At 67.9% G+C, this 53960-nt stretch carries 59 protein-coding genes and 1 tRNA gene (2 of these 60 only partly in view); 34 read left to right on the top strand and 26 right to left on the bottom strand.

Going from position 1 to position 53960, the window contains the following annotated elements:
* The 4 genes in view from VI123_RS16100 to VI123_RS16085 are tightly spaced (at most 49 nt apart) and all read left to right on the top strand, a layout consistent with a single transcriptional unit that may run on beyond the window.
* Positions 1-341, top strand: partial view of a mandelate racemase/muconate lactonizing enzyme family protein gene (locus VI123_RS16100; RefSeq protein WP_336339079.1) — the final stretch only. It extends 706 nt beyond the left edge of the window; the window shows 341 of its 1047 coding nt (coding positions 707-1047); its start codon lies off the left edge, out of view; the stop codon is at positions 339-341.
* On the top strand, positions 334-1833 hold the full coding sequence (locus tag VI123_RS16095; RefSeq protein WP_336339078.1) for a class I adenylate-forming enzyme family protein: 1500 nt from the start codon (positions 334-336) through the stop codon (positions 1831-1833). The genes VI123_RS16100 and VI123_RS16095 overlap by 8 nt, the downstream gene beginning before the upstream one ends.
* A 49-nt stretch (positions 1834-1882) precedes the next feature.
* A complete protein-coding gene (locus VI123_RS16090) occupies positions 1883-2620 on the top strand; it encodes an NRDE family protein (protein WP_336339077.1) in 738 nt (245 codons plus the stop codon).
* Between the two features lie 27 nt (positions 2621-2647).
* The gene (locus VI123_RS16085) at positions 2648-2998 is read left to right on the top strand and encodes a helix-turn-helix transcriptional regulator (protein WP_336339076.1); all 351 of its coding nucleotides are present in this window, start codon (positions 2648-2650) and stop codon (positions 2996-2998) included.
* Between the two features lie 27 nt (positions 2999-3025).
* On the opposite strand, the gene VI123_RS16080 is transcribed toward VI123_RS16085, so the two are convergent.
* Positions 3026-3976, bottom strand: coding sequence for a 1,4-dihydroxy-2-naphthoyl-CoA synthase (locus tag VI123_RS16080; RefSeq protein WP_336339075.1), 951 nt, complete (start codon positions 3974-3976; stop codon positions 3026-3028).
* An 89-nt stretch (positions 3977-4065) separates the two neighbouring features.
* On the opposite strand from VI123_RS16080, the gene VI123_RS16075 reads away from it, so the two are divergent.
* Together VI123_RS16075 and VI123_RS16070 are read left to right on the top strand one after the other, a co-directional pair.
* On the top strand, positions 4066-4308 hold the full coding sequence (locus VI123_RS16075; protein WP_336339074.1) for a hypothetical protein: 243 nt from the start codon (positions 4066-4068) through the stop codon (positions 4306-4308).
* 34 nt (positions 4309-4342) lie between these two features.
* The gene (locus VI123_RS16070) at positions 4343-5263 is read left to right on the top strand and encodes a J domain-containing protein (protein ID WP_336339073.1); all 921 of its coding nucleotides are present in this window, start codon (positions 4343-4345) and stop codon (positions 5261-5263) included.
* A 4-nt stretch (positions 5264-5267) separates the two neighbouring features.
* Here VI123_RS16070 and menD read toward each other — a convergent pair whose 3' ends face one another.
* Entirely contained in the window at positions 5268-7046 is a 1779-nt protein-coding gene (gene menD, locus VI123_RS16065; protein WP_336339072.1) for a 2-succinyl-5-enolpyruvyl-6-hydroxy-3-cyclohexene-1-carboxylic-acid synthase, read from the bottom strand.
* Positions 7043-8380, bottom strand: coding sequence for an isochorismate synthase (locus VI123_RS16060; RefSeq protein WP_336339071.1), 1338 nt, complete (start codon positions 8378-8380; stop codon positions 7043-7045). The genes menD and VI123_RS16060 overlap by 4 nt, the downstream gene beginning before the upstream one ends.
* A 258-nt stretch (positions 8381-8638) precedes the next feature.
* On the opposite strand from VI123_RS16060, the gene VI123_RS16055 reads away from it, so the two are divergent.
* Both VI123_RS16055 and VI123_RS16050 read left to right on the top strand, forming a co-directional pair.
* Positions 8639-8854: a ribbon-helix-helix domain-containing protein gene (locus tag VI123_RS16055; protein ID WP_004517946.1), complete on the top strand. Its 216-nt coding sequence runs from the start codon at positions 8639-8641 to the stop codon at positions 8852-8854.
* A gap of 71 nt (positions 8855-8925) precedes the next feature.
* Positions 8926-9207 (top strand): UPF0058 family protein, encoded by a 282-nt coding sequence (locus tag VI123_RS16050; protein WP_336339070.1) that lies wholly within the window; start codon positions 8926-8928, stop codon positions 9205-9207.
* Positions 9208-9303: 96 nt separating this feature from the next.
* Here VI123_RS16050 and VI123_RS16045 read toward each other — a convergent pair whose 3' ends face one another.
* On the bottom strand, positions 9304-10161 hold the full coding sequence (locus tag VI123_RS16045) for an enoyl-CoA hydratase/isomerase family protein (protein WP_336339069.1): 858 nt from the start codon (positions 10159-10161) through the stop codon (positions 9304-9306).
* A gap of 43 nt (positions 10162-10204) precedes the next feature.
* Here VI123_RS16045 and VI123_RS16040 point away from each other — a divergent pair, with 43 nt between their 5' ends.
* From VI123_RS16040 to VI123_RS16030, 3 genes are all read left to right on the top strand, one after another.
* Positions 10205-11602: a cryptochrome/photolyase family protein gene (locus tag VI123_RS16040; protein ID WP_336339068.1), complete on the top strand. Its 1398-nt coding sequence runs from the start codon at positions 10205-10207 to the stop codon at positions 11600-11602.
* A 176-nt stretch (positions 11603-11778) separates the two neighbouring features.
* Positions 11779-12390 (top strand): superoxide dismutase, encoded by a 612-nt coding sequence (sod, locus tag VI123_RS16035; RefSeq protein ID WP_336339067.1) that lies wholly within the window; start codon positions 11779-11781, stop codon positions 12388-12390.
* Positions 12391-12571: 181 nt separating this feature from the next.
* Positions 12572-13924, top strand: a complete 1353-nt coding sequence (locus VI123_RS16030) for an ABC transporter substrate-binding protein (protein ID WP_407067010.1) — start codon at positions 12572-12574, stop codon at positions 13922-13924.
* A gap of 24 nt (positions 13925-13948) precedes the next feature.
* Here the strand turns inward: VI123_RS16030 and VI123_RS16025 are convergent, their stop codons facing one another.
* Genes VI123_RS16025 through VI123_RS16010 form a run of 4 tightly spaced genes read right to left on the bottom strand, consistent with a single transcriptional unit; the run spans position 13949 to position 17916 of the window.
* Positions 13949-14701, bottom strand: coding sequence for an ABC transporter ATP-binding protein (locus VI123_RS16025; RefSeq protein ID WP_336339066.1), 753 nt, complete (start codon positions 14699-14701; stop codon positions 13949-13951).
* Positions 14698-15528: an ABC transporter ATP-binding protein gene (locus VI123_RS16020; RefSeq protein WP_336339065.1), complete on the bottom strand. Its 831-nt coding sequence runs from the start codon at positions 15526-15528 to the stop codon at positions 14698-14700. Before VI123_RS16020 ends, VI123_RS16025 begins: the two co-directional genes overlap by 4 nt.
* On the bottom strand, positions 15521-16804 hold the full coding sequence (locus tag VI123_RS16015) for a branched-chain amino acid ABC transporter permease (protein WP_336339064.1): 1284 nt from the start codon (positions 16802-16804) through the stop codon (positions 15521-15523). The genes VI123_RS16020 and VI123_RS16015 overlap by 8 nt, the downstream gene beginning before the upstream one ends.
* The gene (locus VI123_RS16010) at positions 16801-17916 is read right to left on the bottom strand and encodes a branched-chain amino acid ABC transporter permease (protein ID WP_336339063.1); all 1116 of its coding nucleotides are present in this window, start codon (positions 17914-17916) and stop codon (positions 16801-16803) included. The genes VI123_RS16015 and VI123_RS16010 overlap by 4 nt, the downstream gene beginning before the upstream one ends.
* A gap of 313 nt (positions 17917-18229) precedes the next feature.
* On the opposite strand from VI123_RS16010, the gene VI123_RS16005 reads away from it, so the two are divergent.
* From VI123_RS16005 to VI123_RS15985, 5 genes are all read left to right on the top strand, one after another.
* A complete protein-coding gene (locus VI123_RS16005) occupies positions 18230-19426 on the top strand; it encodes a helix-turn-helix transcriptional regulator (RefSeq protein WP_336339062.1) in 1197 nt (398 codons plus the stop codon).
* 67 nt (positions 19427-19493) lie between these two features.
* A tRNA-Glu gene (locus VI123_RS16000) sits at positions 19494-19568 on the top strand.
* 74 nt (positions 19569-19642) lie between these two features.
* Positions 19643-20338, top strand: coding sequence for a competence/damage-inducible protein A (locus tag VI123_RS15995; protein ID WP_336339061.1), 696 nt, complete (start codon positions 19643-19645; stop codon positions 20336-20338).
* 196 nt (positions 20339-20534) lie between these two features.
* Positions 20535-21605, top strand: a complete 1071-nt coding sequence (locus VI123_RS15990; RefSeq protein ID WP_336339060.1) for an ATP-NAD kinase family protein — start codon at positions 20535-20537, stop codon at positions 21603-21605.
* Between the two features lie 85 nt (positions 21606-21690).
* A complete protein-coding gene (locus tag VI123_RS15985) occupies positions 21691-22725 on the top strand; it encodes a phosphate uptake regulator PhoU (RefSeq protein WP_336339059.1) in 1035 nt (344 codons plus the stop codon).
* 71 nt (positions 22726-22796) lie between these two features.
* On the opposite strand, the gene VI123_RS15980 is transcribed toward VI123_RS15985, so the two are convergent.
* Complete coding sequence (locus tag VI123_RS15980; protein WP_336339058.1) at positions 22797-23993, bottom strand: LEA type 2 family protein; 1197 nt, start codon at positions 23991-23993, stop codon at positions 22797-22799.
* Positions 23994-24080: 87 nt separating this feature from the next.
* Between VI123_RS15980 and VI123_RS15975 the strand changes: the two genes are divergently transcribed.
* The 5 genes from VI123_RS15975 to VI123_RS15955 all read left to right on the top strand — a co-directional run bounded on the left by VI123_RS15975 (position 24081) and on the right by VI123_RS15955 (position 26997).
* Positions 24081-24311 carry a DUF7525 family protein gene (locus VI123_RS15975; RefSeq protein WP_455429074.1) on the top strand — a complete coding sequence of 77 codons (231 nt, stop codon included), beginning with the start codon at positions 24081-24083 and terminating at the stop codon, positions 24309-24311.
* A gap of 64 nt (positions 24312-24375) precedes the next feature.
* Complete coding sequence (locus tag VI123_RS15970; protein WP_312618695.1) at positions 24376-24603, top strand: DUF7123 family protein; 228 nt, start codon at positions 24376-24378, stop codon at positions 24601-24603.
* Positions 24604-24670: 67 nt separating this feature from the next.
* Positions 24671-25102 (top strand): SRPBCC family protein, encoded by a 432-nt coding sequence (locus VI123_RS15965; protein ID WP_336339057.1) that lies wholly within the window; start codon positions 24671-24673, stop codon positions 25100-25102.
* Complete coding sequence (locus VI123_RS15960; protein ID WP_336339056.1) at positions 25099-25917, top strand: carbon-nitrogen family hydrolase; 819 nt, start codon at positions 25099-25101, stop codon at positions 25915-25917. Before VI123_RS15965 ends, VI123_RS15960 begins: the two co-directional genes overlap by 4 nt.
* A 78-nt stretch (positions 25918-25995) precedes the next feature.
* Positions 25996-26997: a DUF4349 domain-containing protein gene (locus VI123_RS15955; protein ID WP_336339055.1), complete on the top strand. Its 1002-nt coding sequence runs from the start codon at positions 25996-25998 to the stop codon at positions 26995-26997.
* 238 nt (positions 26998-27235) lie between these two features.
* On the opposite strand, the gene VI123_RS15950 is transcribed toward VI123_RS15955, so the two are convergent.
* A complete protein-coding gene (locus tag VI123_RS15950; protein WP_336339054.1) occupies positions 27236-29347 on the bottom strand; it encodes an AAA family ATPase in 2112 nt (703 codons plus the stop codon).
* Positions 29348-29432: 85 nt separating this feature from the next.
* Between VI123_RS15950 and VI123_RS15945 the strand changes: the two genes are divergently transcribed.
* Positions 29433-29567, top strand: a complete 135-nt coding sequence (locus tag VI123_RS15945) for a DUF7128 family protein (RefSeq protein ID WP_268812783.1) — start codon at positions 29433-29435, stop codon at positions 29565-29567.
* A 34-nt stretch (positions 29568-29601) separates the two neighbouring features.
* Here the strand turns inward: VI123_RS15945 and VI123_RS15940 are convergent, their stop codons facing one another.
* Entirely contained in the window at positions 29602-30027 is a 426-nt protein-coding gene (locus tag VI123_RS15940) for a DUF5796 family protein (protein ID WP_336339053.1), read from the bottom strand.
* Between the two features lie 116 nt (positions 30028-30143).
* Here VI123_RS15940 and VI123_RS15935 point away from each other — a divergent pair, with 116 nt between their 5' ends.
* Entirely contained in the window at positions 30144-31688 is a 1545-nt protein-coding gene (locus tag VI123_RS15935) for an alkaline phosphatase family protein (protein ID WP_336339052.1), read from the top strand.
* A gap of 75 nt (positions 31689-31763) precedes the next feature.
* Positions 31764-32294 (top strand): HTH domain-containing protein, encoded by a 531-nt coding sequence (locus VI123_RS15930; RefSeq protein ID WP_336339051.1) that lies wholly within the window; start codon positions 31764-31766, stop codon positions 32292-32294.
* A gap of 31 nt (positions 32295-32325) precedes the next feature.
* Here the strand turns inward: VI123_RS15930 and VI123_RS15925 are convergent, their stop codons facing one another.
* Both VI123_RS15925 and VI123_RS15920 read right to left on the bottom strand, forming a co-directional pair.
* Entirely contained in the window at positions 32326-33276 is a 951-nt protein-coding gene (locus tag VI123_RS15925) for a zinc-dependent metalloprotease (protein WP_336339050.1), read from the bottom strand.
* A 95-nt stretch (positions 33277-33371) separates the two neighbouring features.
* On the bottom strand, positions 33372-33641 hold the full coding sequence (locus VI123_RS15920) for a hypothetical protein (protein WP_336339049.1): 270 nt from the start codon (positions 33639-33641) through the stop codon (positions 33372-33374).
* Between the two features lie 109 nt (positions 33642-33750).
* Here VI123_RS15920 and VI123_RS15915 point away from each other — a divergent pair, with 109 nt between their 5' ends.
* The 4 genes from VI123_RS15915 to purF all read left to right on the top strand — a co-directional run bounded on the left by VI123_RS15915 (position 33751) and on the right by purF (position 36681).
* Positions 33751-34809: a M20/M25/M40 family metallo-hydrolase gene (locus tag VI123_RS15915; protein WP_336339048.1), complete on the top strand. Its 1059-nt coding sequence runs from the start codon at positions 33751-33753 to the stop codon at positions 34807-34809.
* Between the two features lie 62 nt (positions 34810-34871).
* On the top strand, positions 34872-35054 hold the full coding sequence (locus VI123_RS15910; RefSeq protein WP_004592851.1) for an LSM domain-containing protein: 183 nt from the start codon (positions 34872-34874) through the stop codon (positions 35052-35054).
* Complete coding sequence (locus VI123_RS15905; RefSeq protein WP_004517916.1) at positions 35051-35224, top strand: 50S ribosomal protein L37e; 174 nt, start codon at positions 35051-35053, stop codon at positions 35222-35224. The genes VI123_RS15910 and VI123_RS15905 overlap by 4 nt, the downstream gene beginning before the upstream one ends.
* A gap of 14 nt (positions 35225-35238) precedes the next feature.
* On the top strand, positions 35239-36681 hold the full coding sequence (gene purF, locus VI123_RS15900) for an amidophosphoribosyltransferase (protein ID WP_336339047.1): 1443 nt from the start codon (positions 35239-35241) through the stop codon (positions 36679-36681).
* A 44-nt stretch (positions 36682-36725) separates the two neighbouring features.
* Here the strand turns inward: purF and VI123_RS15895 are convergent, their stop codons facing one another.
* Together VI123_RS15895 and VI123_RS15890 are read right to left on the bottom strand one after the other, a co-directional pair.
* On the bottom strand, positions 36726-37286 hold the full coding sequence (locus tag VI123_RS15895; RefSeq protein ID WP_336339046.1) for a DUF420 domain-containing protein: 561 nt from the start codon (positions 37284-37286) through the stop codon (positions 36726-36728).
* A gap of 56 nt (positions 37287-37342) precedes the next feature.
* On the bottom strand, positions 37343-38875 hold the full coding sequence (locus VI123_RS15890) for a sensor histidine kinase (protein WP_336339045.1): 1533 nt from the start codon (positions 38873-38875) through the stop codon (positions 37343-37345).
* Between the two features lie 134 nt (positions 38876-39009).
* On the opposite strand from VI123_RS15890, the gene VI123_RS15885 reads away from it, so the two are divergent.
* Positions 39010-39768, top strand: a complete 759-nt coding sequence (locus tag VI123_RS15885) for a TrmB family transcriptional regulator sugar-binding domain-containing protein (RefSeq protein WP_336339044.1) — start codon at positions 39010-39012, stop codon at positions 39766-39768.
* A gap of 45 nt (positions 39769-39813) precedes the next feature.
* Here the strand turns inward: VI123_RS15885 and VI123_RS15880 are convergent, their stop codons facing one another.
* Together VI123_RS15880 and VI123_RS15875 are read right to left on the bottom strand one after the other, a co-directional pair.
* Positions 39814-42087, bottom strand: a complete 2274-nt coding sequence (locus VI123_RS15880) for a CDC48 family AAA ATPase (RefSeq protein WP_336339043.1) — start codon at positions 42085-42087, stop codon at positions 39814-39816.
* The gene (locus tag VI123_RS15875; RefSeq protein WP_336339042.1) at positions 42087-42332 is read right to left on the bottom strand and encodes a DUF7127 family protein; all 246 of its coding nucleotides are present in this window, start codon (positions 42330-42332) and stop codon (positions 42087-42089) included. The genes VI123_RS15880 and VI123_RS15875 overlap by 1 nt, the downstream gene beginning before the upstream one ends.
* A 147-nt stretch (positions 42333-42479) precedes the next feature.
* On the opposite strand from VI123_RS15875, the gene VI123_RS15870 reads away from it, so the two are divergent.
* The gene (locus VI123_RS15870; protein WP_336339041.1) at positions 42480-43256 is read left to right on the top strand and encodes an alpha/beta fold hydrolase; all 777 of its coding nucleotides are present in this window, start codon (positions 42480-42482) and stop codon (positions 43254-43256) included.
* Positions 43257-43262: 6 nt separating this feature from the next.
* Here the strand turns inward: VI123_RS15870 and VI123_RS15865 are convergent, their stop codons facing one another.
* The 4 genes from VI123_RS15865 to VI123_RS15850 form a co-directional block, all read right to left on the bottom strand.
* On the bottom strand, positions 43263-43949 hold the full coding sequence (locus VI123_RS15865; protein ID WP_336339040.1) for a protein sorting system archaetidylserine synthase: 687 nt from the start codon (positions 43947-43949) through the stop codon (positions 43263-43265).
* Positions 43950-44011: 62 nt separating this feature from the next.
* Positions 44012-44698, bottom strand: a complete 687-nt coding sequence (locus VI123_RS15860) for a metal-dependent hydrolase (protein WP_336339039.1) — start codon at positions 44696-44698, stop codon at positions 44012-44014.
* Between the two features lie 188 nt (positions 44699-44886).
* Complete coding sequence (locus VI123_RS15855; RefSeq protein WP_336339038.1) at positions 44887-45183, bottom strand: hypothetical protein; 297 nt, start codon at positions 45181-45183, stop codon at positions 44887-44889.
* A 14-nt stretch (positions 45184-45197) separates the two neighbouring features.
* On the bottom strand, positions 45198-45722 hold the full coding sequence (locus VI123_RS15850; protein WP_336339037.1) for a DoxX family protein: 525 nt from the start codon (positions 45720-45722) through the stop codon (positions 45198-45200).
* Between the two features lie 224 nt (positions 45723-45946).
* On the opposite strand from VI123_RS15850, the gene VI123_RS15845 reads away from it, so the two are divergent.
* The gene (locus VI123_RS15845; RefSeq protein ID WP_336339036.1) at positions 45947-47410 is read left to right on the top strand and encodes an RtcB family protein; all 1464 of its coding nucleotides are present in this window, start codon (positions 45947-45949) and stop codon (positions 47408-47410) included.
* A gap of 54 nt (positions 47411-47464) precedes the next feature.
* Positions 47465-47881: a universal stress protein gene (locus tag VI123_RS15840; protein ID WP_336339035.1), complete on the top strand. Its 417-nt coding sequence runs from the start codon at positions 47465-47467 to the stop codon at positions 47879-47881.
* Between the two features lie 9 nt (positions 47882-47890).
* Here VI123_RS15840 and VI123_RS15835 read toward each other — a convergent pair whose 3' ends face one another.
* Complete coding sequence (locus VI123_RS15835; protein WP_336339034.1) at positions 47891-49030, bottom strand: acyl-CoA dehydrogenase family protein; 1140 nt, start codon at positions 49028-49030, stop codon at positions 47891-47893.
* 81 nt (positions 49031-49111) lie between these two features.
* Between VI123_RS15835 and VI123_RS15830 the strand changes: the two genes are divergently transcribed.
* Positions 49112-49906 carry an RIO1 family regulatory kinase/ATPase domain-containing protein gene (locus VI123_RS15830; protein ID WP_336339033.1) on the top strand — a complete coding sequence of 265 codons (795 nt, stop codon included), beginning with the start codon at positions 49112-49114 and terminating at the stop codon, positions 49904-49906.
* An 8-nt stretch (positions 49907-49914) separates the two neighbouring features.
* Here the strand turns inward: VI123_RS15830 and VI123_RS15825 are convergent, their stop codons facing one another.
* The 4 genes from VI123_RS15825 to VI123_RS15810 all read right to left on the bottom strand — a co-directional run bounded on the left by VI123_RS15825 (position 49915) and on the right by VI123_RS15810 (position 53678).
* Entirely contained in the window at positions 49915-50817 is a 903-nt protein-coding gene (locus VI123_RS15825; protein WP_336339032.1) for a DMT family transporter, read from the bottom strand.
* 145 nt (positions 50818-50962) lie between these two features.
* The gene (locus tag VI123_RS15820; RefSeq protein WP_336339031.1) at positions 50963-51448 is read right to left on the bottom strand and encodes an SRPBCC family protein; all 486 of its coding nucleotides are present in this window, start codon (positions 51446-51448) and stop codon (positions 50963-50965) included.
* Positions 51449-51499: 51 nt separating this feature from the next.
* Positions 51500-52756: a Glu/Leu/Phe/Val family dehydrogenase gene (locus VI123_RS15815; RefSeq protein WP_336339030.1), complete on the bottom strand. Its 1257-nt coding sequence runs from the start codon at positions 52754-52756 to the stop codon at positions 51500-51502.
* Positions 52757-52844: 88 nt separating this feature from the next.
* Positions 52845-53678 carry an HpcH/HpaI aldolase/citrate lyase family protein gene (locus tag VI123_RS15810; RefSeq protein ID WP_336339029.1) on the bottom strand — a complete coding sequence of 278 codons (834 nt, stop codon included), beginning with the start codon at positions 53676-53678 and terminating at the stop codon, positions 52845-52847.
* A 93-nt stretch (positions 53679-53771) separates the two neighbouring features.
* Between VI123_RS15810 and VI123_RS15805 the strand changes: the two genes are divergently transcribed.
* Positions 53772-53960: the beginning of a MaoC family dehydratase gene (locus tag VI123_RS15805; RefSeq protein ID WP_336339028.1), read on the top strand. The gene runs 261 nt beyond the window's last position; 189 of the gene's 450 nt are visible here — the first part of the coding sequence; it begins with the start codon at positions 53772-53774; the stop codon falls past the right edge of the window.

The raw sequence follows: 53960 nt of genomic DNA, 5'->3' as shown, positions 1-53960 counted from the left end.
GCCGTGTCGACAGCGTGCTCGACGCCGACGCGGCCGACGTGTTGATACTGAAACCGATGGTGCTGGGCGGTCCCGGCAACGCCCACACCCTGGCGCTGCGTGCCCGCGAGCAGGGCGTCGAGCCGGTCGTCACGACGACCGTCGACGCCGTCGTCGCCCGCCTCGCGGCGCTGCACGTCGCCGCTGCGATTCCCGACGTCCGGGCCTGTGGCCTGGCGACCGGCGACCGGCTGGCGGCCGACCTCGCGCCGGACCCGACGACGGTGACCGACGGCGCGATGTCGGTCCCCCAGGAGACTGGCCTCGGCGTCGACCCGACAGAGGTGGGGACCGATGCGTGACCCCGTCGAGTGGCCGACGCGGGACCTCGTGACCCACCGGGCGAGCGCCACGCCCGACCGGACGGCGACGGTCGCGGCGGGCGGGGACGAAGCGACGTACCGCGAACTCGACGCCGCCGTCGACGCGGTGGCCGCCGACCTCGACCGGCGAACCGACGGCACGGACCCGACCGTCGCGGCGCTCCTGCCGACGCGACCCGAAGTCGGGACGCTCCTGTTCGCGGCGATGCGGCTGGGAGCGGCGTTCGCGCCGCTGAACGTCGAACTCGACGCGGCGACGCTCCGGGCGCAGTGTGGGACGGTCGAGGCGGACCTGCTGGTCTGTGAGCCGGCGACGCGCGAACTGGCCGCGGAGGCGGCGACGTGTCCGGTCGTCTCGGTGGAGGAGCTGCCCGCTCGGCCGGACGGAGCGGGTGCCGACCGAGAGCCCGACGTGACGCCAGCGCCCCTCTCCCGAACGGACACCCAGCTCGTCGTCTTCACCTCGGGGACCACGAGCGAGCCGAAGGGCGTCCGGCTGACCGTCGGCAACCTCGTCGCCAGCGCCGTCGCGTCCTCGTACCGGCTGGGCGTCCTGCCGACGGACCGCTGGCTGGTCTGCCTGCCGACCTACCACATGGGCGGGCTGGCCCCGTTCGTCCGGAGCGCGCTGTACGGCACGACGGTCGTCGTCCAGCGGTCGTTCGACGCCGACGCGACCCGGCGGGCCATCGCGGAGCACGGGGCGACGGGCGTCTCGCTGGTGCCGACGATGCTCTCGCGGCTGCTGGACGCCGGCTGGGAGCCACCGTCCGCGCTCCGGTTCGTCCTGCTCGGCGGCGGGCCGGCGAGCGAGACGCTCGTCGACCGCTGTCGGGAGCGGGGCGTGCCGGTCTGTCCCACCTACGGAATGACCGAGACGGCGTCCCAGATAGCGACGGCCCGGCCAGAGACGGCCTTCGAGCACGCCGGCACCGTCGGCCAGCCGCTCGCGTTCACTGACGTGACGGTCGTTTCGGACGGACAGCCCTGCAACCGCGGCGAACGCGGCGAGATAGTCGTCGACGGGCCGACGGTGACGCCGGGCTATCTGGGCGGCGACGGCGTGGCGTTCGGCGAATTCGGCTTCCGGACCGGCGACCTCGGCTACCGCGACGACGACGGCCGCATCTGGGTCGAGGGCCGCGTCGACGACCGCATCGTCACCGGCGGGGAGAACGTCGACGCGGGTACGGTCGCCGCGGCGGTTCGGGACCACCCTGCCGTCGAGGACGCGGCCGTGGTGGGCCTGCCGGACGAGGAGTGGGGCCAGCGGGTCGCCGCACTGGTCGTCGGGGACGTGACCCCCGCGGCCGTCCGCGAGCACTGTAGCGGGCAGCTCGCGGCCTACGAGGTCCCGAAGACGGTCCGGGTCGCCGACGCGCTCCCGCGGACGCCGTCGGGCACCGTCGACCGCGAGGCCGTCCGAGCGCGGCTCTCAGCGGGCGACACCGGCACCGAGCGGCCCGAGTGACGTCGCCGCGAGCCAAGCCGTTTTGCCCGTCGGTAGCCTACGTGGTCCCGTGTGTACAATCGTCCTCGCGTGGCAGGTCTTCGACGGCACGCCGGTCGCGGTCGCGGCGAACCGCGACGAGCAACTCGACAGGCCGTCACAGCCGCCGCGACAGCGCCACTGGGGGAGTCGCGTCGTCGCGCCCGCCGACGAAGAAGCCGACGGAACGTGGATAGGGTACAACGAGCACGGCCTGCTGGCGGCGGTGACCAACCGCTGGGTCGACGCTGACCTGGCCGGCGAGCGCTCGCGCGGCCTGCTCGTCCGCGACGTGCTGGGCCACGAAACGGCCGAATCGGCCGCCCGCGCCGTCGAGCGAGCGACCAGGGAAGCCGAGTACGCCGGCTTCAACCTCCTGCTGGCCGACGAGACCGCCGCCGTCCTGCTAGAGTGGGACGGGCAACTGGCGGTCCGGAACTTCCAGCCTGGCGTCCACGTCGTCGTCAACGTCGGTGCGGACGGCGACTACCGGATTCCCGCTCGCCGGCCCGACGCTGGCGAGGAGCAGGCGAACAACGCGGCCCGGCTACACGAAGCCATGGCTCCGGAACCGGGCGAGTCCGCCGACGAGTGGCTCGACCGCGCGAGCGAGGCCATCAGCGACCACGAGTACGGCGTCTGCGTCCACGGTGACGGCTTCGGCACGCGGTCGTCGTCGCTCATCACACTGGGAACCGACACGACGTATCGGTACGCGGACGGGCCGCCCTGCCGGACGCCCTACCGCCCGGTCGAAGGTCAGATTTAAGCGGCCGACTCACGGTGTACACAATACATGAGTTCAGCAGCGTCGGAGGCGGACCTTTCTGAGGGCGAGCGGGCCGGGCTCGAACTGATTCGGGAGTCCGGCGGCATCCACCAGAGCGACTTCTGGAAGGAACTCGACGTCTCCTCGCGGAAGGGGAGTCGCATCGTCGAGTCCCTGTTCGAGAAGGACCTCATCCAGCGCGAGGAGACGGTCTACGAGGGCCACAACACCTACTATCTGACCCCCGCGGCCCGCGACCTCGACTTCTCGCTCCTGATGGCCGGCGACCAGCTCTCACCGTTCATCGGTGACGAGGAGGTTGACCCCCACGACGACACCTTCTCGCAGTGGGTCATGACGCTGGCCTACGAGGACTGAGCGCGCCGTTTCGTCCGTTCCGCCGGCTCAGTAGTGCCACGGGACGTCGTCGAAGTCCGGGTCGCGGCCCTCGTTGAAGGCGTCCCGGCCCTCCTGGGCCTCGTCGGTCATGTAGGCCAGGCGGGTCGCCTCGCCGGCGAACACCTGCTGACCGACCATGCCGTCCGAGTCGAGATTGAAGGCGTACTTCAGCATCCGCATCGCCGTCGGCGACTTCTCGTTCATCCGCTCGGCCCACTCGATAGCGGTGTCTTCGAGGGCCTCGTGGGCCACGACCTCGTTGACCATCCCCATGTCGGCGGCCTCCTCGCCGCTGTAGGTCTTGCCGAGGAAGAACACCTCTCGGGCCTTCTTCTGGCCGACTTGCCGGGCGAGGTACGCCGAGCCGAAGCCGCCGTCGAAACTGCCCACGTCTGGGTCCGTCTGGAGGAACTTCGCGTGCTCCTCGCTGGCGAGCGTGAGGTCACAGACGACGTGCAGGGAGTGGCCGCCACCGACAGCCCAGCCGGGGACGACGGCGACGACGGGCTTGGGGATGTGGCGTATCTGGCGCTGGACTTCGAGGATGTGGAGCCGGCCCACGTTCTCGGGGGCGTCGTCGCCCCCGTCGCTCGTCTCCCGCGGGTCGCTTTGCTCCCCGCTCGCTGTGTCCGAGTCGCGTGGCGACTCGCTGTACTCGTAGCCTGACTCGCCCCGAATGCTCTGGTCCCCGCCGGCGCAGAAGGCCCAGCCGCCGTCCTTCGACGATGGGCCGTTGCCGGTCAGGAGGACACAGCCCACGTCGGTCTGGCGCTTTGCGTGGTCCAGCGCCGTCGCGAGTTCGTCGACCGTCTCCGGGCGGAAGGCGTTGCGCTTCTCGGGCCGGTCGAAGGCGATGCGGACCGCGCCCGTCTCCGTCGAGCGGTGGTAGGTGATGTCGGTGAAGTCGAACCGGTCGACGGCGGTCCAGCGGTCCGGGTCGAATAGCTCAGAGACCATACCGTGGCTCGGGACGGCCCTCGCAAAAAGATTCCTCGTGTCCACGCGGGAGCAAACGCTTTGGTTCCGCGGCCGTGAACGGGCTAGCGATGCCCTCCAACCCGAACAGAAAGGCGGCGATAGGGATACTCGCGGCCCTCTCCGTGGCTATCGTCCTGTACAGCCTGCTCGTTGTCCAGCAGATTCTACTCGGGCTGCTAGTCGCCGTCGTCCCCTGGTTCCTGTATCTGCTCGTGCGGTTCGTGTTCACGCTTGAACGCATCGCGACGGCGCTCGAACGGCTCGCGCGGGACCGCGGCGCGGAGACCGACGGAGGCGTCGAGGACGAGTGACCGAACCGAGTCTCCGGTGGGTGCTGCGCCCGCCATGAGCGAGACGTTCTACGAGGTGTTGGGCGTTTCGACCGACGCGTCGACGGCGGCCATCGAAGCGGCCTACCGGGAGCGCCTGAAGGAGACCCATCCCGACGTGAGCGACGCGGCCGACGCCGGCGAGGCCACACAGCGGCTCATCCGGGCCCGAGACGTGCTCACCGACGAGGACAAGCGGGCGCGGTACGACCGGCTGGGCCACGACGCCTACGTCGCGGGCGGGAGCGACGCGGCCGAGGGCAGCAGTGACGCGGCCGAAGCGGCGCGGCGCGCGGGCTACGACGGGGCTACGTCGACGACCGACCGGACCGCGAACACGACGTCGCGGACGCACACCCGGGACCGGACGCGACGCGAACGAGCCGCCAGGGACCGCGTCGCCGAGGACGGGCGCTCGGGTGCCGATGCGGCCGCGGACAGCGACCGGAGGTCCGGGACGACCACGGAGACCGCCAGCGCGGCGGAGCCGGGGGCTGCCTGGAGTTCCGGCGCGACAGGGGGATTCAGCGACCGTTCCGACGGCGCTGGCACCTGGAGTTCGTCGTCGGCCTACGCCGTCCGCCAGACGGATACCCTCTCCGGCGGGTCGTTGCTGCAGGTGCCGAGCGGCCGCGAGCTGACGCTGTTTGCCATCACTTTCGCCCTCTACCCAGTGTTGCTGTTCAGCGCCCTGCTCCCGGCGTTCCCGCTGTGGGTCAACGTGACCATCGGCGTCTGTACCCTGTGCATGGTCGGGTACCTCCAGTCCGAACCCTCGATTGCGATTATGGTGTTCGGGACATGGAGCCTGGCGACGACGGCGGTCCTGGTCGCGCTGAACGTCAGCGCGTTCTCGCTGGTCGGGGCGCTGGCGCTGTCGGGGACGTGGCTCCCGTTCGGGCTGTCGCTGCTGACCGCATTCGTGTTGCGGCTCTGAGAACTCAGTCGCCCCCGAGGGCGTCGGCGACCTGCTGGGCGAGGCGGTCCCTGACCGCGTGGCTGTCGCCGGCGTCGAACTGGACCTCGATGACCTGCGTGCCGTCGGCCCGGACCGACTCGGCGAACCGCTCGCGGAACTCCCGACGGTCGGCAACGCGTTCGAAATCCAGCGCGTAGAGCGCCTCCGTCGGCTCGAAATCCAGCCCATGTGGCGTCCGGAACTGGTCCTCGAAGGTGGGGTGGTCCTCGATGGGAAGCATGTGGAAGATGCCGCCGCCGTCGTTGTTTATCAGGACGACCGTCGCGTCCACGCCACAGCGACCGAGCGCGAGCAGGCCGTTCATGTCGTGGTAATAGGCCAGGTCGCCGGTGACGAGCACGAGCGGGTCCGCCGTCGCGCTCCCGGCTCCGAGTGCTGTCGACGTGATGCCGTCGATGCCGCTGGCCCCGCGGTTTCCGAGCACGGTCAGGTCGGCGTCGCGGGGTCGGCCGAAGCGGTCCACGTCGCGGACTGGCATGCTGTTCGAGACAAACAGCGTGGCCGGGTCCGGGGCCAGCGCCGCCACGTCCGCGAGGACGCCGCCCTCCCAGTAGGTTTCGGCGACAGTATCGTCGACGGCCTCCCAGTGGACCCGTTCCGCCCTGGCGAACCGCTCGCGCCACGACTCCGAAACGCTACCCAGCGGTGCCGCCGCGAGCGCGTCCGCGGTGGCGTCCGGGTCGGCGACGAGCAGGTCTGTCGCGGTGAACTCCGCCTCCGGCCAGCCGCCGCTCGGGTCGACGACGAACTGCCGGCAGTCGGCGTCCCGGAGGTAGTGCCGCAGCGGCTTCGAGGTCGGTGACGCGCCGAAGCGGACGACCACGTCGGGGTCGCCCCACTCCTCGACGCCGTCGCTGCCGAGGTAGCCGTCGTAGCCGCCACAGACCGGCACGTCGAGGCGGTCGACGTGGGGGCCGAACCGCAGGTCCGACAGCGGGTCCGCGAAGACGGGGAAGCCGGTCGCGGACGCCAGCCGCGCCAGCGAGTCGGCGCTGAGCCCCCGGTCGGCCGGCCCGGCGACGATGAGGCCCCGCTTGGCGGCCCGGAGCGACTCCCGAACCCGGCGCACTGTCCGCTCGTCCGGTTCGGCGACGCCCTCGCTGGTCGAGACGAACGGGCCGTCGCGGCCGGCTTCGGCCGCGTCGTCGCCGCCCGCCCAGTCGTCGGGAACGCCGGCCGGGGCGTCCTCGGGCGTCGGTGTCGGCTCCAGCGGCTTCCGGAACCGACAGTTCAGGTGGACCGGGCCCGGGTCGGCTCCGGTGCTCTCCGCCAGCGCGCGGGCCGCCGTGGTTCGGAGCATCCGCACCTTGCGTGGCTCGGCCTCGGGTTCGGGCATGTCCCGATACCACCGGACGGCGTCGCCGTACAGCTTCTCCTGGTCGACGGTCTGATTCGCGCCGCTGTCGATGAGTTCAGGCGGGCGGTCCGCCGTCAGGAGCACGAGTGGGACGCCCGACTGGTTCGCTTCGACGACCGCCGGGTGGTAGTTCGCCGCGGCGGTCCCGGAGGTACAGACCAGCGGCGTCGGCTCGCCGGTTCGTCGAGCGCGTCCCAGCGCGAAGAAGGCCGCCGACCGCTCGTCGAGGTGGGAGAACACTTCGATGTCGGGATGCTCGGCGAACGCGACCGTCAGCGGCGTCGAGCGACTGCCGGGCGAGAGACACGCCGCGTCGACGCCGCCGGCGACGAGCTCCTCGACGAGCGTCTCGGCCCACAGCGTGTTGACGTTCGGAGCCGTCATTCCAGTTCGTCCAGAATCGGCCGGTACTTGAGCTGGACCTCGTCCCACTCGCGGTCGGGGTCGCTGTCCGCGACGATGCCCGCGCCCGCGAAGAGGGTCGCCTCCCGCTCCGTGGCGACGGCCGAGCGGATGCCGACGGCGAAGGTCCCGTTGCCGGCCGCGTCGACCCAGCCGATAGGGGCTGCGTACCACCCGCGGTCGAACGCCTCCGTCTCGCGGATGGTCCGAAGCGCCGCGTCCGGCGGCAGGCCGCCGACGGCCGGGGTCGGGTGGAGCGCCTCGACCAGCGAGAGGACGTGCTCGTCGTCGTCGAGTTCGGCCGTAATCGACGTCCGGAGGTGCTGGACCGTGGCGAGCCGGCGGATCGTCCGGTCGCCGATGCGGACCGTCGAGGCGAACGGCTCCAGCTGGTCGCGTATCGCGTCGGCGACGAGCTTCTGCTCGTGGCGGTCCTTCTCGCTGTCCAAGAGTTCGGCGGCGAGCCACTCGTCCTCGGCGGGCGTGTCGCCCCGGCCCGTCGAGCCGGCGAGCGCCTCCGTCCGAACCGTCCGTCCGCGGACCGACACCAGCCGCTCCGGCGTGGCCCCGAAGAAGGTGCCGCCGGCCTCGGGCGACAGCATGAACCGGTAGCAGTCCGGGTAGGTCCGGGACAGCCGCGCCATCACGTCGGGGACCGACAGGTCGGCCTCCAGCGCGACCTTGAGACTCTGTGCGAGGACGACCTTCTGGAGGTCGCCGCAGTCGACGCTGGAGAGGGCGGCCGACACCTGCTCGCGCCAGCCCGCCTGTGTGGGCGTGCGCTCCCGGCGCGAGATTCCCGGCGGGACGCCCGGCTCGCGCTCCGAGAGCGTGGCCAGGCGGTCGCGCCACTCGGCGAGCAGCCGCTCCGCCTCCGCGGCGGCCTCGGGTCCCGTCGCGGCCGTCGTGAGCCAGGCGTCGTCGGCCCTCGCGGTCACCTGCACCTCGGGGAGGAAAAACGCCGCACTGGGGAACCCGCCCCAGGGGGAGTTGTCCCCCTCGTGGCTCCCGTTGTGGAAGGCGAACCCGCCGAACGCCCGCGGTCGGGCGGCGCTCGGGAGCCCTTCGGGGATCGAACAGTCCTCGAACAGCGCCGCGACCGCCGCCTGAACGTCGTCGAACCGCGACTGCCCGTCGGCGGTCACGGTCGCCGCGCTCCCGCGGGCCGCGATTGACTCGGTACCGGCCGCCCAGAAGAACCGGGGGCGAGCGTCCGTTTCCAGTACCGCCCGCACCGGTGCGTCGTCGAGGCGACACCCGCGTGCGACGACCGTTGTCTCACCAACCGTCGTCTCGTCACCACGCAGTGGTTCCATCACCCACGCCTTAGGATTCCGCACCTTTGAGCCTAACTATACGCTCGATTCCGTTGGCGAGTCCGGACGGCCGTCCATGGAGGCCGCGACACCGATTTTGCCCGGGTAACTGCCGCAGCGACGAATCGTTTCGCTTCGGTGAGATTAATCTTTCCGTTCACAAATCTCGGCTCTCAGTTGTACAAGTTTAATTCTGCAATCTACGAACACACCCCCGTCAAGTTTAAATAGGGCTTAGTCGAAGCCCCCTATGTTGCGATGCCCAAGGTAGAGATCAATATCCCGGAACACCTGGAGATGCAGATCGCGCAGCTCGTCGAGAAAGGCGAGTTCCTCAACCGCGAGGAAGCCATCGAGGACCTCCTGTCGACCGGGCTCAAGGCGTACAAAACCTCCGGACCACAGGACGAAGACGAGGAGCCAGGGTTCGAAGAAGACGGCATGATGGGTCACGACGACGAGTACGTCTTCTGAAAATGCAGGCGTGAGAGTCTGGTATCCCTTCTCAAGCAATTCTTATGGACGTGCCGCTACGTACTGTAGCTATGCACAAAGACGAGCTTCTCGAGCTACACGAGCAGATGGTGACGATTATGGAGTACTTCCGCGACGACATGGACTCGGTCGACCCCGACCTGTTCGACACCTACCAGGAACTCGACGTGCGCCCCTCCGACGTGCACAAGTCGAAGAGCGAGCACAAACACGCCGTCTTCGTGCTCGGGAACTCCCTGGCGACGGCGATGAGCGAAGACGAGTTCTCCGATGCAGGCCGGGTCAGCAAGCGGATGAAGGAGCTGGCCGAGGACGCCGAGCGGAAACTGTAGTCGACGCCGTCGAGTGCTCTCGTCTTTCGTCTCGTCTTTTTCCTCTTCCATCGCGGAGTCGCTGCCCGGTTCGGTGACCGGTACCCGCCACGCAGGCTACTGGCCCCGGAACTCCGGCTCGCGGTTCTCGACGAAGGCGGTCGCGCCCTCCTCGTGGTCGTCGGTCGTGAAGACGAGGCCCTGCGCGGTGGCCTCGTTCTCCAGCGCCTGCTCCAGGGAGCTGTCCAGACTCCGGTCGACCAGTCGCTTCGCGTGACCGAGTGCGACCGTCGGCCCCGACGCGATGTCCTCGACGAGCGCCGAAGCCGCCGAGTCGAACGACTCTGCGTCGAACACCTGCGTGAACAGCCCGAGTTCGTGGGCGGCCTCGGCGTCCAGTAACTCGCCGGTAAACAGGAGCTCCTTGGCCTTGTTCGGGCCGACGATTCGGGGGAGGAAGTACGAGACCCCGGAGTCACTCGCCAGGCCGACCCGGCGGAAGCCAAAGCCTATCTGGGCGTCGGTGCTTGCGACCTGCAGGTCACAGGCCAGCGCGAGCCCCGCTCCCGCGCCGAAAGCGGGGCCGTCTATCTCGGCGACGACCGGGAGCGGACAGCTGTGGACGGTCCGGATGGCCTCGTGGAGCGACGAGACCACCTGTTCGACCCGCTCGGCCGGCGGCTGGTCGCCGTCGACCCCTTCCAGCATCGCGTTGATGTCGCCGCCGGCACAGAACGCGGGGCCCGCACCTTCGAGTACGACACACCGGGCGTCGCCGTCGGCCACCGACTCGAACCGGTCGGTGAGCGCCTCGGCGGTCGCCTTCGAGAGGGCGTTTCTCGCGTCCGGTCGGTTCAGCGTCACTGTGGCTACGGCCCCGTCCGTCGACGCCGTCACGGTCGTGTCGTCCATGCGCGTACGCTCGCCCGGCGGAGAGATAACAGTGGTGTCCGTCACCGCCTGCCAGACCAACATCGTTGGGCAGTACCTTTTGCCCGGGCTGGCACGTGCACTAGGTATGCGCCTGCACTGGCATCGCCGTGACCTCAGGGCGGCGGACAACGCCGGCCTCGCCGAAGCGACCCCGTCAGACCCCGTCGTTCCGGTGTTCGTCTTCGACAGGGCCGTCCTCGACCACGCCGGCCCGCCGCGGGTCGCGTTCATGCTCGACGCGCTCGACAGCCTGCGGGAGTGGTACCGCGACCGCGGCAGCGACCTCGTCGTCGCCGAGGGCGACCCCACTGCCGTCCTCCCGGCCCTCGCCGCCGAGTACGGCGCGGAGCGGGTCACCTGGGGGAAAGACTACTCCGGGCTCGCCCGCGAACGCGACGCCGCCGTCCGGCAGGCACTCGACGACGTCGACGTGGCCCGCGAGGCCGTCCAGAACGCCGTGTTGCACGAGCCCGGCGAGATAACGACGAACGACGGCGACCCCTACAGCGTCTTCACCTACTTCGGCCGGAAGTGGCACGACCGCGAGAAGGCGGCCCCCTACGAACCGCCGTCGGCCGACGCGCTGGCCGCCGTCGACGGCGCCCCGCTCCCGACGCTCGTCGACCTCGGTTTCGAGGAGCCGGAAGCGGACGTGCCCCCAGCAGGGACCGAAGAAGCGCGGGGGCTGCTGGATGCGTTCCTCGACGGGAACGTCTACGAGTACGAAAAGCGGCGGGACTTCCCGGCCGACGAGTGCACGTCCCGACTCTCGCCACATCTGAAGTTCGGCACCATCGGCATCAGGGAGGTGTACGACCGCACCGAGGACGCCAAGGCAGGGACCGGCGGCGACCGCCGCGAGTCAGTACGGGAGTTCCAGTCCCAGCTGGCCTGGCGGGAGTTCTACACGCAGGTGCTGTTTGCCCACCCGAACGTCGTCAGTTCGAACTACAAGTCCTACGAGCACCCCCTCGAGTGGGAGAACGACGAAGACCTCCTGCAGGCCTGGAAGGACGGCGAGACCGGCTATCCAATCGTCGACGCCGGGATGCGCCAGCTCCGGGAAGAAGCGTACATGCACAACCGCGTCCGGATGATAGTCGCCTCCTTCCTCACGAAGGACCTGCTCGTCGACTGGCGACACGGCTACGAGTGGTTCCGGGAGAAACTGGTCGACCACGACACGGCCAACGACAACGGCGGCTGGCAGTGGGCCGCCTCCACCGGGACCGACGCCCAGCCGTACTTCCGCATCTTCAACCCGATGACCCAGGGCGAGGACTACGACCCAGACGCCGAGTACATCAAGGAGTACGTGCCCGAACTGCGGGACGCCGGCCCGGAGATTATCCACGACTGGCACGAGGCGTCGCTCACCCAGCGGCGGTCGGCCGCGCCCGACTACCCCGACCCCGTCGTCGACCACAGCGAGCGCCGCGAACAGGCCCTGGCGATGTTCGAGCGGGCACGGGGCGACGACTAATCGTTCCCGCTCATTGAACTCTCCCGAACGCTTACACACGAGCGAGCGCCGCCCTGTGGCCCCCATGATAACGCGTGGTCGTGGTCCCGTCCGGCCGTCCGTGTCGGGCGCTAACGAATGGCTCCTAAACGTTTAACAGGCAGCCGCGCGACAGATACTGATGGAGGCGTTTTCATATGTCCGAACATTCCGACCCCGAGCTGCCACCGCTCCCGTACGACTACGACGCACTGGAACCTCACATCTCCGAACAGGTGCTCACCTGGCACCACGACACCCACCATCAGGGCTACGTAAACGGCCTCGCGTCGGCCGAGGAGACGCTCGCGGAGAACCGCGACGCCGGTGAGTTCGGTTCGAGCGCCGGAGCGATGGGCAACGTCACCCACAACGGCAGTGGACACTATCTCCACACGCTGTTCTGGGAGAACATGGACCCCAACGGCGGCGGCGAGCCGGAGGGGGACCTCCTCGACCGCATCGAGGAGGACTTCGGCTCCTACGAGGGCTGGAAGGGCGAGTTCGAGGCCGCGGCCTCGGCCGCCGGCGGCTGGGCCCTGCTCGTGTACGACCCCGTCGCCAAGCAACTGCGCAACGTCCCGGTCGGCAAGCACGACCAGGGCGCGCTCTGGGGCTCCCATCCCATCCTCGCGCTCGACGTCTGGGAGCACTCCTACTACTACGACTACGGCCCCGCCCGCGGTGACTTCATCGACGCGTTCTTCGAGGTCGTCAACTGGGACAAGGTCGCCGAAGAGTACGAGAAGGTCGTCGGTCGCGTCGAATAAGGGGCAACACCCGAAATTTTTTCGCGGACGCGCTGAGAGTCCGGACGCAACCGTCTCGGTAGCGGCCGGTCCGCCCTCGCCGTGACCACGGCCAAAATGTCGCCGTGACCGTATCAGACCGCTGGACAACAGCGTTGCGGGAGGATACACTTTTATAAGAGCCGAATCAGTGGTAACTGTTATGAGTCGCGATACCAGCCGACGAACGTTTCTGAAGCGCACTGGGGCGGTAAGCACAGTCGGTCTGCTCGGCGGACTGGCGGGCTGTTCGACCGAACAGACCGGCGGTGACGGCGGCGACGGCGGAACGACCGGCACCGAGTCGGGCGGCGACGGCGGTGCGGACTCGCCCGACGTGCTGATGGTCGTCGGCTACCCACAGAGCGGTGTCCAACTGTTCAAGGACTACTACGCCGACTACGGCGACGACGCCGCCGATATCCTCGTGACCGACGGGCTGCAGGACGGCGAACTCCCCAGCAACGTCGGCAACGACATGTCGAACGTCCGCGGCACGGCCCCGTCGGCGGCCGGGCCCGGCGTCAACACGTTCACGGAGCAGTTCACGTCCCAGTTCGACTACGACGAGGCCGGCGTGTTCACGTCCCAGGCCTACGACGCGACGGCGGTCCAGATTCTGGCGAACGTGCTGGCCGGCGAAAACGACGGGCAGGCCGTCCGTGACCACATGCGCGTCGTCGCCAACCCGGGCGGCGACTCGTACGGCCCCTCGGAGCTACCAGCGGCCGTCGAAGCGGCCGCCGCCGGCGAGAACATCCAGTACGAGGGCGCATCGAGCGCCGTCAACTTCGACAGCAACGGGGACATGGCCTCGGCGCAGTACCAGGTCTTCGGCTTCCAGGACGGCGGCGGCATCGAGTCGCTCAACACCGTCGATTTCAGCGCCGGCGACGACATGCCCCAGCCGGAACCCAGCGGCTCCGGCAGCGATGCCGGCCGGACGGTTCGGTTCGGCGTGTTGATGCCCGAGACCGGCGACCTCGGGCCGCTTGGCAGGCCCATCCGTGACGCGGCGTTGCTCCCGGCCCTGCAACTCGAAGACGAGGTCGACTTCGAGTTCGACTATCAGGTCGGCGACACCCAGACCCAGGCACAGGCGGGCATCGACGCGGCGAACTCCCTCGTCAGCGCGGGCTACCCCTCCATCACCGGTGCGGCCAGTTCGGAGACGACGATTCAGGTCGCCAGGAACGTGCTCATCGACAGCGGCGTGGTCGGCTGCTCGCCGGCCTCCACGTCGCCGACGATTACCAACCTCGAAGACGACGACTACATCTTCCGCACCCCGCCGAGCGACGCCCTGCAGGGCCAGGTTCTCGCGCAGGTCGGGATGTCCGAACTCGGTGCCCAGACCGCCTCGACGCTGTACGTCAACAACAGCTACGGCCAGGCGCTCCAGGACGCGTTCGCCACCGCGTTCGAGAACGAGGGCGGCACCATCGTCAACCAGGTCGGCTTCGAGCAACAGCAGTCCTCGTACACGTCAGAAATCAACAGCGCGATGAACCAGTAACGGCTGTCGGTCAGTTCGTTCCGCTTATCCGCCAAGGAAGTCCTGGCGGACCTGCTCGTCGTTGAGCAGGACTGAGCCCTCGTCCTCGTAGCGGTTCTGCCCCTGTACGAGCACGTAGCCGCGGTCACACCGCCTGAGCGCTTCCTTGGCGTTTTGCTCTACCATCAGCACCGCCGTCCCGTCGTCGTTGATGCGGTCGATGCGGTCGAACATGTCCTCGACGAGGTCCGGGGCCAGGCCGGCAGAGGGCTCGTCGAGCAACAGCAGGTCGGGGTCGAGCATCAGCGCCCGCCCCATGGCGAGCATCTGCTGTTGGCCGCCCGACAGCGTTCCGGCCGACTGGTCGGACCGCTCCCGGAGAATCGGGAACCGCTCGTACACGTCCTCGATGCGGTCCTCCGGAACTTCGTCGAGGATGTACGCGCCCATCTCCAGGTTCTCGCGGACGCTCAGCGAGCCGAACACGTTGCCAGTCTGGGGCACGTAGCTGATGCCCTCGTAGATGATTTCGTCGGGATTGCGCTCGCTGATATCGGTGCCGTCGAAGACGACTTCCCCGCCCATGTACGTCGTCAGGCCGAAGACGGACTTCATCACCGTCGACTTGCCAGCCCCGTTCGGGCCGACGATGACGACGTACTCGCCGTCGGCGACGTCCATGTGGACGTCACTGAGGACCTGCAGGTCGCCGTAGCCGGCGTCGAGGTTCCGAATCGCGAGGAGGCGCTCTGACGGGTTGGGGAGCGTGACAGCCTCGGACTCCGTCGCGCGGCTCATACGTCACCCCCCAGGTACGCTTCCAGTACCCGCTCGTCGGACTTGATTGTCTCCGCATCCCCTTCGGCGAGGACGCCCCCCTGGTGCATGACGATGATGTGTTCGCAGTTGTTCATGATGACGTCCATGTCGTGTTCGACGAGCAGGAAGGTCAGCCCCTGCTCCCGGCGGAGTTCGTGGATGCGCTCCAGTAGCTTCTCCTCCAGCGTCGGATTGACGCCGGCCAGCGGCTCGTCCAGCAGAATCATCTCGGGGTCGGTCATCAGGACCCGCGCCATCTCGAGCAGTTTCCGCTGGCCGCCCGAGAGCGTGCCGGCGTTCTCGTGGGCGAGGTGGTCGATTTCGAAGAATTCCAGCGTCTCCCACGCGCGGTCGCGGACCTCGGTTTCGTCCCTGATGACGTCGCCGCGCAGCCCCGGTGTGACCGACCGGACGACCGACTCGCCTATCTGTCCGCCCGGCGCGAGCATCACGTTCTCCAGGACGGTCATGTCGGAGAGTTCGCGGGCTATCTGGAACGTCCTGACCAGCCCGCGGTTGGCGAGCGTGTACGGCGGGAGGCCGGTGATGCTCTCGCCGTCGAAGGTGACCCGCCCGCCGGTCGGCTCGTGGATGCCGGTGATGCAGTTGAACGTCGTCGACTTGCCGGCCCCGTTGGGGCCGATGAGGCCGGTCAGGGACCCCCCAGCCACGGAGAACGTCGCCCCGTCGACCGCGACGACGCCGCCGAACTCCTTGCGGAGGCCGTCGACTTCCAGCAGCGGCGAGTCAATGGCGTCGCTCGTGACGGCGGTCTCCGTTCGCTCCACGGCGTCGGGCTCACTCATCAGTCTCACCTCCTGGGCTGGACTCCGACCGGTCCAGACTCACGCTCGTCGCGGGTTCGTTCCGGTGACCCAGAAGCCCCTCTGGCTGGTTCTGGATGATGTAGATGAGTACGACGCCGATGAGGACGAACCGGAGCGTGCTGACGTTGCCGACGGTGTAGGCGAGCAGGGGGAACGGGTCGAGCGACGCGAGCCCGGCGACCGCCTCGACGATGTTGCCGGGGCCGCCGGAGCCGCCCAGCGAGATGGTCTCGCCCAGCCGCGCCGGCAGGTAAAACAGCAGCCCCGAGAACGTCGCCGCGCCGATGATGCTCCCGGTGTTGGAGCCGGAACCACCGATGATGAGCGCCGCGAACACGTAGAAGGTAATCGTCGGCCGGAACTGCTGTGGGCTGACGTAGCCCGCCTGTCCGCGGAACAGGACGCCGGCCAGCCCCATCAGCGCACAGCCTATCATGAACGTCTTGATTTTGAACAGCCGGGTGTCCTTGCCAAGCGACTGGGTCACGGTCTCGTCCTCGCGGATGGCTTTCAGTACGCGGCCGAAGGGCGAGTTCGTGATTCGGGCGAGCACCCAGTAGCTCGCGGCTACGACCAGGAGGAGGAGGAGCCCATAGGTGAGATTCGCCAGGTTCGGCCCGGAGACGCCGACGCCCTCCGCGGCGGTCACGAGCGGCTGGCCGACGCCGTTGACGAGCCCCGACGCGACCTCGTTGGCGGACTTGAACGAGATGCCGGTCGCGCCGCCGGTACCGACCGGTACCCCGAACAGCGAGACCTCCGACAGACCGTCCCAGTTGACGATGAGCCGGATGATTTCGGAGAACGCGACCGTGACGATTGCGAGGTAGTCGGCCTTCAGCCGGAGCGCCGGCAGGGCCGCAAGCCCGCCGATGATGGCGGCCATCGCCATGCCGCCGATGAGGCCGACCCACAGCGGGAGGCCGAGCCCCGGGACCGCCCCGGCGGCCGGGTCGGTCGGTGCGGTGAGAATCGCCGTCGTGTACGCGCCGACGGCCATGAACCCCGCGATGCCGATGTTGAACAGGCCGGTGTACCCCCACTGGAGGTTCAGCGCCAGCGCGAGGATAGCGTACCCGCCCATCAGGACGGTCACGCTGCCGATGAAGCCGACAGCGAGGTTCGTCCACTGCGGGCCGCCGACGGCCAGCGCCAGCACGAACATGACTGCCCAGATGCTGACGACGAAGCCGGCGACCAGCCCCAGGTCCGGGAGCGCGTCGAGGCGGTCCCGGACGGCGTCAGCGGCGCTCACGCCGTCGACACCCCCCCGAAGATGCCGGACGGGCGAAGCAGCAGGACGACGATGAGCACGAGGAACGCCGAGGCCCGCGTCAGCCCGTACGGGATCCAGATGAGCGCCAGGCTGTCGACCAGTCCGATGAGGACGCCGCCGGCCATCGCCCCGTATATCGAGCCGATACCGCCGACGATGACCGCGGCGAAGATGAGCAACAGCAGAACCCAGCCGAAGTTGAAGCCGATGGTGCCGCTCTCCAGAACGAGCAGGTAGCCGCCGATACCGGCGAGGCTCCCGCCGAGAATCCAGGTCAGCCGGATGACCCGCTCGGTCGGAATCCCGGTCACTCGCGCGAGGTCCTCGTTGTCGGCCATCGCCCGCATCGCCTTGCCGAGTTTGGTCCGCTGGAGGAGCAGGTGGACGCCCAGCATCAACAGGATCGACACCACGAGCAGCGTGATTTCGTTGTCGGTGACGGAGATGGTCGACAGCACCGTCACCCGGAGGCCGCCGCTCGCGACCCCGCTGGTCTGGGTGCCGAAGACGAAGGCGATGAGGTACCGGAGCGCGAGCGCGACGCCGATAGAGGCGATGAGCAGGGAGATGTTGTCCGCATCGCGCATGGGGCGGTAGGTGAGTCGGTCCACGAGCAAGACGACGCCGACCGACCCGACGCCGGCGACGACGAGCCCGAGAAGCACCGGCAGGAAGGTCGTCACGGTACTCAACTGCCGGCCGGAGTTGAGCATGAACAGTTCGGCGACCGGCGCGCCGGTCCCGAGGCCGGCGGCGATGTACGCGGCGACCCACCCCAGGAACGCCCCGGCAGTCACCGTGTCACCGTGTGCGAAGTTAGCGAAATCGAGGATGCTGTAGGTCATCGACAGGCCGATGCCGGCGAGACCGACGGCCAGGCCGACCAGCAGTCCGTCGACCACCATCGAGAGCAACGAGCCCACGGTGAGCGACCCACCCAGCAGTTTGGTTCCCAGAAAGAACACGGTTGTCCCGGCGAGCTTCGCGACCAGGTCAAGCAGGAGGTAGCCACACACCGCGGCCACCGCCACTGCCCCCGGTCGGTCACCCAACACCACGCGACCGTCTCTCGTGAACTCAGCAATTCCCATAGGTTACCGTTCGTTGGACCCTCCTCTCTAAATAACCCTCCGGAAATCCCTGCGAAACGGCGGTGTAGCCGCCTAAATACCGGTCCAGGAACAGGAACCCGCTCGGCGGAAGTCCGCCGTCGCGGAATCCTCCGTCGGTGAGACCGCGCTCGACCAGGACGGGCACAGCCACGGGGGTCGCCGCGGTGAGGGGGTGGCTGTGAGGCCCGCACAGCCGGCTTCGACACGCGGCTCGCTGATTCCGTCGTCGGCAGAGAAACCGCGGGACATCGACGGGACAGCGACGGAGAACGGTGCTATTCACAGCGCTTTTATGCGGTCCATCGATGATATACGACAGATGGAACGCCTCGTCGTCGCCAGTCTCGTGCTGGGTCTCCTGCTGGGAAGCGGTGCCGCGCCGGCGGCGGCGTCACAGCCGACCGACGAGAGCGTCGGCGTCCAGACGCCGGACGGGTTCGACCGGACGACGTTCCAGGTCACGCTGTACCAGAACGGGTCCGCGGAGTGGGCCATCGTCCACCGGACGCCGCTCGAAAACGACACCGACCAGCAGCAGTTCGAGGAGTTCGCCGCTGACTTCGAGCAGTCCGAACAGCCGCTGTACCGGAACTTCGTCGAGCAATCGGCGCTGCTGACGCAGTACGGGACGAACGTCACCGGTCGGAACATGAGCGCGACCGACTACGAACGGTCGGCGACGGTCGACCCGCTCCAGAACACCGGGACGGTGACGATGTCGTTCCAGTGGCGCAACTTCGCCGTCGTCTCCGGCGACTCCGTCGTCGTCAGCGACGTGTTCGAGGGCGGCTTCTACATCGGGTCGAGCCAGTCGTTCGTCTTCGAGCGCGGTCCCGGACTGACCTTCGTCGACGTCCAGCCGGTCCCGGACTCACAGAGCGCGCCCGACTCGCTGGAACGCAGCGAGAGCGTCACCTGGAACGGCGAGCAGTCGTTCAACGACCGCCGGCCCTACGTAGAACTGCGCCCGCCCGAACCCGAGGCGAGCGCCGGAGAGGAGGCCCGAACCACGGCAGCCGCCGACGCGCCCGATGAAGCCGGTGCCGGGCCGTCGTGGCTGTTCCCGGTCGCCGTCGTCGTCCTCGTCGTCCTCGCCGGCGGGGCGGCCGCGTGGCGGTCCGGGGCGCTCCCGGGGACGCTGGGGAGCGACGACCCGCCCGCCTCGACGCCGTCGGCCGCCGACGCGGGAGAGTCGGCGACGGCGGACGCGGCAGCGACGACAGAGACGCCCGACGAGCCGGCCGTCCCCGACGAGGAACTGCTCACCGACAGCGACCGCGTCCGCAAGCTGCTGGAGGAAAACGGCGGCCGGATGAAGCAGGTCGACATCGTCGACAACACCGACTGGTCGAAATCGAAGGTGAGCATGCTCCTCTCGGACATGGAGGAGGAGGGCGACATCTCGAAGCTCAGGGTCGGCCGCGAGAACATCATCAGCCTCGCCGGCCAGGAGCCCGACGCCGCCGGGTCGCCGTTCGACGACGAGTGAGAAACCGACACAGGGCGGGGCCGAAACGCAATGGTTATACGTATCTCCTCGCTACAACCGTGTGTACGCTCCGTTGGTGTAGTCCGGCCAATCATATCACCCTCTCACGGTGATGACTAGGGTTCAAATCCCTGACGGAGCATTTTCCCAACCTTCCCGTCGAGCCGCCGCTCCGGTCACCGACAGTATTTGTACCTCCCAGTCCAACCGGGCGGTATGCGCGTCGCGGTAGTCACCGTCGGGGACGAACTGCTCAGTGGCGAGACGGTCAACACGAACGCCGCGTGGCTGGGACAGCGGCTCGCGGAGCGTGGCGTCACCGTCGGCCGGACGACGGTCGTCCCCGACGAGGTCGCGGACATCGCCCGCGTGGTCAACGAGTACCACGCGGAGTTCGACGCCGTCCTCGTCACCGGCGGTCTGGGACCGACCCACGACGACAAGACCATCGAGGCCGTCGCCGCGGCGTTCGGGCGGGACGTGGTCGAGAGCGAAGACGCCATCGCGTGGCTGGAGGAACACGGCGGATACACGCGCGATGACCTGACCGACGGGACCGGCGAGGTGCCCGAGGGGTCCCGCGTCCTGCCCAATCACGAGGGCGTCGCCCCCGGCTGTGTCGTCGAGAACTGCTACGTCCTGCCGGGCGTGCCGGCCGAGATGAAGCGGATGTTCGAGGAGGTCGCGGAGGAGTTCGCCGGCGAGCAGCGGTACGTCCGCACCGTCGACGCCGCCGAGCCCGAGAGCGCGCTGCTTGACCGGCTGGCGGAGGTACAGGAGCAGTTCCCCGTCAAGGTCGGCAGCTATCCGGGCGACTACGTGACCGTCCGGTTCGAGGGGACGGAGGAGGACCTGGTCGAGGAAGCGGCCGCGTGGTTCGGCGAGCGGGTCGAGTCGCCGGCGACGGAGTGACTACCGGTAGAGGTAGTTCAGCCAGAGAAACGTCAGGAGGAGGCCACCGAGCGTGATGGCCGCCCCGGACGCGTTGATGATGCCTGTCTGGACGCCGCTCTGGAGTACCACTGACATGGGAGTGGCTTCTGTGCGGGGTGGCTTGAAAGGCACGTTCCCGGGCCGCTTTTGCCGCGGGGTCGCGTAGGGGCGACGAATGCGACGTATCGCTGTCGTCGTCAACCCCATCGCCGGCATGGGCGGGCGCGTCGGGCTCAAGGGCACTGACGGGAAAGTCGAGGAGGCGCGCCGCCGCGGCGCGGAGCAGCGCGCACCGGACCGGGCCCGGCAGGCGCTGGCGTCACTCGCCGAGGTCGGAGCGGACGTGGAACTGCTCGCCTACGGCGACCCGATGGGGGCGGGACTCGCCCGCGACGTGGGGTTCGACCCCGTGGTGGTCGGGTTCCCGGTAAACGCCGATGAGACGACGAGCGAGGACACGCGGGCTGCGGTTCGGGCCTTCGTCGAGGCCGACGCGGACGTGATTCTGTTCGTCGGCGGCGACGGCACGGCCGTGGACGTGGCGACGACCCTCGACGAACTGGACGCGGCGGTCCCGATTCTGGGCGTTCCCGCGGGCGTCAAGGTGTACTCCTCCGTGTTCGGCGTGTCGCCGCGGGCGGCCGGCCGCATCGTCGCCCGCTTCTCGGAGACGGAGCGGGCGGAGGTCAACGACATCGACGAGGACGCGTTCAGGGGCGGGGAGGTCGTCACGGAACTGCGGGCGGTCGCCACGGTCCCCGTCGCCGACCAGCGCCAGTCGGCCAAGCAGCTGGGCGGCGGGAGCGTCGAGTCGCTCGCGGAAAGCGTCGCCGACGCCGTCGAGGCGGGCGTCACGTACGTCCTCGGTCCGGGTAGCACCGTCGGCGCTATCAAGGACGAACTCGGGTTCGACGGGACGACGCTCGGCGTGGACGTGTGGCGCGACGGCGAGGTGCTCGTCCGTGACGCCGCGGAATCGGATATCCTCGACGCCCTCGGCGACCGGAACGTCATCGTCGTCTCGCCTATCGGCGGGCAGGGCTTCGTGTTCGGCCGTGGGAACCAGCAGCTGTCGCCGGCGGTCATCAGGCAGTGTGACCTCGAAGTCGTCGCCTCGCGGCGGAAACTGGACGGCATCGGGACGCTCCGTGTCGACACCGGCGACCCGGAACTGGACGCGGACCTGCGCGGCTGGATACGGGTCCGCGTCGGCCGGCACGAGCGCAGGCTCGTCGAAGTGGTCTGACGGCGGCACAAGCCATGATATATCGCTCGCGGCATTTTATCATGTATAGTCAAGATTAAGGTATCGCACCCCCCAACTAGGACATATGGAAACCCGGAAAGTCCAGCGATTGGGACCGTCGACGCTCGCGATGACGTTGCCGGCGGAGTGGGCCAGCGCACACGACGTCGAGAAAGGCGACGAGGTGTCGCTGCGGATGGGCGGCAAGGGCACACTGACAGTCATGCCCGAGTCCGTGCAGACGGAAGAGTCGGAGGCCATCATCCACGCAGAGAACCTCGACGCCGACTCCGTCGAGCGGGCCATCGTCGCCCAGTACGTGCTCGGCCGGCGCGTCATCCACGTCGAAGCCCCGGAGGGCGAGACACTGGAATCCTCCCACATCAACGCCGTCTACAACGCCGAGACCCAGCTGATGGGGCTGGGCGTCATCGAGGAGACGCCCGACCGAATCGCCATCCGCTGTTCGGTCGACCCGGAGGACTTCACGCTCAACAACCTCCTCGAACGGCTGGAATCGACCGGCTCGACGATGCGAAACGAGGCGGTGAAGTCACTCGCCCACGGCAACCCCGACCTCGCCCAGCGGGCGCTCAACCGCGAGCGGCAGGCCAACAAGATATTCGTCCTCCTGTTGCGGCTCATCTTCACGGCCTACCAGAACCCGAACCTCGCGCGGGCTGTCGGCCTCAACGACGGCTTCCCGCTCATCGGCTACCGCTCGATTGCGAAGAACCTCGAACTGACCGCCGACAACGCCGAGGACATCGCCGAAATCGCCCTGGAGACCGAGGACCACTCGCTCAACGTCGACAGTTCGACGATGCGGCGCATCCGCGAATTCACCGACCAGGTCAACGACATCACCGAACTCGCGGTCCAAGCGGCCGTCGACCGCAACTACGACACCGCGATTCAGGTCCGGGAGCTGTACAAGGACATCGGCGACAAGGAACACGAGATTCTAGACGACCTGCCGGAGATGGACAACGAGGCGCTGCTGGAAGTGCGTGAAGTGCTCGTCAGTCTCCAGCAGACCGCCGAGTTCGCGGTCCGGAGCGCCGAAATCGCGACGAACCTCGCGCTCAACGAGGAGTCCGAGCACACGACCATCGAATAGGCACCGACGCCGCCGGGCCTGCGGTTCGGGAGAACTCCGGCATGTCGGCGACCCGCCCCGATGGCGGCCGGCTACCCGAGGAGGCCGCCGTCGTCGGTCTCGGTTTCGGTCGGGGTAGCCGTCTCCGTCGGAGTCGCAGTGGCCGTGTCAGTTTCGGTCGGGGTGGCCGTCTGCGTCCCTCCGCCGTCCAGCAAGCCGTCGTCCGTCGCTGTGTCCCCACCGTCCAGCAGGCCGTCGTCCGTCTCCGTTCCGGTCGGTGTCGCCGTCGACTCGTCGGCTGCCGAACTATCGGGCGCACCGGTGTCGCTCGCGACTTCGTCGCCGGTCGGGTACTGCCCCTTGTTGCCGAAGATGTCCGTCTCGATGTCTCGCTGGTAGTCGATGGCGTCCAGGTCGACCCTGAACTGCTCGCCGCCACCCTCGACCACGAGGTAGAAGTCGATGTAGAGGTCCGTCCGCTGGTTTCGTCGGAGGTGGGTGACCCACCAGCGGTCCAGGTTCTCGTTTCGAATCGCGGTGGTCGCTTCGAGCGTCGTCTCCTCGCCCGGCGCGAGGACGTAGCCCCGGTCCGTCTCGCCCTCGCCGACGGTCACGTCGTTCATCCGGATAGTGTAGCCGACCTTCGTAATCGTGTAGGGGTACGGCTTGGGGTTGTACACGTCGAAGCCGAGGTCAAGCGGCGTCTCGGCCCGCGTGAGGTTCTTCCGGTCCCACGCGCCGCGGGTCTCGTTGATGTAGAGCACGGGGTCCGAAACGAGCGGCTGGTTCGCGTCGACTGGACGCGTCTCGCTACTGTTGAACTGCCCGAGGAGGTCCGTCTCGATGGTGCGCTCACGGCTGAACGACACCGAGCGGCCGCCGAGCGTCTCGGACGTGACGGTCGCGTCGATGCCCACCGTCGTCGTCTCGCCGTTCTCGATGTGGGTGACCCACCACGGCGGGATGCGGTCGTTTCGCATCTCGGTGGCGAACTCCAGCGTCGTGTTGCCGGTCCCGATGCCGACGCCCTGCCTGTCGCCGCCGGCCATCGCCACGCCGTTCATCGAGACGGTGTAGTCGATTCCGACGCCACCCAGCTGGACCCCGACCGGATTGGGATTGGTCACCGTCAGGTCCGTCACCACGGTGGTCGTCTGGTTCGAGACGCCGGCGAAGTGGTTGTCGACGGACGCGACACCGGGCGTGCCGAGCACGCCGAGTGCGACGCTTCCGCCCGCGATAGCGACGACCGCGACGACGACCACACCGACTGTTCGCAACCGACTCATCGTTTCCAATGCCTCTCGCACGGGCAGGTATATGTCCTGTGGCTCCAGCCCGAATGAACTAAGTGGGCAACACCGAAAGCGTCGTACATGAGTTCCAAGGCGTCGAAAAGCGACATGGGAACGGGCCTGGCCCTGCTGTTCGGGCTCGTCTCCGTCGGTGCGGCCGTGGTCACAGCAACCAACAGCTACAACTACGCGATTTTACACGCACAGGAGCTTGATACTGGCAATCTCCTCGTGACCTCCGGCGGCGCGTTCGGGCTCGCGATGCTGGCCGCGGGCGTGGCCGTCGTGGCGATTCACGCCTACGACGCCTGACCCCGAGTATCAGCGAAGAGTCTGTGAAGGGAACCGTTAAAAACGCTGAGACCTAATCTTAGGTATGGCCGATTACAGCGAGGAAGACCGACGCATTCTCGAGTATCTCCGGGACAGCGTCTCGCGTGGGGAGAGTTACTTCCGCGCGAAGAACATCGCTAAACAGCTCGGCCTCTCGTCGAAGCAGGTGGGAGCGCGGCTCCCGCGCTTAGCTGAAGAGGCCGACGAAGTCGAAATCGAGAAGTGGGGCCGCGCCAGGTCGACGACGTGGCGCGTCACCACGACAGGATAGCCATCGTCGGGTTTTGCGCACTGCGACAATCGGTGGATTCATCGGCCAGTAGTCCCCAGTACCTTCCATGACTGTCCGGGTCGAGCGAACGATGACTGTGCCGGCCACACCGGAGCGTGTCTGGGAATTCATCACCGACCCGGATAAACGGGCCCGGCCGATCAGCGTCGTCACCGACTGGGAAATCATCGACGACACGCACGCGAACTGGTCCATCAAGCTCCCCATACCGGTCGTCAACCAGACGATGACGGTGAAGACCGAAGACGTCGAACAGCGCCGCCCGGAGTACGCCCGCTTCGTCGGCCGCTCGAAAGTGATGACTGTCCAGGGGGAGCACGAACTCGAAGAGACGGCCGACGGCGGCACGAAACTGACGAACCGGTTCATCGTCGACGGGAAGCTCCCGGGCGTCGAGCGGTTCTTCAAGCGGAACCTCGACGGCGAGATGCGGAACCTCGAACAGGCACTGCGGGACGACCTCGAAGTAGAAGCATGAAGGTCACGCTCGCCCAGGTCGACGTCTCGTCAGCCTCGGTCGCCGAGAACGTCGGCCGCGCGACGACCGCTATCAGGGACGCGGCCGCGGACGGCGCGGACCTCGTCGTCCTTCCGGAACTGTTCAACGTCGGCTACTTCGCGTTCGACCGCTACGCCCGGAACGCGGAGGGACTCGACGGCGAGACGCTCGGCCGGATTCGCAGCGTCGCCACGGACCACGACGTGGCGGTGCTTGCCGGCAGCGTCGTCGAGGACCTGGCGGCCAGCGCCGACAGCGGGTTCGACGTGCCCACGGAGGAGGGACTGGCAAACACCGCCGTGTTCTTCGACCGCGACGGCGAGCGCCGAGCGGTGTACCGCAAGCATCACCTGTTCGGCTACGACTCCGCGGAGTCCCGGCTGCTCGAACCGGGCGAGAGGGTGCCGACCGTCGATTTCGAGGGGTTCACCGTCGGCATCACCACCTGTTACGACCTCCGGTTCCCGGAGCTGTACCGCCGGCTCGTCGACGACGGGGTGACGCTGGCGCTCGTGCCCAGCGCGTGGCCCTACCCGCGCGTCGAGCACTGGGAACTGTTCGGCCGCGCCCGCGCCGTCGAGAACCAGCTGTACGTCGCCGCGGCTAACGGCGTCGGGGAGTTCGAGGACGCGGAACTGCTGGGCCGGTCGACGGTGTACGACCCCTGGGGGACGACGCTTGCCAGCGCCGACGACGACCCGGCGCTGGTGACCGCCACGCTCGACCCCGCCCGCGTCGACCGGGTCCGCGAGGAGTTCCCGGCGCTCGCGGACCGCCGGACGGACTGGTCGTAACTGCAATGGCCGTTTCACAAAAAGCGGCTTTTGAGCGTTCGCCGTCGTTATGCCCCTCTCAGGACGAGTTCGTCCCGTATGGCAACGCGACGCAGGGTCCTCGCTGTCGTCGCTCTCCTCCTCCTCGCTGGCTGTGCCGGCATGGGCGGGGGCGGCGACGCAGGCGGGGCACGAGAAGGCGGCGACGGCGCACAGATGGCCGGCAGCGATGGCGGGTCGAGTCAGCCCGAAGCGGCGGACGCCGGGGCGAGTTCCGGCGACGGCGGGGCCGTCCAGGTCGGCGACGCGGCGGCCGACCGGGCCATCGTCCGCAACGGGCGGATGGTCGTCGAGGTAGAGAACTACTCGACGACGGCCGACGCCATCGCCGCTCGGGCGCGTGCGTCCGGCGGGTACGTGAGCGATTCCAACCGCCGGCTCCACCGCGACGACGGCGAGACCTGGTACACCGGTTACATCGTCGTCAGAGTACCCAGCGAGGAGTACGGACCGATGCAGTCGATGGTGGACGAGCAGGGGACGGTCCGCTCGGAGGAAACCACGACAAAGGACGTGACCGACCAGCTGGTCGACCTCGAAGCTCGACTGACCAACCTCCGGGAGCGCCGCGACAGGCTTCGGACCTTCTACGAGCGGGCCAACAGCACGGCGGAACTGCTCCGCATCGAGGAGGAACTGTCGTCAGTCCAGCGCGACATCGAGCGCCTGGAGGCACAGAAGCGCTCGCTCGAACAGCGGGTCGCCTACTCGACGCTACGTGTCGAGATGCACGAGCCGGCACCGGAGCCGGGGGCCCAGCAGGTACCGTACCACGAACGGTCGCTGGTCTCGGCGTTTCTCTCGTCGGTGACTGACGTGTACGTGTTCACCCGCGGCCTGCTCGTGACCGTAGCGAGCCTCGCGCCGTGGCTCGCCGTCCTCGCCGTCCCGGTCGTCGGCGGCCGGCGACTCCTCCGCGGGCGGTCGCTCCCGCTAGTGGGACGGAGTCGGTCGGAGTCGACGGCGGCGGACAGCGACGGCGACGACCGGCAGGACGCCGCTGACGGGCCGGACGCGGAGTCGCCCGACGACGACGCGTAGCCGCGGCCCGACACCGGGCCTTTTTTGCGTGTGCACTCGCTACGGGTAGCTGCCGGCAAGGCGCTTTTCACGTCGATGCCGGCGCTAACGCCCGTCTCGCTGCTCGGCCACTCGGCGTCGCTCGTCCGCCAAGGCTGTCCGGACAGCCTTTTACTCCTCTCCCGGAGCGCGGTACCTTTCGCCTCTCCTCGCCTTTCTGACCGACTCGACGGCCAGAGCTATCCCCCCTACGCCGACGCTATCGGGTGCGTTCCCGCTCTAGGGCCTCCCGGAAGTGCTCGGGCGTAATCTCGACCTCGTCGGCGTTCTCGGTGGCCGCGTCCGGTCCGTAGGCCGACGCGACCTCGCGGATGGCCAGCATCGACGCCTCGCGGACGACGGCCTCCAGCTGTGCGCCGGAGAAGCCGTCGGTCTCCGCCGCCAGCGCCGACAGCGACACGTCCTCGGCGAGCGGTTTCCCGGCGGTGTGGACCCCGAGAATCGCCTCGCGGGCCGCCCGGTCGGGGTTTGGCACCTCGACGTGCTGTTCCAGCCGGCCCGGCCGCAACAGCGCGTCGTCTATCATGTCCCGGCGGTTGGTCGCGGCCAGCACGACCAGGTTGGGGTTCTCGGTGATGCCGTCGAGTTCCGCGAGCAGTTGCGAGACGACGCGCTCGGTGACCTCGTTGCCCTGGCCGCGGTGGCTGGCGATGGCGTCGATTTCGTCCAGGAAGATGATGCTCGGCGCGGTCTGGCGGGCGCGCTCGAACAGTTCCCGGACCGCCTCCTCGCTCTCGCCGACGTAGCGGTCCATGATTTCCGGACCGGCGACGTGGATGAAGTTCACGTCGCTCTCACCGGCGACGGCCCGAGCCAGTAGGGTCTTCCCCGTCCCGGGCGGACCGTACAGCAGGATGCCGCTGGGCGGGTCGGTGTTCGTCGCGGTGAACAGCTCCCCGTAGGACAGCGGCCACTCGATGGTCTCGGTCAGGGTCTGTTTGACCTCGGCCAGCCCGCCCACGTCGTCGAAGGTCGCCGTCGGCGACTCGGCGACGTACTCCCGCATCGCGCTGGGGTCGACCGTCGCCAGGGCGGTCTCGAAGTCCTCGCGGTGGACCGAGCCGTCGTCGCGGTCGGCCCGGAGCGCGGCCATCGCCGCCTCGGTGGTCAGCGAGGCGAGGTCCGCCCCGACGAAGCCGTGTGTCTGGGCCGCGATGCGGTCGAGGTCCACGTCCTCGTCCAGCGGCATCTCACGCGTGTGAACGTCCAGAATCTCGCGGCGGCCGTGTTCGCCGGGGACGCCGATTTCGATTTCGCGGTCGAAGCGCCCGCCCCGACGCAGGGCGGGGTCGATGGCGTCGACGCGGTTGGTCGCGCCGATGACGACGACGCGCCCGCGGTCTTCGAGGCCGTCCATCAGCGTGAGCAGTTGCGCGACCACGCGGTTCTCCATGTCGGCGTCCTCGTCGCGGGAGCCCGCGATAGAGTCGATTTCGTCGACGAACAGGATAGCCGGGGCGTTTTCCTCGGCCGTCTCGAAGGCCTCGCGCAGTCGCTCCTCGCTTTCGCCCTTGTACTTCGAGACTATTTCGGGGCCGGAGATGGTGTCGAAGTAGGCGTCGACCTCGTTGGCGACGGCCCGGGCGATGAGAGTCTTGCCCGTCCCGGGCGGGCCGTGTAGCAGGACGCCGCTCGGGGGGTCGATGCCCAGGCGGCGGAACTCCTCGGGCTCCGAGAGGGGCATCTCTATCATCTCGCGGATGCGGTCCAGTTCCTCGTCGAGGCCACCGATGTCCTCGTAGCTCACGCCCGAGTCCGTCTCGGTGGTCGGCGACGCCGTCGCCTCGTCGGTCGGGGACTGGCCGGCGTCACCGCCGCCGTCGAGGCCCGGCAGCACGGTCACCGCCGTCGTCCCGGTGACGCGAACCGGGCCGGACGGCGAGGTCTTGCGGACGAGAAAGGTCCCAAGCCCCTCGATGTGGGTCCGCTCGTCGGCCTGGATTATCTGGTCGACCAGGCGCTTCCCGACCAGGCTCTCGTAGTCCTCGCCGCCGGGCATCGGTTCGACCGGCTGGACGGCGATTTCGGCCGCCTCGGAGACCGACCCGCTGGTCACCGTGACCGTGTCGCCGATGTTGACGCCGGCGTTGGCCCGCGTGTCCGAGTCGATGCGGACGAAGGAGCCGTCGTCGTCGGCCGGCCAGACCTTCACGACGGTCACGTCGTCGCCGTCGATGATGACGGGCGACCCGCTCAACACGCCCAGTTCGGTCCGTGCGGACTCCGGTAGCCGTGCGATGCCGCGCCCGGCGTCGCGCTTGTTCGCACCCTCGACGGTGAGTTCGACACCGGCGTCTCTGGACCCGCTCATGCCGCCTTCTTGCAATCCGACGTCCTTGAGGGTTCCCGTTGTGTCGCGGGAAAATAATATACGGGCGGCCGTCGGAATCTCAGATATGGTTGTCCAAACAGAGCGGGACGACATAACGTGGTACAAGTGCGAGACTTGTGGCCTGATGTTCGACGACCAGAGCGACGCGCGCCAGCACGAGGAGAACTGCGACGACGAGGACCCCTCGTACATCCAGTAGCGGCCCTCGTCCCGCGGTCACTGTCACACAGGCCTCACGCCTCGACGATTTCGAAGCTCCGCTCGCCGAGTTCGTCCTCCTCGAAGACGAACACGCGACCGTTCGTCACGCCGTAGTCGACCTCGACTTCCGTCCGCATCTTGTTGTCCCGGACCGTGACCCCCGGAAACAGTTCGTCTTCTTCGCCGTCGTCGAGGATGACCCGCCCGACCCCCGTCTCTTCGAGGATGTCGTCGTGGGTCCGGAGGTCGTTGACGTACACGAGGATACCCGACGTCTCCGTCTCGTCGGTAATCAGAACGTGCGTGTCCTTGCCCGGAGCCGTCTGGATGCTCTCCTCGACCGTCGTCGGGACGCCGTGGTAGAACGCCTGGCGGCCGTCGAGGTACTCGACGACGATACCGTCCTCGGTCAGCTCGACCGAGACGGTGTCCGGTGCGATGTCCGACCGGTTGCTCATACCTCCCGTTCCGGCGGCGCGCTCAAAAGTGACGCGTTGTCGGCCCGACGGCCGCCCGCCGACCGCTCTCGGACGGGTGCGAAAGGGACTAGTGACTCGCCTGTCTCCGTCTCAACATGACGAAGACCCTCGTCGTCGGACTCGACGGAGCGAGCTGGGAACTGCTCGACCCGTGGATAGCGGCAGGCGAGCTCCCGAATCTGGCCACGCTGCGGGACACCGGAACCTGGGCGGGGACCCGGAGCTGTCTGCCGCCGGTGACCTTCCCCAACTGGAAGTGCTACTCCTCGGGCAAGGACCCCGGCGGCTTCGGCGTCTTCTGGTTCGAGAACGTCGACCTGGCGGCGGGCGAAATCGACGTGACGAACGGCGGCGACTACGACACCGCGGAGCTGTGGGACTACCTCAACGACGAGGGGCAGTCGGCCGGCGTTGTCAACATGCCGACGATGTACCCGCCGCGGGACATCGACGAACTCGTCGTCGCCGGCGGCCCGGACGCCGTCGAGGGCGAGTACCGCTCGATTAGCTCCGGTTACACCTCGCCGCCGGAGCTGGCCGACGAACTCGAAGACCGGTTCGACTACCGCGTCCACCCGGACCCGCTGCTGTCCTCCAACGAGGAGCGCGGCGCGGAGGTCGAGGCCATCCTGGACCTGCTAGAGACGCGCTTCGAGGTGGCGACGCACCTCATGGACGAGCGGGACCTCGATTTCGTCCACGTGACGCTGTTCTACCTGAACGTCCTCCATCACTTCTTCTGGGACGACGAGCCGAGCCTGCGCGCGTGGCACCTGGTCGACGAGTGGGTCGGCCGGCTGGACGACCGCGAGGACCTGAACCTCGTGTTGATGTCCGACCACGGCTGTGACGCGACGCAGACGGAGTTCTACATCAACGAGTGGCTCGCCGAGAACGGCTACCAGGTCCGGGACACGAGCGTCGACGCCGTACTTACTCGGGTGGGTTTGGACCGCGAGAACCTGCTCGCGGTGGCGAAGCGGGCCGGGCTGGTGGACACGCTCGCCCGCGTCGTCCCGGAGTCGATACAGCAACTGGTCCCCCAGCGCGACGGCGTCAAGCGCGACCGCAAGCTCGAAGCCATCGACCTCGAACGGACGAAGGTCGTCGCCAGCGGGCAGGGGCCTGTGTACATCAACCCCCGGTTCGACGTGGCGTCGGTCCGGGAGTCGCTCATGGCCGACCTCCGCGAGGTCGAGGACGAACACGGCCCCCTGTTCACCGACGTGTACCGCGGCGAGGACATCTACGAGGGACCCTACGTCGACGCCGGGCCGGAGGTCGTCGTCGACCAGCGCCCGGGCGTCCACGTCAACGACGGCATCGGCGGCGGGACCGTCCAGAGCGGCCCGGACCGCTGGGCGGCCGAGAACACGCCCTACGGCATCTTCGCCGCGAAGGGGCCGGACTTCGAGCCACAGGGCGAACTCGACCGAATCAGCATCCTCGACATCGCGCCGACGGTGCTCGCCGCCCACGGCTGTGCGGTGCCGACAGACATGCGCGGCGAGGTGCTCCCGGTGTTCGACGAGGCCCCCGCCGTCGGCGAGCGCGACCCGCTCGACATCGAGGACGCGCTCGGGAGCGACGATGGCGACGCCGTCGAAGACCGCCTGAAGCAACTGGGATACATGGAGTAGCTGCGGCCGTGGTAGCGACCGGCGGCGAATGAGTGAACCCAATGGGATAAGTAGCCGCTCCCGATACACACCGGTATGGTTAGCATCGATCTGAACAACAGCCAGCGAACGATGCTCACGACGCTGGTAAACAAGTATCAACAGACCGGGTCGGCGGTTACCGGCGAGACAATCGCGGAGGAGATAGACAGGAACCCCGGGACCGTCCGGAACCAGATGCAGAGCCTGACGTCGCTGGGGCTCGTCGAGGGGATTCCAGGGCCGACGGGCGGGTACAAGCCCACTTCCGAGGCCTTCGACGCAATCGACCGCCAGCAGATAGACGAGGCCGAGAGCGTCATCGTCGCGCACGACTACGAGCGGGTCGACGTGACCGTCGAGGAAATCAACTTCACGAACGTCCACGACCCGGAGAAGTGCCGCGCCCGGTTCCACCTCCAGAGCTCGGTGCAGGACTTCAGCGAGGGGCAGGCGGTCATCCTCGGGCCGACGCCCATCTCGAAGCTCGTCGTCGCTGGGACCATCGTCGCGGTCGACGAGTCCAACAGCGAACTCCTCATGGACGTCGCCAAAATCGAAGCGCCCGTCGAAGAGCCAGAGAAGTAGAGCGGTCACCGAGCCAGCGCGGATAGCCGATTCAGGGGTCGACGCGGTCTATCCACAGCGACGGCGTCTCTATCTCGTCTTCTGTCGGGAGGGTGTCCGGCGAGTCCCACACCCGGCCGGCCGCGGCGACGCCGCGGGCGTCGGCCACGGCGTCGAAGAAGGCTTTGCCGCGCTCGTACTGCTGGCGTTTCATCCCGAGGCCGAGCAAGCGGCGCACGAGCGACGCGATGGGGCCACGTCCCTGTCGGCGCTCGTCGACTTTCCGCCGCAGGTCGTCGTACTCGTCGTCGAAGGCGCGGTCCATCAGCAGTTCCGCGTACCCCTCGACGGCGGTCATCGTCGTGTCCAGTTCCCCCAGCGTCGCGCGGTCGATGTTGCCGTCGGTGAGGTTGTCGATGGCGTCCTCCATCGCCGTTTCGAGGTGGTCGGAGAGCCACGGGGCCGCGCCGAACTCCGCCGCGTGGGTGACCTCGTGGAAGGCAATCCAGCGGCGGAAGCGGTCCCGGTCGACGTTCAGCTGGTCGGCGACCCGGTGGATGTTGGGGCGCACGAAGTATAGCGCGTGGGCGTCGCTGTCCGCGAGCAGGACTGGGTCGTACTGGCCCAGGACGTTGTTCCCCAGAAACGAGAGGGCGACGGCCATCGACCCGGTGTTGACGACGCGGGCGACGCCGGGGATGTACTCGGCCTGCTGTTCTATCGGCTCCATCACGCGGCTGAACGTGGCGACGTTGGCGTCTATCCAGTGGTGGCGGTTCTGGATTTCGACGGTCTCGGGGAGGTCGAAGGCGAGCTGGCCCACCTCGCGGACGCGGTTTCTGGCGTCCCGCACGTCGGTCGCGTAGCCGTCGCGCTCGGGCGTCCCGACGCTGAGGTCGCCCGTGTCCGTGGCGGCCTTCGCGGCGTCGGCGACGGCGTCCCAGTCGATGGGGCCGTCGCCGGTCGCGCCCGCGACAGCCTGAACGCTGTGATATAGTCCCATACGTCTGAGAAGTGGCGGGAGAAAATAGGCCTTCTCCCTGTGAAAACAGCTACCGGTGTTCGGTTCGCAGTCGGGAGGGCGCGGGCCGAAGGCCCTTACAGGTCGCTGTCGTCGTCAGCCCCGCCGAGGTACAGGCGCGTAGCGACGGCGACGACCGCGACGACGGCGAGGGCCGCGAGCGCGAGGCGGCCGACGCTTCGACCGCCGTCTTCGGTGTCCGTTTCGTCGCTCGGTTCGTCCGTTCGGGACCGCGACCAGCGTGATTTGCTCGTCGATTCGTCGTCATCGTCTGCGGAACTGAACGGAGCGTTGGCGGTGAACTCCGCGCCGTCGAGGTGTACTTCGAGGAGGGTGAACTCGGCCATACTGACAGTTCGACGCCGTGACTCTTAGCCGTGGCGGTGGGCGGTCCGCCACGGGACGGCCCTGCGTGCCGTTCGCTGTCTTCATCATCCGGGGGCAATTATGCCGGGTATGGACACACGACGACGCGAGTTCTTGGAATCGCTGCTGACGACGCCCGGCCCGTCGGGATACGAGGCCGACAGCCAGCGGGTGTGGCTCGACTACGTCAGCGAGTTCGCCGACGAGGTCCGCACCGACGACTACGGGAACGCCGTCGCCACGGTCGAGGGCGGCGACACGACCGTCGCGCTCGCGGGCCACGGCGACGAGATAGGGTTCATCGTCCGGGACCTCACCGACGACGGGTTCGTCAGACTGGGCCGCATCGGCGGCTCCGACAAGACCGTCTCTCGCGGGCAACACGTCACTATCCACACGGCCGACGGACCGGTCTCCGGCGTCGTCGGCCAGACCGCCATCCACCTCCGGGAGAAGGACGACGACACCGTGCCGGACATCGCCAAGCAACACGTCGACGTGGGGGCCGAGGACGGCGAGGAACTCGAATCGCTGGTCGACCGCGGCGACCCGGTGACGTTCGTCCAGACGCTGAGCGAACTCGAAAACGGCCGGCTCGCCGCCCGGGGGATGGACAACCGAATCGGCATCTGGGCGGCCGCCGAGGGGCTCCGCCGCGCGGCCGAGACCGGTGCGGACGCGACGGTGTACGCCGTCTCCACGGTCCAGGAGGAGGTCGGGGTGCAGGGCGCGAAGATGGTCGGGTTCGACCTCGCGCCGGACGTGGCCATCGCGGCCGACGTGACACACGCGACGGACTCGCCGAACGCGCCTGGCAAGACCGACACCGGTGTCGAACTTGGCGGGGGCCCGGTCGTCGCCCGCGGGAGCGCGAACCACCCGGTCGCCGTCGCGGCGCTCCGGGAGACAAGCGAGGCCGAGGACATCGACATCCAACTGCAGGCGACGGGGACGCGCACGGGGACCGACGCCGACGCCTTCTACACCTCCCGTGGCGGCATCCCGTCGGTCAACGTCGGCCTGCCGAACCGCTACATGCACACGCCGGTCGAGGTCATCGACCCGGACGACCTCGACTCGCTCGCGGACCTGCTTGCGGGCTTTGCCGTCCGAGCGGCCGACCGAGCGCCCTTTAGCGTCGACGTGTAGGACAGAGCGCCCGCCACCGTGCAAACGGTACGTTTAAGCGGCCATCACTATCCAAACCGTACATGAGTGGACGACCGCTGGATGTACTCGAAGCGTCCCTCGGTGAGACAGTCACCGTACAGCTGAAGGGTGGCGAAATCTTCGAAGGCGAGCTCACCGGCTACGACCAACACATGAACCTCGTCGTCGAGGATGAAGACACAACGATTATACGCGGCGATAACGTCGTCTCAATTACTCCATGACTGGCGCAGGAACTCCGAGTCAGGGCAAGAAAAACACCACGACGCACACGAAGTGCCGACGGTGTGGCGAAAAGTCGTATCACACGAAAAAGAAGGTCTGCTCGTCGTGCGGGTTCGGCAAGTCGGCCAAGCGACGTGACTACGAGTGGCAGTCGAAAGCGGGCGAATAACACACTCAAGACAAATGCACGAGAAGTGCGGCGTTGTTGGCATCTCCCTGGAGGACCGTGACGCCGCCCGACCGCTCTACTACTCCTTGTACGCGCTCCAGCACCGCGGCCAGGAATCGGCCGGTATCGTCACCCACGACGGGTTCCAGCAGTACAGCCACGTCGAGATGGGACTCGTCGGTGACGCCTTCGACCCCGGCGACCTGCAGGCGCTCAACGGCTCGAACGGTATCGGCCACGTCCGGTACCCGACCGCCGGGAGCGTCAACGCCTGCTGTGCCCAGCCGTTCTCCGTCTCGTTTAAGTCCGGGTCGCTGGGCCTGTCCCACAACGGGAACCTCGTCAACGCCGACGAGATAGGCGACGAACTGGCCGACCTCGGCCACGCATTCACGTCCGACGGCGACACCGAGGTCATCGCCCACGACCTCGCGCGTAATCTCTTGGAGGAGGACCTGGTTCGGGCCGTCAAGCGGACGATGAACCGCATCCACGGGTCGTACTCGCTGACCATCATGCACGACGAGACGGTGCTGGGCGTGCGTGACCCGCAGGGGAACCGCCCGCTGTGTATCGGGGAACTCGAAGACGGCTACGTCCTCGCCTCCGAGTCGGCCGCCATCGACACGCTCGACGGCGAACTGATCCGTGATGTCAAGCCCGGCGAACTCGTCGTCTTACACGCCGACGGGACCGGCTACGACACCTACCAGCTCGTCGAACCCGAGAGTACGGCCCACTGTTTCTTCGAGCACGTCTACTTCGCGCGCCCGGACTCGACCATCGACGAGAACCTCGTCTACGAGGTCCGGCGCGAACTGGGCCGCAAGCTCTGGGAAGAGTCCGGCGTCGACTCGGACGTGGTGTTGCCGGTGCCCGACTCCGGGCGCGCGTTCGCCTCGGGCTACGCCGAGGCCGCGCAGGACGACGGTTCGGACATTGAGTTCGCTGAGGGCCTGATGAAAAACCGGTACGTCGGCCGCACGTTCATCATGCCGACCCAGGACGAGCGCGAGCGGGCCGTCCGGCTGAAGCTCAACCCCATCAAGTCGACCATCGAGGGGAAAAGCGTCACCATCATCGACGACTCTATCGTCCGCGGGACCACCTCGACCCAGCTGATTCAGCTGCTGAAAGACGCCGGGGCCGAGGAGGTCCACGTCCGCATCGGCGCGCCGCCCATCGTCGCCCCGTGTTACATGGGCATCGACATGGCCTCCCGGGACGAACTCATCGCCGGGAACCAGTCCGTCGACGAGATTCGCGAGGAAATCGAGGCGGACTCGCTGTCGTACCTCTCAATCGACGCCATCGCGGAGACACTGGACAAGGGCCGGGCGGACCTCTGTCTCGGCTGTGTCACCGGCGAGTACCCCTACGACATCGAGGGCGAGGCGACGGACCGCGACGTCGTCCGCCCGGACATCGGGACCCAGTCGAGCCCGGCCGACGACTGACCGCGCGCCGAAACGTTTTCCGCTACCACACCAGGTATTTTCCGCTACCACACCAGGTACAGCATCGCGTACACGACGATGCCCATCGAAAAAGATATCAGCCACAGCCCCGCGGCCACCTTGCCGGCCCGCGGGTGGTTCGTCGACGGAATCTCCGCGACGGGGTACGTGTACGCCAGCAACAGGACGTAGTACACCGCCGGGATGGCGAGGATAGCGAGCAGGATGTGGACGGTGAGGAACGGGAGATAGACGTAGGTCTCGACGACCGACGGGCCGGCGAAGTCGGTCGGCCCCTCCAGCGTTATCCGGTAGAGGTACAGGACGAGAAACAGGGCGAACAGCCCGAAGGAGGCGAGCATCAGTCGCCGGTGACGGGCGATGTCGCCGCGGCGCACGGCACGGACGCCGCCGACGATGGTCCCGATGGCGAGGGCGCTGATAACGGCGTTGGCGTGGGGAATCGCCCCGAGTACGGTCCCGGGAGCGGCGGGCAGCGCCGACCTGGGAATCGCCCCGAGCACGGCCCCAAACACGAGCGCGAGCGACACGACCGTCAGCAGGCCAGTGAGTGCTGGCACGCGATACCGAGCCTGGAGGTCCATACCGCTCCTGCGGACTGGACGCAAAATACGGTTTCGAGTCGCGTACGCGCCGGGTGCTACGCGCCGTCGACCGACGGCCGCTCGACGCCGGTCACGTTCAGGCGGACCCGGTCCGTCTCCTCGTCGGTGAGCGAGACTTCCCACCCGTGGCCGTGGGCGATTTCCCGGATGACAGCGAGCTGGAGGCCAGCCCCTTCGTCGGTGGCGGCGTAGTAGAGCTCGAACGGCCCGTCGCTGCCCGCTTCTAGCGCGGGGCCGTCGTGTTCCAGGGCGAACCCGTCAGCCGTATCCGTGACGGCGATGGCGGCGTCGCCGTACTCCGTGGCGACCCGGAAGAAGTTCTCCGCGAGCTGCCGCAGCCGGCTGCTATCGGCCAGTACCGTCTCCGTACAGTCGACGTCGAGCGTCGACCCCCTGGCGTCGACCGTCGCCCAGGCCTCCGCCAGCACGTCGGAAAGCGAGACCGGCTCGACGGTGTACTGCCGGCCGCCCTCCCGTGCGATTTCCATGAGGTCGTCGATGAGAAACGACATGCGGGTGTGGCTGCGCTGGACGGCGTCGAACTCCGCTGTGGCGTGGTCCGTGGCCAGCAGTTCGACCCGGCCCATCGCCGCCTGGAGCGGGTTCCGGAGCTCGTGTGAGATAATCTGTGCGAGCTCCCGGAGCCGCTCTTTCTGTCGTTCCAGCTCCGTCGTCCGCTGCTGGAGCGCGTCTTTCGTCTGGCTCGCGTCGATGGCCAGGGCGATGTTGTGGCCGACTTCACGGAACGTGTCCTGCTCTTCCGTATCGAACGTGCCGACGCGGTCGGCGTACACCGCGAGGACGCCGTAGGAGGTCCCGTTGTACACCAACGGCACGGCGAGGACGCGGACGCAGTCGGCCTCCAGGGTGTCCTCCCCGTCCGGGACCGCCGCCGGGTCGAGGTCCGCGGTGACAAGCCGTCCCGCCGATTCGGCGCGGCGCAACGGCTCCGGCCTGGAGATTGTGACGCCGTCGCGCTGTGAGCCCAGCGCACGGACGGCCGCCGCGTCGTGCTGGCAGATCACCGTGCAGGCCTCGCTGTATCTGGACGTGCCCGCGAGCACCGCTGTCACGTCGCGCTCGATGTCCATCCGTGACTGCGAGCGGACGAGGGCCTGATTGACCAGCCTGACGGCCTCGTTGAGTTGCTTTCGCTTGGTCGCCCGCTGACGCGGCGGGCTGGAGGCGACGGCGGCGTCGACCTGCTCCAGCAGCCGCTGGTGGGCGTCACCGACCGCCTCGGGCACGTACCCGAACACGTCCCGGCTGTAGGCCTCGCGAGCGATGTCCCTGTTCGTCACCTCGGCGAAGAGGACCACCGGGAGTTCGGGGTGGTCCCGTCGTACCCGCTCGATGACGGTCAGCCCACCGAGGTACCGCGTTCCGTCCGGCTTCCCCACCTCGCAGTTCGTGACGACACAGTCCGTCTCGTGGTCGTCGAGCGCACGTGCCAGGTCGCGTACCCCGTCGAACTCGTGGACGGCGTGGCCGTTGGCCCGGAGAAACGAAACCGCGGCCCCGTCCTGGCTCGCACTGCGGACGAACAGGACGGTGGGCTGGGACTTCATCACCTGTCCCTGGGGAGACACACACACATAAAGAAGTTGCACTATTAATCATCCAAATATTGACGTTTCCCCTCACGGCGACGCGACTCCCGAGCCCGGGGAGACGATTTATACCTGTGGCCCTGAATTCTTCGATGATGGAACAACCGGGGCTGGAGATTCATCGGACGCAATCGGCGGTCATCGATGCGATTCGGGCACTCCTCGACAGTGCCGAGGAGAGCCTCACGGTCGCAGTCCCGGAGTCGTCGCTGCCGACGTTCGCGCCCCAGCTAGAGGCTGCTATCGAGCGCGACGTGCTGGTGCTGTTGCTGGTCCACGGCGACGCGGCCACACAGCGCCCCGCAGACAGTGACGTCGCCACAGCGGTCAGAACGGTTGCGAGCGATGTCGCCCCGCTGCTGGTGACCGCCGACAGCCAGCGCGGCCTCACAGGCCACTACAGGCTCCTGAGGGACACTCGGACGGAGTCCTGGGCCACCGAGTTCGACGACGAGAACCTCGCGCGAGACCAGTTCACGATGTTTCTCGGGAGCCACTGGCTGATGGGGACGGAGCGCTACGTCGCCGACGTGTGTGAGTTCCCGCGGACGTTCAGCGCGTTCCAGCTCGCAGTGTTCATGGCGGCGCTGGCGCTGCGGGCCGGGACGCCGATAACCGCCCGTGCCCGGGTCCGCTCGACGACGGACCGAACGGCGACGACGGTATCGGGACCGGTCGTAAACGTCCGACAGAGCATCGTCTACCCCGCGTCGAGCACGAACCCCGCCGAGCGGTCGCTCACCGTCGAAACCGACAACGGACCGGTCACCATCGGTGGGACGGGTGCCACGAAAGAAGAGTACGAGTGTCGGGAAATCACGCTGGACAGGGTCGACGACGACGGGCGCTGACGGACCGCCGTCCGCGGTGGGAGGGGGTCGGCGCGCCGACCGTCGCTACTGGAAGGTGCGGCTGGCCGTGCTCTCGTCGCTGACGCCGGGTTCGGCCCGGTCGAAGCGCTGTTCGATTTCGTCGTAGCGCTCGCGGGTCTCCTCGGTGACGCTGGGACCGACTTCGTCGAGCGCGTGCTCGAAGTGGTCCATCGTCACGCGGACGTTCCCGACGGTGTCGCCGATTTCCTCGGGGTCCACGCTGTTGATGAACTCCCGGGTCGCGGCCATCGACGCCTCACGGGCGACCGCTTCGATGTCAGCGCCGACGTAGCCGTCGGTGCGGCGGGCCAGTTGGTCGAGGTCGACGCCGTCGGCCAGGGGCTTGTTCCGGGTGTGGACCTGGAAGATGGCGCGTCGGGCCTCCTCGTCCGGGACCGGCACGTGGACGTGCCTGTCGAGTCGGCCGGGGCGCAGGAGCGCGTCGTCGATGAGGTCCGGCCGGTTCGTGGTCGCGACCACGACGACGTTCTCCATGTCCTCGATGCCGTCGAGCTCCGTCAGCAGCTGGGAGACGACGCGTTCGCCGACGCCGGAGTCGGTCGTGCCGCCGCCGCGTTCGGTCGCGATGGAGTCGATTTCGTCGAAGAACACCACGGTCGGGGCGTTCTCGCGGGCCTTGCTGAACACCTCGCGAACGCCCTTCTCGGACTCTCCGACGAACTTGTTCAGCAGCTCCGGTCCCTTCACGGAGATGAAGTTGGACTGGGCCTCGTTGGCGACGGCCTTCGCCAGCAGCGTCTTCCCGGTGCCGGGCGGGCCGTACATCAGCACGCCCTTCGCGGCTTCGAGGTCCATCGACTCGAAGACGTCCTCGTATTCGAGGGGCCACTGGATGGTCTCCCGGAGCCGCTCTTTGGTGTCTTCGAGGCCGCCGACGGAGTCCCAGGTGACGTCCGGAACCTCGACGAAGACCTCCCGTAGCGCGGAGGGCTCGATGCCCTTCATCGCCTCGCGGAAGTCCCCGTCCTCTATCTCCAGGCGTTCGAGCACTTCGGCGTCTATCTCGTCGGATTCGAGGTCGAGCTCCGGGCGGATGCGCCGCAGCGCGTTCATCGCGCTCTCTTTCGTGAGAGAGGCGAGGTCGGCCCCGACGAAGCCGTGGGTGTTCTCGGCGTAGCTCTCGATGTCTATCTCCTCGGCGAGGGGCATCCCGCGGGTGTGGACCTGCAGGATTTCCTTGCGGCCCTCCTTGTCCGGGACGCCGATTTCGATTTCGCGGTCGAAGCGGCCACCCCGGCGCAGGGCGGGGTCGATGGCGTCGACGCGGTTGGTCGCGCCGATGACGATGACCTGCCCGCGCTCTTCGAGGCCGTCCATCAGGCTCAGCAACTGGGCGACGACGCGCCGCTCCACGTCGCCTTGCGTCTCGCCGCGCTTGGGCGCGATGGAGTCGATTTCGTCGATGAAGACGATGGCCGGGGAGTTCTCAGAGGCCTCGTCGAAGACCTCGCGGAGCTGCTCCTCGCTCTCGCCGTAGTACTTCGACATTATCTCCGGACCGGAGATGGTGGTGAAGTACGCGTCGATTTCGTTGGCGACGGCCTTGGCCATCAGCGTCTTGCCGGTGCCGGGCGGGCCGTGCAGGAGGACGCCCTTCGGCGGCTCGATGCCGAGCTGCTGGAACAGCTCGGGGTGGCGCATCGGCAGCTCTATCATCTCGCGGACCTGTTCGAGTTCGCGGTCGAGGCCGCCGATGTCCTCGTAGGTCACGTCGGGCGTCTCACGCGCTTCGGGCGCGCCCTCGCCGCTGTGGACCTGTTCGGCGGGCATCTCGCTGACCTGGATGTCCGTGGAGTCGGTCACGACGACCGTCCCGGAGGGGTCGGTCTCAGCGATTTTCAGGGGTATCTTCTGTCCGGACATCGAGGAGAGCGGGCCGAGGCCGAAGCTCACCGGGACAGTCTGGCCCTGCGTGACGGCCTGGCCGCTGAGATTGTTGCGAATCATCGGCCCGACGTTGCCCCGGACCCGGAGGTTCTGGGGCAGCGCGACGGTGACCGAGGTCGCGGGGTTGACGTCGGCCTTCTCGATGTCGACCGGGTCGTCGATACCGACGCCCGCCTCCTGTCGGAGCTGGCCGTCGATGCGGACGATGCCCTTCCCCTCGTCCTCTGGGTAGCCGGGCCAGACCCGGGCGACAGCGCGGCTGTCCTGCTTCCCCTCGAGAACGATGTAGTCGCCGTTCTCGAGTTCGAGTTCGTCCATCGCGGCCCGGTCGATAGCTGCGAGGCCGCGGCCGGCGTCTTTCTGTTTGAGTGGTTTGACAGTTAGTCGCATCAGTAATCTCCCTCGCGCTCTGACAGTTCGATAGTGAGAACCCCGTGATTGATAAACGCTCGTGCGTCGTCAGCGGGGACTTCCTGTTCGTACTGCTGGCCGTCGGCGACGACGATGACGGTCCCGTCGACCACATCGACACTCGCGTCGGCATCGGGTCCCACGTCCGCCGCGAGCACGACGCTGTCGTCGTACTCGAATCGGCGGAGGGGCATCTCGCCGAACAACTGCTGTTCTGAAGTCATGCTAACTCAAAGTAAGCTTCGTTAGTATATAAATCTACCGCTAAAATACGCTATACGGCGGGAAAATTCGCGGAGTTGCTTGAATGCGGTTCACACCGTATCTGGACGCGCCAACGTTTTATCCACACCGCTTCCGAACGGTGCTGCATGGAACGGGTCAGCCATCGCGGGCGAGTCACGGCGTACAGACGGGCGCGGCCGGCTGCCGGGGGGCCGACCGCGCTGTACGTCCACGGCAGCGGCGCGACACACCGCGTCTGGGGCCGTCAGTACGCGCCGTCCGGACCGACCGAGTCCGCCGTCGCGCTGGACCTGTCAGGCCACGGAGAGTCCGACGACATCGACGCCGACGCCGGGGCCGCGACGCTCGACGCGTACGCGGACGACGTGGTGGCCGTGGGGCGGGAGACGGACGCGGACGTGCTGGTCGGCAACTCGCTGGGCGGAGCCGTCGCCCAGTGGGTCGCGCTGGAGCGTGACTGGACGCCCGCGGCCCTGGTACTGGTCGGTACGGGTCCCGAACTGCCGGTGTTCGAGGGGCTCAGAGAGTGGCTCGCGGACGACTGGGACCGCGCCGTCGAGTTCCTCCACGAGCGGGACCGACTGTTCCACGACCCTGACCACGACGCCGTCTCCCGCTCCCGCGAGCAGATGGCGGCCGTCGGGCAGGCGGTGACCCGCCGCGATTTCCTGACCTGCCACCGATTCGACGTGCGTGACCGCCTGAGCGACATCGACGGGCCCGTCCTGGCGGTCTGTGGCGAACACGACAAACTGACGCCGCGCGCGTATCACGAGACGCTGGCCCGCGAAACCCCGCAGGGAGCGGTGTCGTTCGTCCCCGACGCCGCCCACCTCGCGATGGTCGAACGGCCCGAGGCGTTCAACGACATCGTGGGGTCGTTCCTCGAGGACACGCTCTGAGTCCGACTACTCGCCGGGGTAGACCCACGGTCCCAGCGCGAAAAACAGCAGCGCGATGGCGAGCATCGCTCGCGGCCCGGCCCGGAACAAGGCCGTCGGCGCGACGACGGCGACGGCCTGGACGACGCCCATCGGGACGGCGTGTTTCGGCCCCGGCTTGGGGTAATCGAAGGGCGCAATCATCGCGAGCGAGAGGCCCAGCGCGCCGACGCTCAACACCAGCGGGTCCGTGACGCCGCTCAGATACGCCGTGGCGATGATGATGCTCCCGAGGGTGTTCGGCATGCCCGGCCGCTCGTCGGGCGAGTCGAAGTACGTCGAGTAGAAGGCCGTCCGGACGATGGAACAGACGACGTACGCGGAGGCGAGCAAGGCGAGGCCGACGAACGCGGCCGGATGGGCGGTCCCGATGCCGCCGTAGGCGTCGGTCAACAGCACGTACAGGAAGAGACTCGGCGTCGCACCGAACGAGACCACGTCGGTCACGGAGTCGAGCAGCGGGCCGACCGCCGAACTGTCGCCGTTCCGGGCGACGATGCCGTCGATTGCGTCGGCGATGACCGCGAGCAGGATGAGCCGAGCGGCCAGGTGGGGGTCGGTGAAGGCGACGGCTCCGGCGACGAACCCGACGACGGCGTTGAACAACGTCACCGTGTCGGCGACACTGAGTCGTCGGCGTACCTCGAAGCCCATGGTTCCCCGGTTGGCCACGGCGTATATGAAGGACTCGAAAGCGAACGCCCGCGGTGTCGCAGTTACTCGTCGGGCAGGTCGTGGCCGATGCGGAGCCGCGCGGCGGTGGCGAGGGTCCCGACGACGAGCACGACCAGCTCCCACCCGCTCCGTGCAATCGGGAACACGCGGTCGACGGATTCAGGCTCCGGCTCTCCCGGGTTGGGGTCGATACCGGTGCTCATCTGGACCTCGCTGGAGTTGCCCATGGCCTGCGTCGTCGACCCGCCGCTGCCGCCGCCCGCGCCGCCGCTTCCGGACGAGGGCTCCGGCAGCTCGACGAACGTCTGGACGATGCCACGCTGACTCGACAGCTCCAGGTGGCCGCTGAGCTGGTAGAACTGGTCGTAGAACGGCCAAAAGAGGTTCGCACCGCCCGTAATCAGGTCCAGCAGGACGTGCCCGACTGCGTACACCACGACGCAGAACCAGCTGACCCGGACGCCGTAGGCCCCCCAGCGGCCCTTGATGTACGAGTCCTCGCGCACGTACAGGTCGACCGCGACGACCACCGCGAGCACTGCCGGGATGACGAGGTTCGTCGTCGCGGCCCGGTGGCCGGCCTGCCAGTAGAGACCGATGAAGGCGTCGACGTCGGGGAACGTGACGACGAGTATCGAGAGGAGAAGGGACCGTCTGTCGAACGCGGCGCCCAGCAGCGTCGCAGCGAGCAACCCCACGAAGGCGTAGTGAACCACCAGCGAAGGCATATCCGTATCAGTACCAGCACGGAGATGAGCGTTGTGGTGGGTAGTATCAGAATCGGAAAACGCCCCTGCTGATTAATAGTGTCCGAACCGATACGTTGTTCGTGGGGACCCGGTGGGGTGGACCGGCACCCGACACATCTTCTTCGCGACACGTCAGAAACGTAGAAACGCGAGCCGACGAACGTGGTTCAGTCAGCCGTTACTTCCTGCTGGGCCGTGGCCGCCCGGTCGTCCACCGGGACGACGAGCCTGTAGCCCCCGTACAGGGCCAGGACCAAGAGGCCGGCGAGAACCAGCCCGGTCCGGAGCGTCGGGTCGACCATCGGGGTCGCGATGACCTCGCCCGCGTCGTTGGTCAACGGTGCCGCGCCGTAGGGCTGTCCCGCGAGTATCTCCACGATGCCGAGGACGACGACGCCCAGCAGCATCAGTCCGCCGCTGAGTGCCATCGCCGCTTTGTCGATGACGGTGGTGTGTTGTTGCATTGGGTGTCACCTCGTTAACCGAGCAGGTACCGGAGTTTCGGGTGTCGTTTGACCAGCTTGGTCTTCTCGATGATGGCGTCGAGACCGTAGTAGCGACCGGTGGCCAGCACTATCATCGTCATGAACAGCAGCAGGCCCATGAAGTCGCTGTTGACCAGCCCGTGGCCGAAGCTCGCGTTGCCGATCCAGAACAGGGCCATGAAGAAGACCCCGAACATGGACGCGAGTCGGACCAGCGCGCCGACCATCAGCCCGAGTCCGATGAGCGTCTCTCCCAGCGGGACCATCGCCTGGATGAGCCAACCGAGGTGCTCGCCCATCAGCACCGGAATCGGACCGAGCGCCGTGCCGGTCATCTGCCGGAGGTACGCCGGCCCGTACGTGTAGGCCAGCCCGTCCTCGATGAGCTTCGTTACGCCTGCGTGGAAGAACCACCAGCCGGTCACGACACGCAGGAACGCCAGCCAGTACGCGGTCCACGCCCCGCCGAGCTCGAGCTCGAACTCGTCTGCCAAGGGGTTCGCCGCTTGATAGGACATCTGTGTCACCTCACATGTGGACTTCCGCACCGGAGTGGCATATAAGGGGTCGGGTGTTCCCACAGAGTGAAAACACATCTCAGCCCTTGAGAAGTGAAATATCGGCGAGTGCGCATTTCGGGACCCGTTCGGCTGTGGGTTTTTATGAGGTCTCACAGGGGGTGGGAGCCGCTCCCGGCCCACCGTGAAGTACAAACCCGCCATGCGACTACGCTAAGACAGCAATGGTCTTGGAACTGACGGGCAAACACACGACGGCACGGGTGATGGTCGACGACGAGTCGCTCGTCGAGAGCGGCTGTCGGGAGCAGATAGAGACGCTCATCGACCACCCCGCATTCACCGAACCGGTCCGAATCATGCCGGACACGCACTGGGGGGCCGGCGCGCCCATCGGCTTCACGATGCCGCTTGGCGAGCGCGTGGTCCCGAACATCGTCGGCGTCGACGTGGGCTGTGGGATGGCCGCGACGAACCTCGGCCCCGAACTACCGCTGGAGGACGAGGAGCGCGAGCGCCGCGTGCGCGAGGCGGTTCCGATGGGGCGGTCTGTTCACGACTACGACGACGCCGTCCACCTCGTCGAGGAGTTCCCCTTCGAGCGGGCGAACCGCGTCTTCGAGCAGTTCGACGCGGCCTACGCGGAGCGGTTCGGCGAGCACATCGACCCCATCGAGTTCGACTTCGACGGCTACGACGGGGACTACTTCGAGTCGCTGTGTGACCGCGTCCTGGCCGACCAGCGCCAGGGGATGGGGTACATAATCCGGAGTGCGGGAACCCTGGGCGGCGGGAACCACTTCGTCGAGTTCGGCCGCGGGCGCGAGTCGGGCGACTACTGGCTGGTCATCCACAGCGGCTCCCGCTACCTCGGGAAGTCCGTCGCGGAGTACTGGCAGTCGACGGCGACGGACCGCCGGACCATCGGCGAAATCCGCGAACAGATTCCCGAGGAGTACGTCGAGTACCTGAAGTTCGACCCCGATACCGTCGAGTCCCGGGACCTCTACGCCTGGGTCACCGGCGGCATGGGCGAGTCCTACATCCGGAAAGAACGACTGCGCCGGGAACTCGACGGCTCCGACATCGAAGACGCCTTCGACGCGCTCGGGCAGGTCCAGGACGCGATTCACAGCGACGACGACGAGGACCGCAATACGGACCTCGACTGGCTGGAGGGCCGGGAGGCCCACGGCTACCTCGTCGACATGCTGTTCGCCCAGCAGTACGCCCGCTGGAACCGCGACCTGATGAGCGACGCCGTCTGTGACGCCCTGGGCGTCGACCCCGTCGACCGCTTCCAGTCGATTCACAACTACATCGACTTCCGGGACCTGACCATCCGCAAGGGGGCGACCCCGGCCCGCGAGGGCCAGCGGCTGCTGATTCCGTTCAACATGGCCGAGGGGTCGATAATCGCCCGCGGGAAGGGCAACGACGAGTACCACCAGACCGCGCCCCACGGGGCCGGGCGCGTGATGAGTCGCCGGCAGGCCCACAGCGATATCGACATGGAGGAGTTCGCCGCGGCGATGGACGGCGTCTACTCCGAGTCCGTCATCGAGGGTGTCCGCGACGAAGCGCCGATGGCCTACAAGGACGCCGACGCCATCCGCTCTGCCATCGAACCAACCGCAGCGGTCGTCGAGTCCGTCGACGCCGTCCACAATCTGAAAGCGACGGAGTGAGATACCTGTTAGCTCGGCAGAAAGTGATTTGCCCGCGAAGGCCGTCTTCCCCGTATGACCATTCTCGTGGCTATCGCCAACGATTCGGTCTCCGGGGCGGTCATCGACACGGCAGTGGCGCTCGCGGACGCGATGGACGAGGAACTGTACGTCGTCCACCTCGTCGACGCCGACACCGCCGACGGCACGGCCAAACAGCTCCGGGACGAGATGCGCGAGCGGTTCCGCGACGCGACCGTCGTGGCGACGGTCGCCATCGAACACGTCGGTCGGTCGGCGATGCGGTCGGGCACGCGAGTGGGCAACGAACTGCTCGAACTCGCGGCCGACGTGGACGTTCACCACATCGTCATGGGCCACGAGCCGAAGGGACTGACCGGCCGCATCCGGGAGGGCGACGCCGCGGTCGCCGTCATCGACGCCGCCGACGTGCCGGTCACTATCGTCCCGGACGGCAAGTCCGACGCGTGAATCGAGCCCTCACAGCCCCAGTTGCCGGCCGAGCACCATCCGCTGTATCTCGCTCGTCCCCTCGCCGATTTCCATGAGCTTGGCGTCCCGATAGAACCGCTGGGGGGCGAAGTCCGTCGTGTAGCCGTACCCGCCCAGCACCTGGACGGCGTCCTCGGCGACCTCCCGGCAGATTTCGCTGGCGTCGAGTTTCGCCAGCGAGGACATGCGCGTCACGTCCTCCCCGGCGTCGTACATCGTCGCCGCCTTGTGGGTCAGCAGGCGAGCGCGCTCTATCTTGCGGTCCATCTCGACGATTTTGTCCCGGACGGCGTCGAACTTCGAGATGGGACGGTCGAACTGCTCGCGTTCGGTGGCGTAGGACTTGGCGGCCTCGAACGCGCCCTGTGCCAGCCCCGTCGAGAGTGCGGCGATGGAGATGCGCCCGCCGTTGAGCGTCTCGAGGGTCTGCTCCCAGCCGTCGCCCTCCTCGCCCAGCAGGCGGTCCGCCGGAAGCCGGCAGTCGTCGAACTGCAGTTCGCAGGTCGGCGAGGCGTTCAGCCCCATCTTCTCCCACTCGGTCGTCACCGCCCAGCCGTCGTCCTCTGGCGCGACGACGAACGTCGAGATACCGTCGTAGCCGGCCTCGGGGTCGGTGACGGCCTTGACGAGTATCGACCCGGCGACGGAGGCGTTCGTGATGAACTGCTTGGTCCCGTTGAGCACGTACTCGTCGCCGTCGCGCTCGGCCGTCGTCGCCATGTCGCTGGCGTCGCTGCCGCTCCCCGGTTCCGTGAGCGCCCAGCCGCCGAGGTGCTCGCCGGTTGCGAGCGGCCGGAGCCAGCGTTCCTTCTGGGCGTCCGTGCCGAACAGCTCTATCGGCTTGCTGCCCAGCGAGGTGTGGGCGACGTACGAGAGGCCGACGCTTCCGGAGACGCGCCCGAGTTCCTCGGCGACGAGGGCGTACATCAGCGTGTCCCCGCCCAGCCCGCCCCACTCCTCGCTGATGGGCACACCCATCACGTCCAGTTCGCCGAGTGCCTCGAATAGCTCGGCCGGGAAGCGGTGCTCGTCCTCTATCTCCTGGGCTATCGGCTGAATCTCGTTCTCGCAGAACTCGCGGACCGAATCCCGTATCATCCGGTGTTCGGCCGGCACGTCGAACTCCATACTAGTCGTAGGGCCCGTGTTAATATATACCACAGGGACGGACGCAAGCCATTTGACCGTCGGTGGCCTCCCCTAGAGGGAATGGCGTTCCGGCGACTCCTTCGCGGGACGGTCCCTTGGGAGCGACTCGAAGGCGTGGCGCGGGCGGTGATAGAGCGGTACGACGAGCCCGCGGCCCACGTGGCGTTCCTGGAGGCTGACAACTGGCTCTCGACGCCGCTTGTCGTCAACGACCAGTGGTTCGTGAAGGTCATCACGGAGCAGAACTCGCTGGTCCACACGCTGCTTACCGCCGGCCGCAACATCGGCGCGTTCTCCTCGGGGACGGAGGGCTTCTTCGAGCACTTCGGGACGCCCTACGAGATGGCGGAACACGAACTGGCGGCGACCCGGCGGATGCGGGAAATCGGCGTCAACGCCCCCGAACCAATCGAGGCCTTCGAGTACGACGGGATGGGAGTGCTCGTTCTGGAGTACATTCCCGACTTCGAGCCGCTGGACCACCTCTCGCCGGAGACGGTCGAGCGCCACGGCCCGGCGGTGTTCGACTTCCTCCACCGGATGCACGAGGACGGCCTGGCCCACGGCGACTTTCGGTGTGAGAACGTGCTCGTGGCCCACGACGACCTGTACTTCATCGACGCCACGAGCGTCCGCGAGGCGGCTATCAGGGACGCCCGCGCATACGACCTGGCCTGTGCGCTTGGCGCGCTGGAGCCGCTGGTCGGCGCGCCGGTCGCCGTCTCCGCCGCCGCACAGCACTACGACACGGCCGAACTGCTGGCCGCCGAGGAGTTCCTCGACTTCGTCAACATCCGCCCGGACCACGACTTCGCCGCCGCCGAAATCCGCGGGGCCGTCGAGAAGCGCGCCTAGTCCCGGCCTCACTCCGCCGGCGTCGCCCCGACCGCTCGGCTCCTGGCGACGACGCCGATGCCGACGAGCACGACGGCCCCGCCGGCGACGGTCGACGGCCCGGGCGTCTCGGCGAGCAACAGCAGCGCCAGCAGCGCGCTCCCGACCGGTTCGCCCAGCAGCGAGACGCTGACCATGCTCGATTCGACGTGTGCCAGCGCCCAGTTGAGGACGGTGTGGCCGAACACGCCGGGACCCACGGCCATCGCCAGGAACAGCGCCCACTCGCGGGGCGGGTAGCCGGTCACAGGGTGGCCCGACGCGACGACGAACGCGAGCAGCGACACCGCGGCGACGCTGTAGACGACGGTCACGTAGGGGACGAGGGGGAACCGCTGGCGGAGCGAGCGCCCGGCCAGCACGTAGCCGGCGGCCATGACGCCACCGACGAGGGCCAGGGCGTTGCCGTACAGCGGGCGCGGGCCGACCGCCCCGCCGCCGAGCAGTTCGCCGATGGACATCACGACGATGCCGCCGATGGCGACGAGGATGCCCGCCGTCGTGCCCCGGGTGACCCGTTCGTCCAGCAGTGCCCACGCGCCGACGGCGACGAACAGCGGCTGGCACTGGACCAGCGTGACCGACGCCGCGACGCTCGTCCACGTCAGGCTCTCGAACCAGGCGGCGAAGTGGACCGCGAGCGCGACCCCCGTCGCCGCGGCCGCCAGCACGTCCCGCCGGGAGAGCCGCCCGAACGCCGACCGGTAGCGCCCGAGCGCCAGCGGCGCGAGTAGCGCGGTCGTCAGCAGGACCCGATAGAAGGCCGCGACCGACGCCGCGGCCGTGCTCCAGCGGACGAGAATCGCGCTCGTGCTGACCGCGAGAACGGCGACGACCAGGGCGGCCCGCGGGTCGATGCGCGGCTCCGTCACACTCCCGCCTCACTGTGGCCCGGGGCCGCCATGGCTTCGGTGGTCGGCGCGGCGACGCGTCCACTCATCCTGTGACGGTATCCCGGACGGGGATAAAGAAACACCGGGGACCATAGTCGGGACCGCGCCGTCCGCGGGACGGCTACTACCCTTCGAGCAGTTCCCGCGTCCGCTGGTGGCGGTACCGGAACATCGGCTCCATGCCGAGACAGCCGAAGGGGCCGAACGCCCGGCCGAGCGGCCCGCCGGGCAGTTCGAACTCCACGTGGTCGTGGACGAGCGTCTCGCGGTCGCTCAGCCGCCGGAAGGTGTGGGTGTGCTCCCAGTGGGGGAACGGTCCCTCCGCCATCACGTCGCGGAACATCGCCTCGTCCTCGCCGTCCTCCCGCGCGACGATATCGGAAACCCAGCGCTGGCGCGGTCCGACGCCGAAGGGCTTGATGGAGGAGACGACGACCGATCCGGCGGTCAGTTCCTCGGGGTTCGGCTCGCCGTCCGGCCCCCGCTCTTCCTCGATGCGGAGGTTCATCCAGTCGGGGGTCAAGGCGACCAGCCCGTCGCCCGTCGCGTGGAACTTCCAGACCTCCGACAGCGGGGCTTCGACGCGGACCTGGCGCTCGTAGACGTCCATACGGGCAGTAGGGGCACCGCCGGCAAAACACCCGCGGTACCGGTGCCGGCGTCAGGGCCAGATGCCGCCCTCTTCGGCGGCGGAGACGACCCGGCGGATGGCGACGACGTACATCGCCGTCCGGAAGTTCGGCGCGCCGGTGTTCTCGTAGGACTCGACCAGGTCCTCGAAGGCGTTGGTGATGATGGTCTCCAGTTCGTCGTTGACGCGCTCCTCGGACCAGTAGAACCGCTGGCGGTTCTGGACCCACTCGAAGTACGACACCGTGACGCCGCCGGCGTTGGCGAGGATGTCGGGGAACACGGCCACGTCCCGCTCCGTGAGCACGTCGTCGGCGTTGGGCGTCAGCGGGCCGTTGGCCGCCTCGACTATCATGTCCGCCTGTACGTCCGCCGCGAGGTCGCCGTCGATGGCGTTCTCCAGCGCGGCCGGCACGAGCAGGTCCACGTCCATGGTCAGCAGCTCCTCGTTGGTCAGCTCCTCCGTCGCGCCCTCGTAGCCGGTCAGCGACCCCGTCTCGCTCTTGAACGCCTTCGCGTCGCGGGGGTCGAGGCCGTCGGGGTCGTAGACGGCCCCCGAGGAGTCCGACACCGCGACGACGTTCGCGCCGAGGTCGGCGATGAGTTTCGCGGCCACGGAACCGGCGTTGCCGTAGCCCTGGACGGCGACCGTCGCGTCCTCGATGTCCTTGCCGAGGTAGTCGAAGGCCTCCCGTGCGGTGAGCATCACCGAGCGACCGGTCGCCTCGACGCGGCCCGCGCTGCCGCCGGACTCCGGGGCCTTGCCGGTGATGACCCCTGGCTCGGTCGTGTTCTCCAGCGTCTCGTAGGTGTCCTTTATCCAGTTCATCTCCCGCTGGCCGGTGTTGACGTCGGGCGCGGGGATGTCCTGGTCCTCGCCGATAATCGGCCGGAGCTCCGTCGCAAAGGACCGGGTGATGCGCTCCATCTCGTCGGCGGAGTACTGGCGCGGGTCGATTTCGATGCCGCCCTTGCCGCCGCCGTAGGGGATGTTCACCGCGGCGCACTTGTACACCATCCAGCCCGACAGCGCCTTGACCTCGTCGCGTGTGACTTGCGGGTGGTAGCGGATGCCGCCCTTGTAGGGGCCACGGTCGCCGTTGAACTGCGAGCGGTAGGCCCGGAACACCTCGACGGTCCCGTCGTCCAGCTCCACGGAGAGGTTCGTCTCCAGTACCCGCTCGGGGTGTTTCAGCCGTTCGAGCACGTCCGTCGAATACTCGAGGTAGTCCGCAGCGTCGTCGATTTGCTCCTGTAGACTCTCGAAGGGATTTACCTCAGGCGACATACGGGTACTGAGTCGGACTGCGGGCAAAAGGGTACCGCCGTCCATGGGATTCCGCCGGTTCCGGGGTGCCTACGACGGAACCGCGCCCTCAGTCGCGGTCGATGCCGGCCCGTTCGAGGACGCGTCTCGCCTGCGTGACCTGGGGCGCGTCGACCATCTCGCCGTCGACGACGAACACCCCGCCGTCGGCTGCGTCCCGAGCGTTGAGTATCCGCCTGGCCCACGCGACCCGCTCGGCGTCGGGCGTGAACGCCTCGTTGATGACCGGGACCTGGGCGGGGTGGATAGCGAGCTTGCCGTCGTAGCCCAGCTCGACGGCTGCTCGGGCGTCCGTCCGGAGGCCGTCGGGGTCGTTGAAATCCGGGTAGTGGGTGTCGACGGGCGAGACGCCGGCGGCCCGGGCCGCGAGCACGACGTGCTGGCGGGCGTGGCTCACCTCTCGTCCGTCGGCGGTCCGGGTCGCGCCGATATCGCCGGCCAGATCCTCGGCTCCGAACACGAGCGCGTCGGTCGGGTCGGCCGCCGCGATTGCTTCGGCGTGCAGGACGCCCGCCGCGGACTCCACGAGCGCCAGCACCGGACAGTCGACGCCGTGTGCCTCCAGCAGCGACGCCAGCTCCCGAACGGCCGCCGCGTCGCCTACCTTCGGGAGCATCACGCTGTCCGGGGCGGGACCGTCGAGGACGACCGCGAGGTCCTCTTTGGCTCCAGCGCCGACGGGGTTGACTCGGACGCAGAGTTCGGGGGTCGCCGGCACCACGTCGGAAAGCGCCTCGCGGACCGTCTCGCGGGCCGCCGGCCTGGCGTCCGGCACGACGGCGTCTTCGAGGTCGTACACGACTACGTCCGCGTCGAGTGCGGCGGCTTTCCGCAGTTTCCGTCCGTCGTCGCCCGGGGAGAACAGGACGCTTCGGCGGGCCATACCCCCACTACGTCCGCCCCCGTGGTAAGTGATAGGCGACGCGGGGGCCGGTGTGCCCCCACGGCTAAGAGCCGGCCACGTCTGTGTCCAGCTATGCCCGGCAAGTACTACGAGGAGTTCACAGAGGGCGAGACTATCGTCCACGGCAAGCGCCGGACGGTGAGCGAGAGCGACAATCAGCGGTTCTGCGACCTGACCATGAACCAGCAGCCGCTCCACCTCGACGCCGAGTACGCCGCCGAGACGCAGTTCGGCGAGCGCCTGGTCAACGGGCTGTACACG

The organism is Haloarcula sp. DT43, assembly GCF_037078405.1.
Classification (GTDB): Archaea; Halobacteriota; Halobacteria; order Halobacteriales; family Haloarculaceae; genus Haloarcula; species Haloarcula brevis.
Note: the sequence above shows the minus strand (reverse complement) of the source record. Positions and strands in the feature narration are given on the sequence as shown.

What these genes read in the sequence shown, in the direction of transcription:
- VI123_RS16095 (WP_336339078.1), top strand. Translation starts at nt 334, where the DNA reads ATGCGTGACCCCGTCGAGTGGCCGACGCGGGACCTCGTGACCCACCGG.
- VI123_RS16085 (WP_336339076.1), top strand. Translation starts at nt 2,648, where the DNA reads ATGAGTTCAGCAGCGTCGGAGGCGGACCTTTCTGAGGGCGAGCGGGCC.
- VI123_RS16080 (WP_336339075.1), bottom strand. Translation starts at nt 3,976, where the DNA reads ATGGTCTCTGAGCTATTCGACCCGGACCGCTGGACCGCCGTCGACCGG.
- VI123_RS16075 (WP_336339074.1), top strand. Translation starts at nt 4,066, where the DNA reads ATGCCCTCCAACCCGAACAGAAAGGCGGCGATAGGGATACTCGCGGCC.
- VI123_RS16070 (WP_336339073.1), top strand. Translation starts at nt 4,343, where the DNA reads ATGAGCGAGACGTTCTACGAGGTGTTGGGCGTTTCGACCGACGCGTCG.
- menD (WP_336339072.1), bottom strand. Translation starts at nt 7,046, where the DNA reads ATGACGGCTCCGAACGTCAACACGCTGTGGGCCGAGACGCTCGTCGAG.
- VI123_RS16060 (WP_336339071.1), bottom strand. Translation starts at nt 8,380, where the DNA reads ATGGAACCACTGCGTGGTGACGAGACGACGGTTGGTGAGACAACGGTC.
- VI123_RS16055 (WP_004517946.1), top strand. Translation starts at nt 8,639, where the DNA reads ATGCCCAAGGTAGAGATCAATATCCCGGAACACCTGGAGATGCAGATC.
- VI123_RS16050 (WP_336339070.1), top strand. Translation starts at nt 8,926, where the DNA reads ATGCACAAAGACGAGCTTCTCGAGCTACACGAGCAGATGGTGACGATT.
- VI123_RS16045 (WP_336339069.1), bottom strand. Translation starts at nt 10,161, where the DNA reads ATGTTGGTCTGGCAGGCGGTGACGGACACCACTGTTATCTCTCCGCCG.
- VI123_RS16040 (WP_336339068.1), top strand. Translation starts at nt 10,205, where the DNA reads ATGCGCCTGCACTGGCATCGCCGTGACCTCAGGGCGGCGGACAACGCC.
- sod (WP_336339067.1), top strand. Translation starts at nt 11,779, where the DNA reads ATGTCCGAACATTCCGACCCCGAGCTGCCACCGCTCCCGTACGACTAC.
- VI123_RS16030 (WP_407067010.1), top strand. Translation starts at nt 12,572, where the DNA reads ATGAGTCGCGATACCAGCCGACGAACGTTTCTGAAGCGCACTGGGGCG.
- VI123_RS16025 (WP_336339066.1), bottom strand. Translation starts at nt 14,701, where the DNA reads ATGAGCCGCGCGACGGAGTCCGAGGCTGTCACGCTCCCCAACCCGTCA.
- VI123_RS16020 (WP_336339065.1), bottom strand. Translation starts at nt 15,528, where the DNA reads ATGAGTGAGCCCGACGCCGTGGAGCGAACGGAGACCGCCGTCACGAGC.
- VI123_RS16010 (WP_336339063.1), bottom strand. Translation starts at nt 17,916, where the DNA reads ATGGGAATTGCTGAGTTCACGAGAGACGGTCGCGTGGTGTTGGGTGAC.
- VI123_RS16005 (WP_336339062.1), top strand. Translation starts at nt 18,230, where the DNA reads ATGCGGTCCATCGATGATATACGACAGATGGAACGCCTCGTCGTCGCC.
- VI123_RS15995 (WP_336339061.1), top strand. Translation starts at nt 19,643, where the DNA reads ATGCGCGTCGCGGTAGTCACCGTCGGGGACGAACTGCTCAGTGGCGAG.
- VI123_RS15990 (WP_336339060.1), top strand. Translation starts at nt 20,535, where the DNA reads ATGCGACGTATCGCTGTCGTCGTCAACCCCATCGCCGGCATGGGCGGG.
- VI123_RS15985 (WP_336339059.1), top strand. Translation starts at nt 21,691, where the DNA reads ATGGAAACCCGGAAAGTCCAGCGATTGGGACCGTCGACGCTCGCGATG.
- VI123_RS15980 (WP_336339058.1), bottom strand. Translation starts at nt 23,993, where the DNA reads ATGAGTCGGTTGCGAACAGTCGGTGTGGTCGTCGTCGCGGTCGTCGCT.
- VI123_RS15975 (WP_455429074.1), top strand. Translation starts at nt 24,081, where the DNA reads ATGAGTTCCAAGGCGTCGAAAAGCGACATGGGAACGGGCCTGGCCCTG.
- VI123_RS15970 (WP_312618695.1), top strand. Translation starts at nt 24,376, where the DNA reads ATGGCCGATTACAGCGAGGAAGACCGACGCATTCTCGAGTATCTCCGG.
- VI123_RS15965 (WP_336339057.1), top strand. Translation starts at nt 24,671, where the DNA reads ATGACTGTCCGGGTCGAGCGAACGATGACTGTGCCGGCCACACCGGAG.
- VI123_RS15960 (WP_336339056.1), top strand. Translation starts at nt 25,099, where the DNA reads ATGAAGGTCACGCTCGCCCAGGTCGACGTCTCGTCAGCCTCGGTCGCC.
- VI123_RS15955 (WP_336339055.1), top strand. Translation starts at nt 25,996, where the DNA reads ATGGCAACGCGACGCAGGGTCCTCGCTGTCGTCGCTCTCCTCCTCCTC.
- VI123_RS15950 (WP_336339054.1), bottom strand. Translation starts at nt 29,347, where the DNA reads ATGAGCGGGTCCAGAGACGCCGGTGTCGAACTCACCGTCGAGGGTGCG.
- VI123_RS15945 (WP_268812783.1), top strand. Translation starts at nt 29,433, where the DNA reads ATGGTTGTCCAAACAGAGCGGGACGACATAACGTGGTACAAGTGCGAG.
- VI123_RS15940 (WP_336339053.1), bottom strand. Translation starts at nt 30,027, where the DNA reads ATGAGCAACCGGTCGGACATCGCACCGGACACCGTCTCGGTCGAGCTG.
- VI123_RS15935 (WP_336339052.1), top strand. Translation starts at nt 30,144, where the DNA reads ATGACGAAGACCCTCGTCGTCGGACTCGACGGAGCGAGCTGGGAACTG.
- VI123_RS15930 (WP_336339051.1), top strand. Translation starts at nt 31,764, where the DNA reads ATGGTTAGCATCGATCTGAACAACAGCCAGCGAACGATGCTCACGACG.
- VI123_RS15925 (WP_336339050.1), bottom strand. Translation starts at nt 33,276, where the DNA reads ATGGGACTATATCACAGCGTTCAGGCTGTCGCGGGCGCGACCGGCGAC.
- VI123_RS15920 (WP_336339049.1), bottom strand. Translation starts at nt 33,641, where the DNA reads ATGGCCGAGTTCACCCTCCTCGAAGTACACCTCGACGGCGCGGAGTTC.
- VI123_RS15915 (WP_336339048.1), top strand. Translation starts at nt 33,751, where the DNA reads ATGGACACACGACGACGCGAGTTCTTGGAATCGCTGCTGACGACGCCC.
- VI123_RS15910 (WP_004592851.1), top strand. Translation starts at nt 34,872, where the DNA reads ATGAGTGGACGACCGCTGGATGTACTCGAAGCGTCCCTCGGTGAGACA.
- VI123_RS15905 (WP_004517916.1), top strand. Translation starts at nt 35,051, where the DNA reads ATGACTGGCGCAGGAACTCCGAGTCAGGGCAAGAAAAACACCACGACG.
- purF (WP_336339047.1), top strand. Translation starts at nt 35,239, where the DNA reads ATGCACGAGAAGTGCGGCGTTGTTGGCATCTCCCTGGAGGACCGTGAC.
- VI123_RS15895 (WP_336339046.1), bottom strand. Translation starts at nt 37,286, where the DNA reads ATGGACCTCCAGGCTCGGTATCGCGTGCCAGCACTCACTGGCCTGCTG.
- VI123_RS15890 (WP_336339045.1), bottom strand. Translation starts at nt 38,875, where the DNA reads ATGAAGTCCCAGCCCACCGTCCTGTTCGTCCGCAGTGCGAGCCAGGAC.
- VI123_RS15885 (WP_336339044.1), top strand. Translation starts at nt 39,010, where the DNA reads ATGATGGAACAACCGGGGCTGGAGATTCATCGGACGCAATCGGCGGTC.
- VI123_RS15880 (WP_336339043.1), bottom strand. Translation starts at nt 42,087, where the DNA reads ATGCGACTAACTGTCAAACCACTCAAACAGAAAGACGCCGGCCGCGGC.
- VI123_RS15875 (WP_336339042.1), bottom strand. Translation starts at nt 42,332, where the DNA reads ATGACTTCAGAACAGCAGTTGTTCGGCGAGATGCCCCTCCGCCGATTC.
- VI123_RS15870 (WP_336339041.1), top strand. Translation starts at nt 42,480, where the DNA reads ATGGAACGGGTCAGCCATCGCGGGCGAGTCACGGCGTACAGACGGGCG.
- VI123_RS15865 (WP_336339040.1), bottom strand. Translation starts at nt 43,949, where the DNA reads ATGGGCTTCGAGGTACGCCGACGACTCAGTGTCGCCGACACGGTGACG.
- VI123_RS15860 (WP_336339039.1), bottom strand. Translation starts at nt 44,698, where the DNA reads ATGCCTTCGCTGGTGGTTCACTACGCCTTCGTGGGGTTGCTCGCTGCG.
- VI123_RS15855 (WP_336339038.1), bottom strand. Translation starts at nt 45,183, where the DNA reads ATGCAACAACACACCACCGTCATCGACAAAGCGGCGATGGCACTCAGC.
- VI123_RS15850 (WP_336339037.1), bottom strand. Translation starts at nt 45,722, where the DNA reads ATGTCCTATCAAGCGGCGAACCCCTTGGCAGACGAGTTCGAGCTCGAG.
- VI123_RS15845 (WP_336339036.1), top strand. Translation starts at nt 45,947, where the DNA reads ATGGTCTTGGAACTGACGGGCAAACACACGACGGCACGGGTGATGGTC.
- VI123_RS15840 (WP_336339035.1), top strand. Translation starts at nt 47,465, where the DNA reads ATGACCATTCTCGTGGCTATCGCCAACGATTCGGTCTCCGGGGCGGTC.
- VI123_RS15835 (WP_336339034.1), bottom strand. Translation starts at nt 49,030, where the DNA reads ATGGAGTTCGACGTGCCGGCCGAACACCGGATGATACGGGATTCGGTC.
- VI123_RS15830 (WP_336339033.1), top strand. Translation starts at nt 49,112, where the DNA reads ATGGCGTTCCGGCGACTCCTTCGCGGGACGGTCCCTTGGGAGCGACTC.
- VI123_RS15820 (WP_336339031.1), bottom strand. Translation starts at nt 51,448, where the DNA reads ATGGACGTCTACGAGCGCCAGGTCCGCGTCGAAGCCCCGCTGTCGGAG.
- VI123_RS15815 (WP_336339030.1), bottom strand. Translation starts at nt 52,756, where the DNA reads ATGTCGCCTGAGGTAAATCCCTTCGAGAGTCTACAGGAGCAAATCGAC.
- VI123_RS15810 (WP_336339029.1), bottom strand. Translation starts at nt 53,678, where the DNA reads ATGGCCCGCCGAAGCGTCCTGTTCTCCCCGGGCGACGACGGACGGAAA.